Consider the following 57,379-nt stretch of genomic DNA (forward strand, 5'->3'; position numbering starts at 1 on the left):
GCAGCACCATGGCGGTCGCGTGGTACGGCGGGTGGAAGCCGGAGTCGTTGGCCAGCTGCCAGGCCTCGTCGATCCGGCCGCGGGCGAGCAGGGTGTCGACCAGCACGCCGACCGCGTCCCAGGCCAGCGGCAGCATGTCCCCGATCCGCTCGGAGATGCGGTGCGCCCGGCGCAGGAAGTCCTCGGCCTCGGCGAGCAGGCCGCGGCGGAACCGGGCCAGGCCCATCAGGAAGTAGGCGAAGCCCCGGTGGGCACCGCTCCAACCGGCCACCTCGAACTGGATGATGGCGTCCGCGGCCAGCCGTTCGGCCTGGGCGATGCGGTCGTTGTAGATGTACGTGAGGCAGAGCATCGAGGGCAGTTCGAAGCCCCAGGTGGTGTCGGTCCACCCGAGGCCCTTGGGCAGCCGCCCGCCGTCGAGGACCTCGTCGGCGAGCGCGAGCGCCTCCGCGGACGGGGCGCCGCGCAGGGTGAGGTCCCAGGCGCGCATGGCGAGTACGGCCCGGGCGGAGGCCTCCTTGCCGTTCAGGCTCCGGCACATCTCGCCGAGCCGGGCGGAGCGGCCCGGGCCGTCCTCCTCGGACTTGCGGAAGGCGTGCCACATGAACGAGGCGGCCTGGAGCCGCTGACGGCCGGCCGGGTCGACGGTCTGCTCGGCCTCGCGCTGGCAGACCAGGGCGGCCTCGCCCAGCTCACCGGCGTGGGCGAGCACCTCGGAGAGCCGGAAGGTGGCGTCCACGCGCAGTTCGGGCCGCAGCGGCAGCTCGTCGGGGTCGAGGGCCAGCTTGAGCTGGTTGACGGTGGCGACGGGGTCGGTGAGCAGTGCGGAGCAGCCGAGTTCGTACATCACCTCGGCCTTGATCTCGTCGGCGGGCGGCTCGTTGAGCGCGCGGTGCAGACAGCGCTGGGCGGCCTCGGGGGCGCCGATCAGCTGGTGTTCGATGGCGGCGCGGCGCAGCTTCTTGACGATCCGGTCGTCGCCCTCGCCGGAGTGGGTCTCGACCAGGTGGCGGGAGGCGGCGAGCAGGCCGAGTCCGGCGTTCTCGATCTCGGCGGCGGCGATGCCGTGCATGCCGAGGCGGGTGGCGTCCGGCATGGTGTTGTAGATGGAGCTGGCGATCAGCGGGTGGACGAACTCCAGGTTCCCGTTGGGGGTCTGGGTCAGCACGCGCTGCTTGCGCAGCTGCTTGATGGACTCGCGGGCGCCCTCGGTGCTCTGGGTGGAGATCCGGGTGGCGAGGTCCACCCGGATGTCGGTGCCCAGCATCGCGCAGGCCCAGGCGTACCGCAGGGTGCTGGCGCCGAGCCGGTCCAGCCAGCTCTTGAGGGTCATCCCGGTGGCGTCGACGGCGAGTTCGCGCAGCTGTCGGGAGTTCTCCTCGACCGGTTCGAGCTCCTGGTCGCGGACCTGGTCGAGCAGGGCGATGACCTCGAACGGGTTGCCGTTGACGACGTTCCAGAACTCGTAGCAGAAGGCCTCCTCGGCCTTGTCGCCGAGTTCGGCACGGATCATGTCGGTGACCGAGCTGAGGTTGAGGCGGTTGAGCTCGTGCCTGCGCGCCTTGAGTCCGAGGACGGCCCGGCGGAATTCCTGGGTCTCGGTGGGCCAGTCGCTCTCGTCCTCCCGGAAGGCGAAGACGAGCAGGACGGGAAGTTCACTCGATCGGATGGCGAACTTGGTCAGCCAGGAGAGTGACTCCCCGTCCGCCCAGTGCAGGTCGTCGACGATCATCACCATCGGCGCCCGGCGCGGCGCGAGCTGGGTGAGGACGTAGTCGAGGCCGTCGCGCACGCCCTGCGGGTCGAGGCGGCGGGCGCCGGCCTTGGGCTGCTTGAGGCCCATGGCCGGTCCGACGACCTCCTCCCAGGTGCCCATGACCTGGGCGAACACGTCCGGCGGCAGGTCACTGAGCACGGGCTGGAGCAGCTGCCGCAGCACGTGGTACGGATCCTTGAACTGCCGTTCTCCGCCTCGGGCGAAGAGCACGGTGGCGCCGTCGCGGAGCTTGGCGAGCCGCCGGACCTCGTGCAGCAGACTGGTCTTTCCGATGCCGGGGCGGCCGGAGAAGGTGAGCAGGTCACCGATCTCGGTGCCACCTGCGGCGAAGCCGCGGCAGAGCTGGTCCACGGCGGCCTCCACCGAGCGCAGTTCGGAGTCGCGGTCGTGCAGCCGGACCCGGGGCGCGGTGCCGTCGCCCTCGTGGGCGGAACCAGCACCCGCCCGAATTGCGTTCTCCTGCTCGGTCACCGTCGTGCCTCCGCCTCGCCCGCTCGCGTCACAGCTCCATCACTGCGTGCAGCCGAGGTTAGCGCCGCGCGGCCGTTCCCGTGGGGCATTCGTGCAGGCTGGGGCGGACGGTGAGGGTTCGGGCGGCTTGTCAAGGGCAACTGCCCTATATCCCTAACGTCCGATCATTGCATCAGATACCCTACGGCCTTCGAGGTTCGGATGATCTTGCGGAACCCACCCCCACCGCCCGCGCCTCGCCGTGTCAACTCCCCCCACCATCAGCGCTCGAACAAAAAGCGCCCCCAACCTCCGCTGCACCGGGAGTCCGATGTCTGACGACACCTCACTTCAGATTCCGTTCCCGCACCGCCGCAGTCCGCACGGCCCGCGCGCCACCGCACTGCACCGGGACTGGCTCATCCGCCACCCCCTGCTACCCGACGCCGACCACCCCGGCTACGCCCACTGGGAAGTGGTGGACCTCGCCGCGCTCGGCTACCCGGACGCCGGTCCGGACGAACTCGCCCTGGCCGCCGACCTGATGGGCTTCTACTTCCTCTTCGACGACCAGTTCGACGGCCCGCTCGGCCGCCGCCCCGCCGAAGTCGCCCCGATCTGCGAACGACTGATCGCCGTCCTGCACGGCGCCCGCCCCGACCAGGACTCCCCGGTCGAGACCGCGTTCGCCGACCTGTGGGACCGCAGCGTCCAGGGCATGCCGGCCCGCTGGCAGGCCCGCGCCGCCTACAACTGGGAGTACTACCTGGCCAGTCACCCGGCCGAGGCGGCCGGCCGGATCTCCACCCGGCCGCCGGACCGCGACGGCTACCTGGAGCTCCGACGGGGCACCGCGGCCATGGAGACCATCTTCGACATGGTCGAACGCCTGGGCCAGTTCGAGGTCCCGGCCGCCGTCCTGCACCACCCGGTGCTGCGCCAACTCCGCCAGCTGGCCGCCGACATACCGTCCCTCAGCAACGACGTGCGCTCCTACCCCCTGGAGGCGCCGCGCGGGGACGTGAACAACCTGGTCATGATCGTCCAGCGGGAGCGGTGCTGCTCGGCCGAGGAGGCCTGCGCGGCGGTCATCGCCGAAGCCCAGCTGATGGTCGACCGCTGCGCCGAGCTGCGCGACCGACTGCCGGACGTCCACCGCGAGTTGGGCCTCTCCCGGATCGAACGCGTGATCGCCGAGCGGTACGCGGACGGACTGCTGACCTGGCTGGCCGGCTACCTCAGCTGGGAGGCCCGCACCGGGCGGTACCACGCGGTCTGACCGGCGTCCGCCCCGAACCGCCCGACGGGCGTACGGCGGCCCGCCGGGAGCGCCGTCCGGGCCACGCGGCGGCGTGCGGCGGCACGCCGCGGGAACGCGGCCGGAACGCGCGCCCCGCAGCGATCCGGTTCCGGGCGCCCGAGGTGATCCGCTCCGGGGCGCCCCTGGTGATCGGCTCCGGACTCCCGTCGGCACGCCCCCGGGAGCGGCCGGCGGACACACCCTCCGTACGGGCCCGGCGTACGGACCGTAGCCGCGCCGGGCGCCGGGCGGTTATCGTGCTCGACGGCGGGCGCCCGGCGGGGCGCCGGTCCGATGGCGTGTCCCACCCCTCCCGCCGGACCGCCCCCTGACCGGGCGGTCCGGCGTGCCGCCCGCGGCCCGAGCCGCGCCGACGGCACCCGACGCAGCGAGGAGACACCGAGCATGACGGTCTACCAGCCCCCCGGCACCCCCGGCAGCATCGTCGCCTACCGCTCCCGGTACGAGCACTGGATCGGCGGCGACTGGACGCCCCCGGTGCGCGGCGAGTACTTCGGCAACCCGACCCCGGTCACCGGCGAGGTGTTCACCGAGGTCGCCCGGGGCACCGCCGAGGACATCGAGGCCGCCCTGGACGCGGCCCACGCCGCCGCCCCGGCCTGGGGCCGCACCTCGGCCGCCGAGCGCGCGCAGGTGCTGCTGCGGGTCGCCGACCGGATGGAGGCCAACCTGGAGCGGCTGGCCGTCGCGGAGAGCTGGGAGAACGGCAAGCCGGTGCGCGAGACGCTGGCCGCCGACCTCCCGCTCGCCGTCGACCACCTGCGCTACTTCGCCGGTGCGCTGCGGGCCCAGGAGGGCAGCCTCTCCCAGCTGGACGAGGACACCGTGGCGTACCACTTCCACGAGCCGCTGGGCGTGGTCGGCCAGATCATCCCGTGGAACTTCCCGATCCTGATGGCGATCTGGAAGCTCGCCCCGGCGCTCGCGGCCGGCAACGCGGTGGTGCTCAAGCCCGCCGAGCAGACCCCGGCCTCGGTGCTGCTGCTCGCCGAGCTGACCGCCGACCTGCTGCCGCCCGGCGTGCTCAACATCGTCACCGGCTTCGGCGAGGAGGCCGGCGCCCCGCTCGCCGCCAGTCCCCGGGTCCGCAAGGTCGCCTTCACCGGCGAGACCACCACCGGCCGGCTGATCGCCCGCTCGGCGGCCGACAACCTGATCCCGGTCACGCTGGAGCTCGGCGGCAAGAGCCCGAACGTGTTCTTCGCGGACGTCGCCGCCGCCTCGGACGCCTTCTACGACAAGGCCGTCGAAGGCTTCGCGATGTTCGCCCTCAACCAGGGCGAGGTCTGCACCTGCCCCAGCCGCGCGCTGATCGACTCCGCGATCTACGAGCGGCTGCTCGCCGACGGCCTGGAGCGGGTCCGGGCGATGCGCCAGGGCGACCCGCTGGACACCGAGACCCAGGTCGGCGCCCAGGCCAGTGTCGAACAGCTGAAGAAGATCCTCTCCTACTTCGAGATCGGCCAGGAGGAGGGCGCCAAGCTCCTGGCGGGCGGCGAGCGGGCCGACCTCGGCGGTGCGCTGGCCGGCGGGTACTACGTCACGCCGACGGTCTTCGAGGGCGACAACTCGATGCGGGTCTTCCAGGAGGAGATCTTCGGACCGGTCGTCTCGGTCACCCGCTTCGACGGCTTCGACCACGCCGTCGCCCTCGCCAACGACACCCAGTACGGGCTCGGCGCGGGCGTCTGGACCCGCAGCCTCAACACCGCCCACCGGGCCGGCCGCGCCATCCAGGCGGGCCGGGTCTGGACGAACTGCTACCACGCCTACCCGGCCCACGCGGCCTTCGGCGGCTACAAGAACTCCGGCATCGGGCGGGAGAACCACAAGGCGCTGCTGGAGCACTACCAGCAGACCAAGAACCTGCTGGTCAGCTACTCCCCCGACGCGGTCGGCTTCTTCTAGGAAGTCGGCTTCCTCCAGGAAGCGGGGCGGCAAAGCGGAGCGGGAGGCCCACCGGGACCTCCCGCTCCTCGCCACTCCCCGTGGCGGGCTCCGGGGCGATTCGCCTGTTCCGGGGATCAAAGCACATGAATGCGCCCAATTCACCGACGCGCCGCCGACATGCCCGGACGGCCCGCGCGAAAGCCGTAGACAGGACTCCCCGTACCCCAACCCCCGATCCGGGAGTCCCGCGTGACCATCGCCCCCACGAAACTCAGCGACCCCGCCGTCCGCGCCTTCGTCACCGCGGTCAACGCGGGCGACCGCGAGGCCTTCTTCGCGCTGCTCGCCGCAGACGCGACCATGTCCGACGACGGGTCCGAGCGCGACCTGGCGGACTGGGTCGACCGGGAGATCTTCGGCCCGAACGGCCGGATGGCCGTCCAGACCGAGTCGCACGGCGGCCACGCGCTGGTCGCCGAGTTCACCAACGAGACCTGGGGCACGATGCGCACCGCGTGGCGCTTCACCGTCGACGGCGGGAAGATCCGCCGCTTCGAGACCGGCCAGGCCTGAAGCGACCGGCCTGGCCCGGGGTTACCAGCCAGGCCTGGGACTACCGGCCGGGCCCGGGGCTACAGGCTGACCCCGGGGCTACCGGTCCAGCCCCAGGCACCCCCGCACCGCGCGGATCAGGTTCCGCGAGCGGACGTCCCCGGTGACACCCGGCTGCATGCCGTTGGTGACGTAGCCGAAGCCCAGCCCCAGGTCGGGGTCGGCGAAGCCGAGCGAGCCGCCCCGGCCCGGGTGGCCGAAGCTCGCCGGGGAGGCCATCGGCGCGGTCGGACCGTGCCGCCAGAAGCCCAGGCCGAAGGTGGAGTTGACGATCAGCACCCGGTCCGGCCCGCTCACCGCCGGCCCGACCGCGCGTACCAGCACCTCGGGGCCGAGCAGCGGCGGCAGCAGCGCGCCGGAGCCGTCCGCGCGGTCGGCCGCACCGATCAGCGCCGCGTAGAACCGGGCCAGCGACCGGGCGGTGCCGATGCCGCCGGCCCCGGGGATCTCGGCGGCCTGCACCGCCGGGTCGTTGAGGTCCACGCCGGGGCGCACCGAGGCGAAGGAGCGGGCGGTCAGCGAGGCCGGGTCCTGGTAGGCGTCCCGGACGGACTGCTTGGGCCGCAGCCGCAGCCCGCTCGGACCGGTCCGCGCCGCCTCCGGGGCCGGCAGGTCGACCAGCTTGCCGACCCGGGGCGCGGCGCCGGCCGGCAGCCCGATCCACAGGTCCAGCCCGAGCGGCCGGGCGACCTCCTCGGCGAAGTACTGGCCTATGGTCCGGCCGCTCACCCGGCGCACCACCTCGCCGACCAGCCAGCCGAAGGTGTACGGGTGGTAGCCGTGCGCGGTGCCGGGTTCCCAGGCGGGCTCCTGCGCGGCGACGGCGGCGGCCGCGCGCTCCCAGGTGAGCACGTCCTCCAGCCGCAGCGGCACGTCCAGCGCGGGCACCCCGGCCTGGTGCGAGAGCAGCTGGCGCACCGGGACGCGGCCCTTGCCGGCCGCCGCGAACTCCGGCCAGTACGAGGCCGCCGGGGCGTCCAGGTCGAGCAGGCCGCGCTCGACCAGCAGCAGCGCGGCGGTCGCGGTGAGGCCCTTGGTGACCGAGCGCAGCACCTGGGCGGTGTCCGCCGTCCACGGCACCGCGGGCGCCGGCCGGCCGCCGACCTCCGGCCGGGCGTCGCCGCCCCACAGGTCGACCACCTTGCGGCCGCGCACGTACAGCGCGAAGGCCGCGCCGAGCTCGCCGTAGTCGGCGAAGTTCCGTGCGAAGGCCTCCCGTACGGGCTCGAACCCCTCGGCCGTCTCGCCCCAGATCTCCACCACCGCGTGCCGTCCTCGACCAGTTCCGCTGCTTCTCATGCCATGTGCGCTCGCTTTCGATCTCCTTCGATCCTTCTTCGATCGAATTCGTTCGAACCGAGCCCCGAAACCCTAACCTGTCCCCCATGACCAACCCTGCCGAGGAACTGCTGGACATCGTCGACGAGCACGACCGCGTGATCGGGACCGCCCTGCGCGGCGAGGTGTACCGGCGCGGGCTCACCCACCGCTGCGTCTTCATCCTGGTCCGCGACCCGGCCGGACGGATCTTCGTCCACCGCCGCACCGACACCAAGCTGTTCGCCCCCGGCGCGTACGACATGTTCGTCGGCGGCGTGGTCGGCTCCGGCGAGACCTACGCCGAGGCCGCCGTCCGCGAGGCCGAGGAGGAACTCGGCGTCCACGGCGTCACCCCGCGGCCCCTGTTCAAGTTCCTCTTCGAACAGGACCGGCTCTCCTGGTGGTGCGACATGTACGAGGCGGAGTGGGACGGCCCGGTCTCCCCCCAGGAGTCCGAGGTCGCCTGGCACGCCTGGCTCACCCCCGCCGAACTCGCCGACCGCCTCACCCGCGACACCTTCGTCCCCGACGGCCTGGAGGCCTACCGCCGCTACCTGGAGCTCCGGTCCGCCTAGCGCCGCCGAGGCCTCGGAGCCGACGGTTCGGGGTGCGGGGCGGCGTGCGGGCTTCGGAGACGGCGTGCGGGCCGACGGGCGGCGCGCCCCAGGCTCCACCGGAGGGCCCGCGACGAACTAGGGTGGCGCGCATGGCCTCCCGTACGCCGTCTCCGACGGCCGACCACGCAGCACGGACCTCCGCATCCGCCGGGGCGGCGGGCGGGCGGCCGCGTCGGCGGCTCAGTGTGGACGAGCGGCGGGAGCAGCTGATCGCCGTGGCGCTGGAGCTGTTCAGCCGCCGGCCGCCGGAGGAGGTGTCGATCGACGACATCGCCGCCGCCGCGGGCGCCTCCCGGCCGCTGGTCTACCACTACTTCCCCGGCAAGCAGGCGCTGTACGAGGAGTCGCTGCGGCGGGCCGGGCAGGAGCTGTCGGCGCGGTTCGAGGAGCCCATGGAGGGGCCGCTGTCGGAGCGGCTGCACCGGGTGATGGGCCGCTACCTGGACTTCGTGCAGAGCCACGGGCCGGGCTTCGCCGCCCTGCTGCGCGGCGGGTCGGTGGCGGCCAGCGCGGGCACCTCGGCGGTCATCGACGACGTGCGCCGGGCGGCGCAGGAGCAGATCCTGGCCCACCTGGCGATCCCCGCGCCGAGCGTCGGGCTGCGGCTGACCGTCCGGGCCTGGATCGCCAACGCCGAGATCACCTCGCTGGAGTGGCTGTCCGAGCGCTCGGTGCCGCTGGCGGAGCTCCAGCTGCACCTGGTGCAGGAGTTCGTCGCGGCGCTCACCCTCACCGCCGCCCGCGAGCCGGCGCTCGCCGCCGAACTGGCCTCCTTCTTCGCCGACGAGCGCCCCAACGGCCCGACCGGGCGCCTGGTGCGGGACCTCGCGGGGCTGTTCGCCGTGCCGGGGATCGTCGAGGCGGTCACCGCGCTCGCGGCCGGCACCCCCGACGACGGGTCCGCGCAGGCCACCGGGGCCGCCGCCGAGTGACCCGCGCGGTCGGCGGATCGACGACCGGGGCCGGCGGAGCGGTAACCGTGCCCGGCGGAGCGGTAACCGGGGTCGGCGCCGGACTCGTCACCGCGCGCCGACCGCCCAAGTGATCATCGGGTGATCCTGCGGTTCGGTCAGGACAGTGGGCTCTGATAGGAATGAGCAGGGATCTGACGGCGCGCCGCCGCGCCGGGGCCGGTCCCACCCGAACCACCGACAGCAGACGGAGCAGAGCGGGGGGCTCACCAGGTGACCCAGGACGTCCAGTTCAGCGTGGAGGCCAATCCCTTCGCGGCAGCGGAGCAGGTCTGCGCGACCCTCGGCACCCTCACCGACGCCCTCTTCGACCAACACACCTCGCGCCACCCGGCGGCCTCGCTGAGCGCCCTGCGGACGGCCGAACACCCCGCCGCCGAGGCGCTGTTCGCCCTGCCGCTGGCCCCCAACGGCCCGGTGCACACCGCCCTCGACCGGCTCGGCACGGTGACCACCGCGGGCACCGGACGGCCGGGCACCGGCGCGCGGCTCACCGACCGGGTGGTCACCGCGCTCCAGGCCCGGTACGGCGGCGGCGCGGTGCGCGGTGCCATCGCCGACCGGGGCACCACCTCGGCCGCGCTGTTCCAGCTCCCGGTCACCGGCGAGTTCGCCGACGCCAAGCTGCGTCCGCCGTTCGCCCCCGCGCTGGCCGCGCTGGCGGCCGGGCAGCAGACCCGCCAGCCGGTCGAACTGCCCACCGGCGCGGGCGCCGAGGTCCGGCTGGTCGTACCGCCCGGCTTCCACTCGCTGACCTCCCCGGGCGGCCCGCCCGGCGTCTCCGCCCGTACAGTGCCCCCGCTGCCCGACGGCGCGGACCGGACCGGCGGCAGCGCGACCGGTGGGAGTGCGAGCGGTGGGAGCGCCCCGGCCACCGTGGCGGCCGCCGATGAGCTGGCCCGGCACCTGGCCGAGGTCGCCGAGGAGCTGTTCAGCGCGACCGGTCCGGAGCCGCGGCGCGACTTCGCGGTGATCTCCGCCACCCTGGCCGACCTGATCCGCGACGCGGGCGTCGTGTACGCCGGCGTCTGCGCCCTGGAGCTGGACGACCGCGCCTCGGACGCCGCCCTGGTCGTCTCGCTCGCCCGGCACCCGCTGCCGATCACCGCGCTCGCCACCGAGCTGGCCACCGTCCGGCGGCACGCCGAGGTGTGGACCGTGCTGCTGCCGGCCGGACCGGCCGCCGTCCTGGTCGAGGGCCGGACCGTCCCGGTACCCGGACCGCTGGCCGCCGACGGACAGCGGCGCTGGGTGGTCACCTCGGCCGTCCAGGCCTTCGTGCCGCTGCCGGATGGCGGGACGGTGCTGTGCGCCCAGCTGTCCACGGCACGGCCGGAGGACTGGGAGCTGTACACGGAGGCGTTCGCGGAGCTGCTGAAGAGCATCCAGTTCGGCTGGGACGGCGTACCGGTCCCGGGCGCCGCGACCGCCGTCCCGGCCGCCGCGGTGAGCAGCGTTCCGACCCCGGCGCCCGCTCCCGCCCCGACCCCGTCGCCTGCCGCCACCATCGAGGAGGCGTCGGCGGAGGCGCCGGAGGAGAGGCCGGTGCACCTGCGCGGCACACCGGTACGGGTGCCTCCCGCGGACTTCAACCCCTTCGCGCCGGTCGCGGAGACCCCGGAGGTCCCCGCCGCCGGTGGGGACCAGGCGGCACCGGACGCCGAGGGCGGACCGAAGGGCACCCCGGTGATGGTCCCGCCGCCGGACTTCAACCCCTTCGCCATGGGGGGCGTCCCGGACGTATCGGGCGACGCGCCCGCCACCCAGCCTGCCGGGGCGGCTCCGGTCGCCGATCCGTTCGGCACCACGGTCGCGGCCGAGCAGAAGGCCGACCCGTTCGGCACGACTCTCCCCTCCCAGGGCCCGGCCGTCCCGCCGCCGCCCTCGACCCCGCCCGTCATCCCGGCCCAGGCACCGCCCGCCGCGGCCGCGGCGGAGCGGAGTCCGGGGCAGGGCGGGGACGCGGAGGAGCCGGCTCCGGGCAAGGGCACGCCGGTGATGGTCCCGCCGCCGGACTTCAACCCCTTCGCCATCGGGGGCCTCCCGGACCTGTCGGCTCCCGAACCGGAGCCGGCGGAGGAGGCGGACGCCGAGCCGCAGAACCGCCCGTTCGGCTGAGCCGGAGGCGGGGGAAGCCGCTGCGCGCCGTCACCGCGAACGGGTGACGGCCGTCAACGGACAGCTGACGGCTGACGGCTGACGGCTGACAGGTAACAACCGACAGATAACAGCTGACAGATTTCAGCGAACGAAATCTGAAATCTGTTACCTGTCATCTGTCAGCTGTCAGCTGTTCGCCGCCCCCTGCCCCCGCCGCTCGATCATCAGACCGACCCCGTCCAGCATCCGCGCCATCCCGAACTCGAACAGCGCCTCCAGGCCCAGGTCGATCTCCGGCCCCCGGTTCATCGCGTCGAACATCGGGAACCGCTCCGGATCCGCCATCAGCCGGGCGTGCTCCTCACCCTCCACCCGGTCCATCCACTCCTCCGCGGACAGCCCGCTGTCCTGCTCGGCCTGCGCCTCCCGCTCGAAGTGGACGGCCAGCCCGCACACGAACGCCGCCAGGGCGACGGCCGCCTGGGCCATCTCCTCGCCGCTCAGACCCCGCCCCGCCAGGGCGGCCATCGACCGCTCGGTGTGCACTGCGGCGTCCGGCGCCAGCACGGGCCGGGTGAAGGACATCGTGGAGGCCAGCCACGGGTGACGCCGGTAGATCCGCCACTGCAGCCGGGCGACCGTCTCCAGCCCCTCCCGCCAGTCCTCCGCCGGCGGCTCGGGCAGCGGCTGTTCCCCGAACGCCACGTCCGTCATGAGCCGCAACAGCTCGTCCTTGCCGGGCACATGACGGTAGAGCGACATCGTCGCGACGCCCAGATCGGTCGCGACCCGGCGCATCGACAGCGCCGCCAGCCCCTCCTCGTCGGCCACCCGGACGGCCGTCGCGACGATCCGCTCCCGGGTGAGCTCACCCTCGCCGCCCGCTCTCACCCGCCGCGCCGCGGTCGGCTCCGCGGTCGGCGCCGTGGCCGGCTCCGCCACCGGCCGCGCTTCCCGCGCCGGTTCCCGCCGCGGCTCCCGGGCCCGGACCTCCTCCGGAGCCGCCTTCCCGGCCACCACCGTGCCCACCCCGGGAACGGCCCGTACGAGCCCTTCCTCCCGGAGGCGGTTCAGCACCTTGGTCGCCGTGGCCATCGCGACGCCCCACTCCTGGGTGATCCGCCGGGTCGACGGCACCCGCGCCCCCGGCGCCAACTCCCCTGCCGCGATGCGACGTCGGAGCTCGGCCGCGATCCGCTCCGAGGGACTCCCGCTCTCAGCCACCCGATCCCACCATCAACCTGCCGTTCAACAGCCGTGGTGCCGACAGCAGTTGACGCACCAGGCGCCAACCACCCGCCGCCACAGCCGGGTTCACCCGCGATCCGGCCGCACCCGGCCCGATCCGCGTCCGCCCTCAGCCGGCCCTCGGCGCGCCCTCAGCCCGCCCGCCGGGCCAGGTGCACCACGTCCGGCACCCCCCGGGCGACCGGGATCTCGTGCGTCACCACGTCCGAGAACCCCACCGCCCGCAGCGCCTCCTCGAAGGCCGGCGAAGGCTGCGCGCTCCACACCGCCAGCACCCCGCCCGTCCGCAGCCGGTGCCACAGCACCGCGAGCCCGTCCGCGCCGTACAGCCCGTCGTTGGACTCGGTGACGGTCCAGTCCGGCCCGTTGTCGATGTCCAGGCACAGCGCGTCATAGCGCTCGCCGTCCGCCGCCGCGAGGTACTCCAGCAGGTCGGTGTGGAGCACCTCGACCCGCGCGTCCTCCAGCGCACCGTCGGAGAAGGCGCCGAGCGGGCCGGTCCTGTGCCAGTCGATGATCGCGGTCTCCCGCTCGACGATGGCGATCCGTCCCCAGCGCGGCTCGGCCGCCGCGTACGCCAGCGAGAAGCCGACCCCGAGGCCTCCGATCAGCACCGACGGCCGCTCGACCGGGCCGCCCGTGCGGTCCAACTCGTCCAGCGCCGCCTGGATCAGCAGCCGCTCCGAGCGCCCGTCGGCGGTGTCCATCAGGAAGCAGCCGTTGGCGATGATCTCGAAGTCCCGACCGCGTTGCCGGAGCACCACCTCGCCGTACGGGCCCTCCCGCCGGTCGAGGGTGACGACGGCCTCGTGGCCGTCGCGTTCGGGCAGTGCGGTGGTCATCCGTCCCCCTTGGTGGACTCGGGCGAACTCGGCTGCGGTGCCGCCCCCGTACGGGCGGGGCGGGCACCTGCCCGACAATAGCCGAGTCCGCACCCGGGTCCGTCAGGTCGTGACCAGCACCCCCACGTACGAGACGCCCGCGACGACCACCCAGGACCCGAGTCCGAGCAGGGCGATCCGCCCGCCGGTGCGGGCCATGGTCGGCAGGTGCACCGCACTGCCCAGGCCGAACAGCGCGGCGGCCAGCAGCAGCCCCTGGGCGTCCGCGGCCAGGTCGAGCGCCCGCTCGGGCAGCACCCCGGTGGTCCGCAGGACGATCATCGCGAGGAATCCGGCCACGAACAGCGGCACGATCGGCGGACGGCTGCCGGTCTTCACCGACTTCTCAGCCGGCTTCTCACCCGACTTCGCGCTCGACTTATCGCCCGACGCCGCGCCCTCCTCGCCCGCCCCGCCCGCCGCTGAGGCCCCCACCGGAGCGCCCACCGGCGCCCCGACCGGAACCTCCGCCAAGGCCGCCACCCGCGCCGCCCGCAGGTTCCGCCGCACCGCCACGGCCACCCCCGCGACCAGCGGCGCCAGCAGCACCACGCGCATCAGCTTGACCAGCACCGCCTCCCGCAGCGCCCCGGCCCCGCCGGTCTGCGCGGTGGCGACGACCTGCCCGACGTCGTGCACGCTCGCCCCGACCCAGCGCCCGAACTCCAGCTCGCCGAGCCCGAGCGGGTGCTGGAGCAGCGGCAGCACGGCGATCGCCAGCGTCCCGCAGAGGGTCACCAGCGCCACCGAGGCCGCGACGTCCTCCTCCTCGCTGCCCGCCGCCTGGCTGACCGCGCCGATCGCCGAGGCCCCGCAGATCGAGTACCCGGTGGCGACCAGCAGCGGCTGGTCCCCGGGCAGGCCGAGCCGCCGGCCCAGCCAGAGCGTGCCCGCGAAGGTGGCCGCGACCACCGCGAGCACCATGGCGACGGTGGCCCAGCCGAGGCCGAGCACGTCGTCCAGGCTGAGCTTGAGCCCGAGCAGGACGATCCCGAGCCGCATCAGCCGCTTCCCGGCCGTGGACAGCCCCGGCCGGGCGATCCCGCGGACCACCGGGCGCAGCCCGGGCAGGTGGGCCACCAGCATGCCGAGCAGGACGGCGGCGGTGAGTTCGGGCACGGCCGGCACCAGCGCGTGGATGCCCAGCGCGGCGGCCACTCCGAGGGCCGCGAGCAGCAGCCCGGGAGCGTCCCCGCGCATCGGGGGCAGTGAGCGGGTGCCGGCGGTGCGGTGCCTGAGGGTCAGTGCCACGCCGCCCTCACTGCTGCCGGTCGGCGGGCAGCCGGTAGACCCGCCGGATGCTGGTGCCGAGCCGCGAGACGTCCGCGCCGTAGACGTGGATGGAGATCGCCGTGCTGCTACAGGAGTTGCGCACCAAGTGGATGTCGCCGGGCGGGGCGAAGGCGGCCACGGTGCCGGCCGGGCCGGCCACGTGCTCGGTCTCGACCAGCCGGGAGGTGGGGCCGTCGGAGACCAGCCGGTAGCGGGTCTCGCTCTCCTGGCCCTGGTGGACGCCGGCCACGCACCAGGAGACGTGGTCGTGGATCGGGGTCTGCTGCCCGGGCAGCCAGACCAGGGCGACGACGGAGAAGCTGCCGTCCCCCTCGGCGTGCAGGACGTGCTGGCGGTAGCGCTGCGGGTCGCCCTCGCGCTGGGCGGGGGTGAGCAGCGCGTCGGGCCCGTCCGGGTCGGCGTGCAGATGCGGGGCGAGGCGCTCGCCGACCAGGTAGGCGGTGAGCTCCGGCGGGAGCCCGCGGTCCACGACGGCGCGGATCTCACTGATCAGCGCGGTCATCCGCTCGGTGAGCCGGTCGCTGCCGACCGTGGCTGAGGGTGTCATCCCAGCAGGTTCGAACCTATGGACCCATCACGTCCAAGGAGGGTTTGTAAGCAATCTCCCCATCAACGCTTATAGGTCGCCGGGTGGCAGTCCATGCTCGTCGGTCATGTGGCCCGCCGACGGGTCAGCACCCGACCCGGCTCGCCGCCGCCTGCCGCAGGTGGTCCAGCACCAGCCCGGTGGCCGGGATCCGCCGGTGCTCGCGCAGCACGTACGCGCTCACCTGCCGCCGCAGGTGCGGCTCGACGGCCCGTCCGGTGACCTTGCGGTGGCACATGAAGGAGAGCACCAGCGCCGGCATCAGCGCGATCCCGACCCCGGCGGCGACGAGCGACTGCACCGCGAGGTTGTCGTCGGTGGAGAAGACGATGTCCGGTGCGAAGCCCTCCTCCGCACAGACGTGCAGCAGGTTGGCCCGGCAGCGCGGACATCCGGCGATCCAGCGTTCGCCGCCGAGGTCGGCCAGCCGTACGGCGTGCCGGCGGCCGAGCGGGTGCCCGACCGGCAGCAGCACCGTGAGCAGGTCCTCCATCAGCGGGATCTCGTCCACGCCCTCCGGCACCTCGGCGGCCGCGCCGGGGTACCGGAACGCCAGCGCGATGTCGCACTCCCCGCGCAGCAGCCGCTGGACGGAGTCCGGCGGCTCGGCCTCCAGCAGCTCGACCCGCACACCGGGGTGCTCGGCCAGCAGCCGGGCCATCGCCTGGGGTATCAGGGTGGCGTTGGCGCTGGGGAAGGCGCAGACCCGCACCCGACCGGCGCGCAGCCGGGCCAGCGCGGCGAGCTGCTGCTGGGCGGCGGACATGCTGCCGAGGATCAGCTCGGCGTGCCGGGAGAGCGCCTCGCCGGCCTCGGTGAGCCGCAGTCCGCGCCCGGCCCGGGTGAAGAGCGGGACGCCGACGGTGCGTTCGAGCGCCTTCATCTGCTGGGTGATGGCGGGCTGGGTGTAGCCCAGTTCGCGGGCGGCGGCCGAGTAGGAGCCGGCCCGGACGACCTCGTGGAACGTCCTGATGTGCCGCGAATCGAACACCGGCTCCATGGTCCCTCCCGCCCTCTCGTCCACCGTCGGCAGCCCCGTTCCGGCCGCGCTCCGGTCGTCCACGGGCCGCGCCCGGGCGCCCGAGAATCATAAGAGGAATTTGGAGGTACCGACCCCAACCCCACCCGTACCTATGGTTCAGCCCCGAACCGGCCTTCTCACAGCTGCGCCGACGGAGGCAGCCCCACCGGCACCCCTGCCTTGGCCACCGGTGCCCCGCCCCGCGCGCTCGGACTGCGCCGGCTGCGCCGCTCCACGAAGCGGGCGAGCCAGGAGAGCAGCAGACACATGCCGATGTAGATCGGCGCGATCACCATCACCACCGGGATGAACGGCAGGTCGTAGTCCAGGTTGGTGGCGATCAGCTTGCCCGCGTGCAGGAACTCCTCGAAGGTGATCAGGAAGCCCAGCGAGGTGTCCTTGAGCGCGACCACCAGCTGACTGATGATGGCCGGCAGCATCGCCCGGTTGGCCTGCGGCACCAGGACGTACGTCATCACCTGGGTCTTGCGCATCCCCAGCGCGAACGCCGCCTCCCGCTGCCCCTTGGGCACCGCGAGCACGCCGGCCCGGAACACCTCGGCCAGCACCGAGCCGTTGTAGAGCACCAGCCCGGCCACCAGCGCCCAGAGCGGCTGCACCTTGAGCGCGACGAAGACGAAGAAGATCATCACCAGCACCGGCATGGCCCGGAAGAACTCCACCACCAGCGTGGCGAGCCAGCGCACCACCCGGTGGTCGGAGAGCCGCCCGGCCGCGAACAGCGCGCCGAACGGCAGCGCGAACAGCACCGTCCAGCCGAAGGCCTGCAAGGTGTTGCCGAGCCCGCGCAGCAGCAGGTCCTGCACGCCCCGGTACTCGAAGGGCTGCCACTTGGCGTACGTGAACTGGTGGGTGTGGAAGAGCATGTAGACCACCCAGCCGATCAGCGCCGCGATCAGCAGCAGCGCGATCCCGCCGTACAGCCGGTGCCGGGAGAGCGCCTTCGGGCCGGGGATGTCGTACAGCGCCGAGGATTCGACCGTCATCGGGACACCGCCACTCGTCGTTCCAGCAGGTTGAAGACGGCGCTGATGGCCAGGGTGATGATCAGGTAGCCGACGGCGATCCAGACGAAGGTCCAGATGATGCTGTAGCCCAGCTCGTTGATGGTCCGGTAGGTGCCCAGCAGCTCGGTGACGCTGAACGAGCCGGCGATCGCCGTGTTCTTCGCCAGCGCGATCATCACACTGCCGAGCGGCGCCACCACCGAGCGGTACGCCTGCGGCAGCACCACCAGGCTCATCGTCTGCCCGAAGTTCATGCCGAGGCTGCGGGCCGCCTCGCCCTGCCCGGTCGGCACCGTGTTGATGCCCGACCGCATCGACTCGCAGACGAAGGCCGAGGTGTAGCAGCCCAGCGCGAGCACCGCGAAGGTGTAGAAGGGCAGGGTGATGTCGAACCGGGGCAGGCCCAGCACCACGATGAAGAACAGCAGGGTCAGCGGCGTGTTGCGCAGCACCGTCACCCACAGCGTCCCGAACACCCGCAGCGGTTTCACCGGCGAGACCCGGAAGCCCGCGATCAGCACGCCCAGCACCAGCGACAGCACGGCGCTCACCGCGAACAGCGAGAGCGTGCCGAGGAACCCGTCCCAGTAGGTCGACCAGTTGTCGGTCAGCGTTTTCACGGCGCGGCCCTCTCAGTACCGGTCGATCTGCGGCGGGTTCGGCGCCGGCTCCCCGGAGAGGCCGAGGGTCGCCTCGAACGCCCTCCTCCAGTCGCCGTTCTGCATGTGGTGCTCCAGAGCGTCGTTGATCGCGCCGCGCAGCACGGTGTCGTTCTTCGGCACCCCGATGCCGTACGGCTCGGTCGAGAACAGCGGGCCGACCACCTTGAGCTCGTCCGGCACCTTGGCCGCGTAGCCGAGCAGGATCGCGTTGTCCGTGGTCACCGCGTCGACCTGGTTGGTGATCAGGTTGTCCACGCAGGCCGAGTAGGTGTCGTAGCCGATCAGCTTGGCCTTCGGGTACTGCGACTGGATGCGCTGGTACGGCGTCGAGCCGGCCGCCGAGCAGACCTTCTTGCCGTCCAGGTCCTGCGGGCCGTGGATGGTGGTGTTGTTCTTGCGCACCAGCAGCGACTGCCCGGCGATGAAGTACGGGCCGGCGAAGCCGACCAGCTTCTTCCGGTTGTCGTTGATGGTGTAGGTGCCGACGTAGTAGTCCACCTGGCCGTTCTGCAGGGCGGTCTCGCGGTTGGCCGAGGCGATCGTCTTGAACTGGATCCGGTCCGGCGGGAAGCCCAACGAGGCGCCGACCATCTTGGCGATCTCGATGTCGAAGCCGGAGTACACGCCGGTGGCCGGGTTCTTCTGGCCCAGGTACGGCTGGTCCTCCTTGGCGCCGACCATCAGGTGGCCCCGGCCGCGGGCGGCGTCCAGGGTCGGCGAGCCGGTGATCGCGGAGGCGTCCTGCACCTGGTAGCTGGGCAGGGCGCTGGGCTGGGGGCCCTTGGGCGGCGGGGTGCCGGGCTTGCCGCAGCCCGCCACCAGCGCGGTGAACAGCAGGGCGGCGGCGAGCACGCGCCGCCCCGCCCGCGCCACGGGCCTTCCCACAGATCTTCCCGCGGGCCTCGCCGCCGGCGTCGTCTCACGGTTCACGGCGCCGCCTCAGTGCTTCAGGATCTTGGACAGGAAGTCCCGGGCACGATCGCTCTCAGGAGCGCTGAAGAAGTCCTCCGGGGCGCGGTCCTCGACGATCCGGCCGTCGGCCATGAACACGACCCGGTTCGCGGAGGCCCGGGCGAAGCCCATCTCGTGGGTGACCACGATCATCGTCATGCCCTCGCTCGCGAGCTGGCGCATGACGTCCAGCACCTCGTTGATCATCTCGGGGTCGAGCGCCGAGGTGGGCTCGTCGAACAGCAGCGCCTTGGGGTCCATCGCCAGCGCGCGGGCGATCGCGACCCGCTGCTGCTGCCCGCCGGAGAGCTGCGCCGGGTACTTGGCCGCCTGATCGGCGAGGCCCACCCGCTCCAGCAGCGCGCGGGACTTGTCGTCCGCCTCCGCCCTGGGCCGGCCGCGGACCTTGATCTGCGCGAGCGAGACGTTCTGCAGCACGGTCTTGTGCGCGAACAGGTTGAAGGACTGGAACACCATGCCGACCTCGGCGCGCAGCCTGGCCAGCCCCTTGCCCTCCTCGGGCAGCGGCTGGCCGTCGATCAGGATGGTGCCGTTCTCGATCGGCTCCAGCCGGTTGATGGCCCGGCAGAGGGTGGACTTGCCGGAGCCGGACGGGCCGATGACGACGACGACCTCGCCGCGTCCCACCGTCAGCTCGATGTCCTGCAGCACGTGCAGGTCCCCGAAGTGCTTGTTGACCCCGCGCATCTCGATCAGCGGGGTGAAGGCCGATGCGCCGGCCGGAGCCGGCCCGGGGGCTGTGGTCACCTGCTGCGCCGTCCCTTCAGCAGCCAGCCCAGCGCGACGCCCGCGATCAGCGTGGCCAGCAGCGCGATCCAGAGCGGCGCGGTGACGGTGAAGACCCAGAACTGGATCTTGACCTTGTCGAGGTTGGCGAACAGGAACCACACGGCGAGGACGACGATGGCGCCGATCCCGATGTAGCGCGTGGGAATCCCGCCGATCTCACCGCGCGGGGAGCGGGACGAGCCGTCTGAAATCTTGGTCACCGGAGCAGTCTGCGGGCCGGGCGGCCGATTTGCCCGGTTACGCGCCCCTCCGGGCCAGGGAGTAACCCGTACGGGGCAATCCGGCCCCGTACGGGTTTGAAGCCCCCTCCTACCGGGACGGCCCGCTCCCCGCTCGTCCCGCCCCGGGCCGCCGCACTACCGCTCGTCCCGCCAGGACCGCCAGAGCGCCGCGTACGGACCGCCCGCCGCGACCAGGTCCGGGTGGCTGCCGTACTCGCTGATCCGCCCGCCCTCGACCACCGCGATCACGTCCGCGTCGTGCGCGGTGTGCAGCCGGTGGGCGATGGCGATGACCGTCCGGCCCTCCAGCACCCTGGAGAGCGAGCGTTCCAGGTGCCGGGCGGCCCGCGGGTCCAGCAGGGAGGTGGCCTCGTCCAGCACCAGGGTGTGCGGATCGGCCAGCACCAGCCGGGCCAGCGCCAGCTGCTGGGCCTGCGGCGGGGTCAGCGAGGTGCCGCCGGAGCCGACCTCGGTGTCCAGGCCCTCCGACAGGGCGTCCACCCAGGCCCCGGCCTCCACCGCGTCCAGCGCGGCCCGCAGCTCGGTGTCGTCCGCGTCGGGAGCGGCCAGCCGCAGGTTGTCCCGCAGGGTGCCGACGAAGACGTGGTGCTCCTGGTTCACCAGGGCGACCTGCGCGCGCACCCGCTCGGCCGGCATCCGCGCCAGCGCCGCACCGCCGAGGGTCACGCTGCCGCGGCCGGGGGCGTAGATCCCCGCCAGCAGCCGGCCGAGCGTGGACTTGCCCGCGCCCGACGGCCCGACCAGCGCGACCCGGCTGCCCGGGGCGACGTCCAGGCTGATGCCGTGCAGGACGTCGGCGCCCTCCCGGTAGCCGAACCGGACGTCCTTCGCCTCGACCCGACGGCCGTCCGGCCGGGCGGACTCGTCCCCCTCGTGCTCCGGCACCTCGCGCACGCCGACCAGCCGGGCCAACGAGGCCTGGCCGATCTGGAGCTCGTCGTACCAGCGCAGGATCAGGTCCACCGGGCCGGTCAGCATCTGCGCGTAGAGCACGCCGGTGGTCAGCTGGCCCACGGTGATCCAGCCCCGGAGGGTGAACAGCCCGCCGAGCACCAGGGTGGCGAGCACCGCCGAGGTGTAGACCGCGTCGATGGTCGGGAACCAGACCGAGCGCAGCCACAGGGTGTACCGCTCCCAGGCCAGCCACTCGCGCAGCTTGCGGTCGGTCAGCCGGACCCGTTGGTCGCCCAGCCGCAGGGCCTCGACCGTCCGCCCGGCGTCGACCGTCTCGGCCAGCACGTTGCTCACCGCCGCGTACCCGGCCGACTCGCTGCGGTAGGACTGCGGCGCGCGCCGGAAGTACCAGCGGGAGCTGACCAGCAGCAGCGGCAGGCCGACCAGCGAGGTCAGTGCGAGCAGCGGCGACGTGATCAGCAGCGCACCGAGCACCAGGAGCAACGACACCACGGCGACGGCGAGTTCGGGCACCGCCTCGCGCACCGATTTGTCCAGCCGGTCGATGTCGGTGGTGCCCCGGGAGACCAGGTCCCCGGTGCCGGCCCGCTCCAGCACCCCGGTCGGCAGGGCCACCGAGCGGACCAGGAAGTCCTCGCGCAGGTCGGCCAGCACCTTCTCGCCGAGCACCGCGCCGCGCATCCGCGACCAGCCGGTGAACGCCGCCTGCGCCACCAGGGCCAGCAGGTACCAGGCGACCGCCACCGTGATGGTGGACCCGGCCGTCCCGGTGGCCAGCGACTCGACCAGGCGGCCGAGCACCCAGGGCCCGACCAGCCCGGCCAGCGTGGCCGTCGAGTGCAGTGTCACCACCGCGGAGAACCCGCGGCGGTGCCGCCGCGCGAGCAGCAGCAAGTACCCGCGCACAGCGGCCGGGGAGCCGACCGGCAGGGTGGTGGCCGGCCCCTGCTCCTCCTGGACGGGGGGCTTCATGACGTACTCCTCGCGTGCGTGGCAGGGAAGTTGACGATGGTCCTCATACGGCCCCACCCACCGGGCGGGCCGCTTCCTCGTCGCGGGTGACCACGGCCCGGTAGGCCGGCTCGGTCCGCATCAGCTCACGGTGCCGCCCGGCCGCGACGACCCGGCCCTCCTGCAGCAGCACCACCCGGTCCGCCTGGTCGAGCAGCAGCGGGCTGGTCGCGAACACCACGGTGGTGCGGCCGGCTCGGGTGTCCCGCAGCCCGGAGGCGATCCGCGACTCGGTGTGCGCGTCCACCGCGCTGGTGGGCTCGTCCAGCACCAGCACCGGAGGGTCCGCCAGCAGGGCGCGGGCCAGCGCGAGCCGCTGGCGCTGCCCGCCGGAGAGCGAGCGTCCGCGCTCGGTGATCCGGGCGCGCATCGGGTCTCCCCCGCACTCCGGCGAGCCCTCCACCAGGGCCTCCAGCACGTCGTCGGACCGGGCCGCCGCGAGGGCCTCGGCCGCCGGGACCCGCCCCGAGGACGGGATGTCGAACAGCTCGGCCAGCGTGCCGGAGAGCAGCACCGGCTCCTTGTCGTGGACCAGCACCGCCGCCCTGGCCTCGGCCAACGGCACCGCGTCCAGCTCCGTGCCGCCGAGCCGCGCCGAGGCCTCTGCCCGTTCGCCCTCGGCCAACGGGACGTGGCCGCCGAGCCGCTCGGCCAGCGCCCCGGCGTAGTCCGGGTCCCCGCAGACCACCGCGGTCAGCTCGCCGGCCCGCGCCGTCAGCCCGCTCGCCGGGTCGTGCAGGTCGGCCTTGTCCGGCCTGGCCAGCGCGGCCTCGGCCGTACCGGTGGTCCGGTCCAGCGAGAGCACCCGGACGGCCCTGCCGGCGGAGACCCGGGCCACGCTCCAGGCGTGCGCCGCCTCACCGAGGATGCGCAGCGGAGCGGCCAGGAAGGCCGTCGCGCCGTACACCGCGATCAGGGTGCCGACGGCGAGCTCGCCGGAGGCCACCAGCCGGGCGCCGTACCAGGTGACGCCGACCACGAACAGGCCGGGCAGCAGCACCTGTTGGGCCTGCATCAGCGACCAGATCCGGGACGACCGGACGGCCGCCGCCCGGACCTTCTGGGAGGCGGCCCGGTACCGCTCCAGGAACAGCTCCTCGCCGCCGATGCCACGCAGCACCCGCAGCCCCGCGACGGTGTCGGCCGCCAGCTCGGTGGCCTTGCCGCCGAGGGCGCGCTGCTGTTCGTAGCGCCGCTCGAACGGCCCGATCAGCGGCCAGACGGAGGCCGCCAGCACCGGGACGCCGAGCAGCACCCCGGCCCCGAGCACCGGATCGACCGTCAGGACCACCACGCTGACGGCCAGCCAGACGATCACCGCGGACCGGACCCGGGCGACCAGCTCGACGTACCAGCCGATCCGCTCGACGTCCCCGCTGCCGACCGCGACGACCTCGCCGGTGGCGATCCGGCGGGACAGCCCGGCCCCGAGGTGCGAGGCCTGCCGGGCCACCAACTGCCGTACATGGGTGGCCGCGTGGATCCAGTTCCAGACCGCCTGGCGGTGCAACAGCACGGTGCCGACCGAGGCGCCCGCGCCCAGCAGCAGCAGGAGCCCGGCGGCCCGCCAGATCCCGCCGGCATCGCCGTCCACGGCGGCCTGCACGCCGAGCCCGAGCGGTATCGGCAGGGCGGCCTGGCCCCCCATCTCGACCAGCGCCCAGAGGGTGGCGAGCAGCTGCCCGCGCCGCTGGCCGCGCTGCAGCCAGCGCAGGAAGGCCAGGGGTGAGGAGAGGTCGGGACGGCCGGGATCGGCCAACGGCAGGGGGGTGAGCAGCATGACACTCCGATACGAGCGGTGCGCGGGTGCGGGGCACGGGCGCACAGGGGTGCGGGGGAGCCAGGAAGCAAGGGGAGCCGGGAAGCAGGGGGAACAGGGCGCACGGAACGCCTCAGCACCGTGCGCACAGCACGCACGGCGGCCGAACGGCAGGCGGCCCGGGCCGGCGGGCGGAGGATGCGCGGCGCTGCGGCACGGCGCCCGGCGCGACATCGACGCTGCGTCCGGAGCGGACACCGGACGGACATGGAATGGGCACGAAGGGCCCGGAAGTCAGGAGGTCATGGCCGCGAGCCTGCCAACCTCGATGTGATCCGCGCAACAGGTTTTTCCTCCGCCGACCGCGCGCGCCACGCCCCGCCCGCCACGTGCCGGGCCCGCACTCCCCCTGTGCGCCCCCGCGGGTTCCCGGCAGGCTTCCCGCGAGCCCCCCGCACGTCCCCCACCAGGGCGGTTCCGCCCCGTCACCGGCCGGCCGCCGCCCAGGCCAAACCCCCGCAAAGCTTCACCCAAGATTCGCCCGTTCGGCGGGAACAATCACACCGGGACACCAGTTGCCCCCACTGGAACAGCAGGACAATCAGGAGGGCACCTCTTCCCGTGAGCAGCATCCCCACCGTCACCCTCAACGACGGCGCGCAGATCCCGCAGCTCGGCTTCGGCGTGTGGCAGGTCCCGGACGCCGAGGCCACCCCCGCCGTCCGCGCCGCGATCGAGGCGGGCTACCGCTCCATCGACACCGCGGCCATCTACGAGAACGAGGCCGGCACCGGCGCGGCGATCACCGAGGCGCTGGCGGGCGGCGTGGCCCGCGAGGACCTCTACGTCACCACCAAGCTGTGGAACTCGGGCACCCGCGACTGGTCCGGCGAGCAGGGCCGCGACGCGGTGCTGCGCGAGTTCGACGCCTCGCTGGCCAAGCTCGGCCTCGACCAGCTCGACCTGTACCTGATCCACTGGCCGCGCCCGATGCACGGCGACAGCTACCTGAACATCTGGAAGGCCTTCGAGCAGCTGAAGGCGGACGGCAAGGTCAAGTCGATCGGCGTCTCCAACTTCGGCACCGAGCAGCTGACGCGCCTGCTGGACGAGGCCTCCGTCGCCCCGGCCCTGAACCAGGTCGAGCTGCACCCGTACTTCCCGCAGACGGAGCTGCGCGCGTTCCACACCGAGCACGGCATCGCCACCGAGGCGTGGAGCCCGCTGGGCCAGGGCAAGGAGCTGCTCGCCGAGCCCGCACTGGTGAAGATCGCCGAGAAGCACGGCCGCACGGTCGCCCAGGTGGTGCTGCGCTGGCACCTCCAGAGCGGTGTGATCGCCATCCCGAAGTCGGTCACCCCGTCCCGGATCCGGGAGAACCTGGACGTCGCCGGCTTCGAGCTGGACGCCGAGGACCTCGCGGCGATCGCCGCCGTGGCCACCGGCAAGCGGATCGGCCCGGACCCGCAGGAGTTCGACTGGAACTGACGCGCCCGGGGTCCCGGCTCCCGGGCCCCCGAACCGTCTGAGCACCCGACCGGCTGACCACCGGTCGCACGAAGACCGCCCGCACCTCTACAGGAGCGGGCGGCCTTCGGTGTGCCCCGATGCGCCAAAGCCCATGGCCATGGACCCTCAGCGTTTTGGCGAATCGTTTTGGCTACGGTGGCGAACTTTTGACCTACAGCCTGCCCGCCTTGGCGATGAGCGCGAGCGCGGCCTCGTGCTCACCCTCCTCCAGCGGTGCCAGCAGCAACCGCTGGACCTCGGCCACCCCAGCGGCCGAGCGGTGCAGCAGGTCCTGTCCCGCCGGTGAGAGCGAGAGCAGGTTGCGCCGTCCGTCCGAGGGGTCGCGCCGACGCTGCACCAGACCGCGGCGCACCAGCCGGCTGACCATCTCGGCCATCGTGGCCTTGTCCAGCGAGGCCAGCTCGCCGACCGTGCGCTGGTCGGCGCCCGGTTCCAGCTCCAACGCGTCCAGCACCGCGTACTGCGGAGCCGTCAGCTCGGCGCCCACGTGCTCCGACCAGAGCTTGGTGTGCACCTGCTGGCTCACCCTGATCAGGTAGCCGATCGCCCGCTGGGCGTCCAGTATCGGCCGCGCGTCGGTGATGACGGCGACCGCCGCGGGCTCCAGCCTGGCTATCTTGGCCATCACCCGGACGATCTCGACCTGTTCCTCCGCCGTGAGCGGTTCGAACAGGACGCGCTGAACGCGGACCACACCACCGGTGGCCTCGCGCACCGCCTGGGCGCCGCCCTGCGAGAGGGCCAGCAGCTTGCGCCGGCCGTCGGCCGGGTCGCGCCTGCGCAGCACCAGGCCACGACGGACCAGCCGCGCGACCATCTCGGCCATCGTGGCCTTGTCGAGCGAGGCCCGCTCGCCGACCGTCCGCTGGTCCGCACCCGGTTCCAGGGCCAGGACCAGCAGCACGGCGAACTGCGGAGCCGTGAGATCGGCTCCGACGTGTTCGGACCACAAGCGGGTGTGGACCTGCTGTGCCACGCGAATCAGGTGTCCTGGCGACTGCTGCAGTCGCGTAGACACGCGGGTTGTCGGGATCTCCCCCAGCACCATGTATCCGTCCCGATGTCACACCCGGTGTGTGTGGGACACCCGGGTGGGGCAGTAACGGCGAGTGGGCGTCCAGCTATGAGGGAGGGCGCTCCAGCCGTGCAGCCGGTGGCTGCTGGCGGACACTATACAAACGGCGGGCCCTTGCTGGCAGGCAGGGGCGGATAGTAGACGCAGGTTCGGCAACATTGGCATATTTACTCGCTGCGAACAGCTTGCAGTAACCCGTTCTCAGCAGAAAGCCGACCGGTCGGTCCTTACCCACCGTCACCTGCGTCTCTCCACCCTGGCCACTCCCCCTACCCGCCGGTAGGGTGTGGCCACCCTCTCCGGGGGCTCTCCCCGGGAGGCACTCCCGAGAGAGACGAGAGCGAGCATGACCGAGCAGAGCACCGCCCCCCGGGTCGCCGTCGTGACCGGCGCCGCCCGCGGCCTGGGCGCCGCCACCGCCGTCCGGCTGGCCGCCGACGGCTTCGCGGTCGCCGTCCTGGACCTGGACGAAGCGGCCGGCCAGGAGACCGTCGACCGGATCACCGCCGCCGGCGGCAGGGCGCTCGCCGTCGGCGCCGACGTCTCGGACGCCGAGCAGGTCCAGGCCGCCGTCGACCGGGTGGCCGCCGAGCTCGGCGCCCCCGTCGTCCTGGTGAACAACGCGGGTGTGCTCCGCGACAACCTGCTCTTCAAGATGTCCGAGTCCGACTGGGACACGGTCATCAACGTTCACCTCCGCGGCGCCTTCCTGATGACCCGCGCGGTGCAGAAGCACATGGTCGACGCCGGTTTCGGCCGCATCGTCAACCTGTCCTCGTCCTCGGCCCAGGGCAACCGCGGCCAGGCCAACTACTCGGCCGCCAAGGCCGGTCTCCAGGGCTTCACCAAGACTTTGGCCATCGAGCTGGGCAAGTTCGGCATCACGGCCAACGCGGTCGCCCCGGGCTTCATCGCCACGGACATGACAGCAGCCACCGCGGCCCGGGTCGGCATGGACTTCGAAGACTTCAAGCGGGCCGCAGCCTCTCAGATCCCGGTCCAGCGGGTCGGTCAGCCCGAGGACGTCGCCCACACCATCGCGTTCCTCGCGAGCGAGGGCGCCGGCTTCGTCTCCGGCCAGGTGATCTACGTCGCGGGCGGCCCCCTCGACTGAGCACGGAACCTACACAGGGTTACCACGGAGTGGGAAGCCGGGCGCACCGGCCTCCCACTCCGTTTGCTTTACCGGGGCTTTTGCAGAACCATTCGACGACCACACTGGCTTTCGATCCTGAAATAGCGGAAATCACCCCTCGGACCACCCCTGGTCGGCCCAATTGTCGATTTCCCGGGAAAATGACAATTACCACCGGAATAGCCCTGTCCGGATGGGTAAGGTCACCCCGTGCAATCCAGAAGTACCCCCGTTCCCCTTCCGCGCCAGGGGCCGGAGCGCCGCACCGCCGAGACCGGCCGCCTGGACCGTCCCACCACCCCCGCGCGCCACCTCGCCCCGCTCGGCCCCGACCCCGGCGAGCCCGGCTGGCCGCCGATGAGCCGACGGCAGGCCGCCCTCCTCGCCGTCACCCTGGCCGGCTACCTGCTGGTACTGGCCGGTGTCCTGCTCAACACCGCGCTGGTCGACCTCGACTGGTCGGTCCGGCTGCTGCGCCCCTACGAGCGGTGGCCCCGACTGGAGCCGCTGCTCGACACCTGGGTGGTCGCCGGGCAGCGCGGGCCGTCGGCGATCGCCGCCTTCGTCTGGCTCGGCTGGCGGGCCCACCGCCTCGGCCGACTGCGCCCGCTGCTGGTCATGGGCATCGCGCTGTTGTTGCTCAACGTCACCGTCGGCGCGGTCAAGATCGTCACCGGCCGGCTCGGCCCGCACTACGCGCAGTACGTCGGCTCGCCCGAGCTCTTCTCCGGCGGCACCATCTTCCCCTCCGGCCACACCGCCAACGCGGTGGTCACCTGGGGCGTGCTCGCCTACCTCGCCGTCCGCTGGCGGCGGACCGGTGCGGTGATCGCCGCCGCCACCGCCTGCTCGATCGGTCTGACCACGGTCTACCTGGGCACCCACTGGGTCACCGACGTCCTGGCCGGCTGGGCCGCCGGACTGCTCGTCCTGCTCTCGCTGCCGCTGCTGGAACCCCTGGTCGCCGCCGCCGAACAGCGGCTCCACCGGCGCTTCGGCCGCCGGCACCTGCTCTGCTGAACCCGGGCCCGCCCGAACCAGGTCCGACGGGTCACCCGCGGTCCTACCCCTCCCAACTGCGCTCGACCACACCGTTGCGCACCGCGAGGTTGAGCCGCCCCTGCCGGTACTCCATGGTCATCAGGTCCCCCGGCTCCAGCACCCGGACCGACGCCCAGCCGTGCCGCCGGGCCAACTCCCGGGCCCGCTCGATCCGCAGCCCCGCGTACCCCTCGCCGTCCTGGCCCGCCGCCCCCGAACCGGAGCCCGAACCCGAACCCGAACCCGCCGCACCGGACCCCGCCCCCACCGCGTCCGAACCCGACATCGCGCCTCCCCCGGCTCGCTCCTCGGACGTACGCTGGAATCGTAGCCCGACCCACGCGGTCCGGAGGTGAACGGCATGCGCACCACCACCCCGCGCCGGTGGCGCAGCGGCACCGAGCCGGCCACCGCCCGCAGCGACCTCAAGCTCCGCTACCTGCTCTCGCTCACCTTCACCCCCTTGTTCGCGCTGGCCACGGCGGGGTTCGCCGTCTGGGCGGCCGTCTCGCCCGCCTACGGTGCGCCCAGCCGGGGCACCCTCACCGGCTTCGCCGTGGCCTGCGGCCTGCTCACCCTGTTCGCCGTCGTCGATCTCGTGGTTGTCATCCGGCGCCGCCGGACCGAGCTCTGACGCGGTGTCTCCCACGGAGTGGGAAGTCGACCCGGCCGACTTCCCACTCCGTGCCGTCGACTTCCCACACCGTGCCACCCACGATCCCGACCCCGGCGGCCCCGGCAGCCTCAGCGCCCGCCGACCGCCTGCTTCACCAGCGTCCGCCCGAAGTCCCACATCAGCCCGCTCCCCCGGTGGGCCTCGTCCATGATCTCGGTGAAGGCGTCCACGAACCGGTCCACGTCACGCTCGGTGATGATCAGCGGGGGGATCAGCTTGATCACTTCCAGGTGGTCCCCCGACACCTGGGTCAGGATGCGGTGCCGCTGCAGCAGCGGCACGACCACCATCTGCGCGAACAGCCCCTTGCGCGCCGCCTGGAGCGCGGTCCAACCGGTGCGCAGCTTCAGCGACTTGGGCCGGCCGAACTCGATCCCGATCATCAGCCCGCGCCCGCGCACCTCGGCGAGCAGCTCGTACTGGTCGACCAGCGCGGTCAGCCGTCCACGGAAGTAGTCGCCCGCCTTGCGGGCGTTCTCCACCACCTGCTCGTCGCCCATCACCTCCAGGGTCGCCAGCCCGGCCGCCATGGCCTGGGCGTTGGACCCGAAGCTGGCCGAGTGCACCAGCACCCGGTCCATCGAGGAGTACACCTTCTCGAAGATCCAGCCCTTGCCGAGCGTCGCCCCGACCGGCACGTACCCGCCGGACAGCGCCTTGGCGGCGCAGACCAGGTCCGGCAGCACGCCGTCCTCGTGCTGGTAGGCGAAGAACTCGCCGGTGCGGCCGATGCCGGTCTGCACCTCGTCGCAGATCAGCAGCGCCCGGTGCTCGTGGAGCAGCGCCTGGGCGGCCCGCAGCCAGCCGGGCGGCGGCGCCTGGACGCCCTTGCCCTGGATCGGCTCGACGATCAGCCCCGCGACGTCGCCGCGCTTCAACTCCTTGGCCAGCGCGCCGAGATCGCCGAGCGGGACGGCGGTGTCCGGCAGCAGCGGGTCGAAGCCCTTGCGGAAGCCGCTCTCCCCGTTGACGGAGAGCGAGCCGGTGGTCAGCCCGTGGAAGGCGTGGTCGGCGTACAGGATCCGCTTCCGTCCGGTGGCGTACCGGGCGAACTTGAGCGCCGTCTCCACCGCTTCGGTGCCGCTGTTGCCGAAGAACACCCGGTCCAGTCCGGGCGCGTACGACAGCAGCCGCTCGGCCAGCAGCCCGGGCAGCGGTGAGCAGTCGAAGCGGACCAGGTCCGGCAGGTCGAGGTCCATCACCTGCTGGACCGCCGAGCGCACCACCGGGTGGTGGCGGCCGAGTGCGAAGATGCCGAAGCCGGCCAGCATGTCGAGGTACTCGTTGCCCTCGGCGTCGTAGAAGTACTGGCCCCGGGCGCGCTCGTAGTACCTGTCGAAGCCGATGGTGCGCAGCATCCGCGGCAGCTGCGGGTTGAGGTAGCGGCCGTGCAACTCGTAGCGCTCGCCGCCGCGTTCGGCGATCAGCGCGGCGAGGTCGAAGGCGGGGCGGTCTGGTTCAGCCGGCATGGCGCGGGTTCGCTCCTCGGGTCGGTAGCAGGTTCTTGGCGAAGACGGCGGTCTGGGCGGCGACCCCGGTCCCGGTCAGCCCCGCCTCCTCCAGGATCTCCCCGCGCGAGGCGTGGCCGAGGAACTCCTGGGGCAGGCCGAGCACCCGCACCGGCACGTCCACGTCGGCGTCGCGCAGCGCCTGGGCGACGGCCGAACCGACGCCTCCGGTACGGCCGTTGTCCTCGACGGTGACCACCAGCCGGTGGGCGGCGGCGAGTTCGGGCAGCACCGGGTCGACCGGCTTGACCCAGCGCGGGTCGACCACGGTCGCGGTGAAGCCCTCGGCGAGCAGCAGCCGGGCCGCGTCCAGGCAGGCGGAGGCGGTGGTGCCGACGGCGACCAGCAGGATCTCGGGCGCCCGCCCGGTGCGCAGCAGCACGTCCACCCCGCCGGTCCGCTCGACGGCCGGCACCGCGGGCCCGACGTTCCCCTTCGGGAAGCGGACGACGGTCGGGGCGTCGCCGACCTCGACGGCCTCGCGCAGCTGGGCGCGCAGCTGTTCCGCGTCGCGCGGCGCGGCGAGCCGCAGGCCGGGGACGACCTGGAGGATCGACATGTCCCACATGCCGTTGTGCGAGGCGCCGTCCGGCCCGGTCACCCCGGAGCGGTCGAGCACGAAGGTGACGCCCAGCCGGTGCAGGGCGACGTCCATCAGCACCTGGTCGAAGGCCCGGTTGAGGAAGGTCGCGTAGACCGCGACCACCGGGTGCAGTCCGCCGGTGGCCAGCCCCGCCGCGCTGGTGACGGCGTGCTGCTCGGCGATCCCGACGTCGAAGGTCCGCTCCGGGTAGGCCTTGGCGAACGGGGCCAGGCCCACCGGCTGGAGCATGGCCGCGGTGATCGCCACGAGGTCCGGCCGCTCGGCTCCGAGGGTGAGCAGCTCGTCCCCGAACACCGAGGTCCAGGAGACGCCTCCGCTGGGCGAGATCGGCAGGCAGGTGTACGGGTCGATCGGGTTGACGGCGTGGAAGCGGTCGGCCTCGTCCTGCTCGGCCGGCCGGTAGCCGCGGCCCTTGACGGTCAGGCAGTGCACGATGACCGGTCCGCCGAAGTTGCGGGCCTGGCGCAGCGCCTGTTCGACCGCGCCCAGGTCGTGGCCGTCGATCGGCCCGAGGTACTTGAGGCCGAGGTCCTCGAACATGCCCTGCGGGGCGAAGGCGTCCTTGAACCCCTTCTTGGCGCCGTGCAGCGCGTCGAAGATCGGCTGGCCGACCAGCGGGGTGCGCTGCAGGGCCTCCTTGCCCAGGGCGAGGAAGCGCTCGTAGCCTTGGGTCGTGCGCAGGGTGGCCAGGTGGTTGGCGAGGCCGCCGATGGTCCTGGCGTAGGAGCGCTCGTTGTCGTTGACGACGATGACCAGCGGCCGGTCGCGCGCCTCGGCGATGTTGTTGAGCGCCTCCCAGGCGAGGCCGCCGGTGAGGGCGCCGTCGCCGATCACCGCGACGGTGTGCCGGTCGTGCTGGCCGAGCAGTCGGGCCGCCTTGGCCAGGCCGTCGGCGTAGGAGAGCGCGGTGGAGGCGTGCGAGTTCTCGACCAGGTCGTGCTCGGACTCGCCCCGCGCGGGGTACCCGGAGAGTCCGCCGCGCATCCGCAGCCGGCTGAAGTCCTGGCGGCCGGTGAGCAGTTTGTGGACGTAGCTCTGGTGGCCGGTGTCGAAGACGATCCGGTCGTACGGCGAGTCGAAGACCCGGTGCAGCGCGATGGTCAGCTCCACCACGCCGAGGTTGGGCCCGAGGTGGCCGCCGGTGCGGGTGACGGCCTCGATCAGGAAGTCGCGGATCTCGTCGGCGAGCATGGGCAGTTCGACGGCCGGGAGCTTGCGCAGCTCGGCCGGGGACGTGACGCGGGAGAGCAGTGACATGGGTTCACCTCACGACTCGGAGCGGTGCGGTGGTGCCTCCACCCGGCCCGGGCGCGGGCCGGCCTGGCTGCGAGGGCGGAGCCGGCCCCGGGCGCGGGGCCCGGAGCCGGGGCGCCGACCCGGAGGCCGGCTCCCCGCTCAGCGGCCCTTGTTGCCGTTGACGGTCTCGGTGATGGCGCGCAGCGACTGCTGCAGCGAGCCCATCGTCGCGAGGACGGCGGTCGGCTCGTAGCCGCAGTGGGCCATGCAGTTCTCGCAGCGCGGGTCCTTGCCGCGGCCGTACTTGCTCCAGTCGGTCTTCTCGACCAGCTCGCGGTAGGTCGGCACGTAGCCGTCGGCCATCAGGTAGCAGGGCCGCTGCCAGCCGAACAGCGAGTAGTTGGGGATGCCCCAGGGGGTGCACTCGAAGTCGGCCTTGCCCTCCAGGAAGTCCAGGAAGAGCGGGCTGTGGTTGAGGCGCCAGCGCTTGCGGTTGCCGTCGGCGAAGGCCGCGCGGAAGAGCGCCCTGGTCTGCTCGACGCCGAGGAAGTGCTCCTGGTCGGGGGCCTTCTCGTAGGCGTAGGCGGGCGAGATCATCATCTCGTCCACCTTGAGCTCGTCGTTGAGGTAGTCCAGCACCTCGATGACGGTCTGCGGGGTGTCGGTGTTGAAGAAGGTGCTGTTGGTGGTGACCCGGAAGCCGCGCCGCTTGGCCTCCTTGATCGCGGCCACGGCCTCGTCGAAGGTGCCCTCCTTGGCCACCGACTCGTCGTGCCGCTCGCGCATGCCGTCGATGTGCACCGCGAAGGTGAAGTACGGCGAGGGCGTGAACTTGTCCATCTTCTTGCGCATCAGCAGCGCGTTGGTGCAGAGGAACACGTACTTGCGGCGCTCGACCAGCTGCCGGACGATCTCGTCGATCTGCGGGTGCATCAGCGGCTCGCCGCCGGCGATCGAGACCATCGGGGCACCCGACTCCAGGACCGCGCCGACCGCCTGGGCGACGGGCATCCGCTGCTTCAGGACGCCCGCCGGGTGCTGGATCTTGCCGCAGCCCTCACAGGCGAGGTTGCAGGCGAAGAGCGGTTCCAGCTCCACGATCAGCGGGAACTTGTCCCGGCGCTTGAGCAGCTTCTGCTGCATGAGGTAGGTGCCGACCCGCACGGTCTGGCGCAACGGCATGGCCATGGCTAGCTCGCCTCCTGGGGGAGCGTCGAGGATGTGGGGTGGTTCAGGTCTACGGAGCCGGGCGCGCGCTCCTGCCGGTACCAGTCGACGAGGGCGGGTACCGTCGCCCGCAGGGTCCGCCAGGCGCGCACCCCGGCCGGGAGGGTGCCGGGCCGCAGCAGCTCGTGCTCGGGCGTGTCCACCACCACCCGCAGGACGGCCGCCGGCAGCACGGGCCGGACCTCGCGCAACGCGGCCAGGACGGCGGCGGCCTCCATGTCGACAGCGAGCGCGCCCTGGAGGTGCAGCGCCCGCCGTTCGATGCCGCGCACCACGTGGTCGGCGGTGTGGTGCACGCCGGTGTGCACGGTCAGGCCGCGCTCCTTCAGCGCCCGGGTCAGCTCCGCGCCGGAGTCGAGCGGGTACAGGTGGCCCTCGGCGTCGCGCACGCCGTCGGCGGCGACCACGTCGCCGGGCAGGACGCCCGGGCCGAGCGCGGCGCCGAAGCCGGCCACCACCACGGCGCCGTAGCCGCTGGGCGCGGAGCCGAGCAGGCGCCGGACGGCCAGCCCGGCGCGGCGCCGGCCGACCCCGGTGCGCACCAGCACCGGGGACCCCCCGGTCGCACCGCGCCAGTCGCCGCCGCGCAGGGCCCAGACCTCGGGGCCCAGGGCGCAGAGCACCAGCAGGGGCGCGGTGGTCACCGCGCCGTCCCGATCGCCGGGGTTCCGTCGGCCCGGATCGTGCCCGGGGCGCCGTTGAGGTAGCGGCCGAGCGCGGTGACCGGGAAGACCAGCCGGTACAGGTGGTAGTTGATGGAGAAGTCCCACGGGAAGCCGGTGCCGGTGAACTGCGGCTCGTCCCAGGTGCCCTCGGGCAGCTGGGTGCGCACCAGCCACTCCGCGCCGCGCTCCACCGCCGGGTTGGCCCGGTCCTTGGGCCCCTCGCCGGCCGCGAGCAGCGCCATCAGCGCCCACGCGGTCTGCGAGGCGGTGGAGTCGCCGCGCCCGGCCCAGCGCGCCGGGTCGTCGTAGGAGCGCATGTCCTCGCCCCAGCCGCCGTCGGCGTTCTGCCGGTCCTCCAGCCAGCGCACCGCCCGGCGGATCGCCGGGTGCTCGTCGGGGACGCCGGCCGCCACCAGGGCGGGAAGCACCGAGCCGGTGCCGTAGATGTAGTTGGTGCCCCAGCGGCCGAACCAGGAGCCGTCCGCCTCCTGGTTGCGCAGCAGCCACTCGATGCCGCGCCTGGTCCGGGGGTCGCGGGAGCGGCCGGTCTCGGCGAGCATCTCCACCACGTGCGCGGTGACGTCGGCGGACGGCGGGTCGACCACCTCGCCGAAGTCGCAGAACGGCAGCTTGTTGGGCAGCGTGCTGGTGTTGTCCACGTCGAAGGCGCCCCAGGCGCCGTTCTTGGACTGCATGCCGAGGTTCCAGAGCACGCCCCGGTCCACCGCGCCGTCGACCTTGGCCGGGTCGGGGTGGGCGACCCGGCGCAGCGCGAGCACCACCTCGGCGGTGTCGTCGATGTCGGGGTAGGTGTCGTTCTCGAACTCGAAGGCCCAGCCGCCGGGGGCGAGCCCGGGCCGCTTCACGGTCCAGTCGCCGGGCTTGCGGATCTCCTCGCCGAGCATCCAGTCGACGGCGGAGACCAGCGCCGGGTGGTCGGCCGGCACCCCGGCGTCGACCAGGGCGATGGTGGCCAGGCAGGTGTCCCAGACCGGGGACTGGCAGGCCTCCAGCCAGCGCTTGCCGTCCTCGGTGTGCACGGTGAAGCGGTCGAAGGAGGAGAGTCCGGCCTTCATCACCGGGTGCTCCAGCTCGTAGCCCTCCAGGTGCAGGGCGATCAGCGAGTAGACGGCGGGGGGCTGGATGCCGCCCCAGCAGCCGTCGGCCTCCTGGCGTTCGACGATCCAGCGGCAGGCCTGCGAGAGGGCCAGTCGGCGCAGCGGGCGGAAGGCCCGGCGGTGGTAGGCGTGCAGCGCCTTGTCGAGGCGTTCGAACAGGCCGTCCCAGGTGGTGGCGGGGGCGAGCGGCCGGTGGGGGTACGGGTCGTTCGGGTCGGTGTGCAGCTCGGTGAGCGGGAAGGGCGCCGGACGGACCGGGCGGTGGGAGGAGACGACCGTCAGCGGGACGATGGTCTGGCGGGCCCAGCAGCCGAAGGCGTAGATGTTCAGCGGCAGCCACCTGGGCAGGAAGATGATCTCGGGCGGCATCTCGGGCAGCCGTTCCCAGGGCCACCAGCCGAACAGGGCGAGCCAGATCCGGGTGAACACCCGGGCGGCCGCGATGCCCCCGGCGGAGCGGACGTAGCGCGCGGCGGCCAGCATGTGCGGGGCTTCCGGGTCGTCCCCGGCAAGTTTGAGGGCGACGTACGCCTCGACGGTGGTGGACAGCTCGGGCGGCCCGCCGTGGAAGGTGGACCAGGTGCCGTCCTCGCGCTGCTGGGACCGGATCCATTCGGCGGTGGCGCGGGTCTGCTCCTCGGTGCGGATTCCCAGGAACTGGCGGAGCAGTAAGTCCTCGGCGTCCATGGTGACGTTGGTCTCCAGGTCGCCCTTCCACCAGCCCTCGGACGACTGCAGGGAGAGCAGGTGGGTGGTGGCGCGGGCCAGGGCCTCCCGCGCGTCGGCCGGTCCGTGGTCCGTCTCACCGGCCGGCCGCGGCTGGTCGGTGTCCTCGGGCTGCCACCGCCCCGTGCCCAGCAGGGCCGGGGGGCGGTCGCCCACCGCGACCGGCTCGGAATCGTACTCAGGGTCGAGCCGGCCGTCCGCGGTTGCTGTCAACGTAACGTCACCTCTCTCGTACCACCACGAATTCGGCGAGTGCGACGAAGTGCTCCCGCACCTCGTCGGTCATGGGCACCTCGTCCAGGGCGGCGAGGGCAGTCGTGTGCTGGCGGCGGGCCTCCTCCCGGGTCCAGGCGCGGCCGCCGGCGTCCTCGATCAGCGCGGCGCGGGCGGCGAGCTCGGGCTCGCTCTCCTCCCCGCGTCCCTTCGGGTCGGCCAGCTCTTCGGCGAGCCGGCGCGAGGCCGCTCCGCCCTCGGCCAGGGCGGCGGCGACCGGAAGGGACTTCTTGCGCTGGCGCAGGTCCCCCCAGTGCGGCTTGCCGGTGACCTCGGTGGCGCCCCAGATGCCGAGCAGGTCGTCCACCGCCTGGAAGGCGAGGCCCAGGTGGTGGCCGTAGCGCTGGAGCGAGTCGGAGACCTTGTCGTCGGCGCCGGCCAGGACCGCGCCGATCGCCGAGGCGGCGGCCAGCAGTGCCGCCGTCTTGCCGCCCTCCATCTCCAGGCACTCGGCGACCGTGACGCTGTCGCGCTGTTCGAAGGCGACGTCCATGGCCTGGCCGTCGATCAGCCGGCGGGTCGCCGTGGTGAGCAGCCGGACGGCGCGCGCGGCGTCGGTGGCGCTCGCCCCGCCGGTCACGGCGGCGTCGAGCAGCACCTCGGTGCCGAGCGTCGCCAGGGCGTCGCCGACCAGGATCGCCTGGGCCGGCCCGAAGACCGTCCAGGCGGTGGCCCGGTGCCGTCGGGTCTCGTCACCGTCCATCAGATCATCATGGAGGAGGGAGAAGTTGTGCACCAGTTCAACCGCGACCCCACCGGGCACGCCGACCTCGGCCGCCGCGCCGGTGGCCCGGGCGGACAGCAGCGCCAGCGCCGGGCGCACGGCCTTGCCGCCGTCCCCCGTCACCGGGGTGCCGTCCCGGTCGATCCAGCCGAAGTGGTAGGCGGCGACGGTGTCCATGGGTGCGGCCAGTCGGGCGACGGCGGCCCGTAGCGGCGGGGTGCAGAGCGTACGGCTGCGGGCGAGCAGCTCCGGCACCGAGACCGGTTCGGCGTGCGCCGTGCCTCCGACGGCGTAGCCGGTGCGTGACTCCACGTGCGTTCCCTCTTCCTCGTGGTGCCGGGCCGCACGGGGCGGCCGGGCGCTGTCGGTGCGGCTGGTGTCGAATCGAGTGCCGGTGCCGGTGGTTCCAGCGGTGCCGGTGATGCCGGTACGGCCGGCCGGGCCGCTCCCGGTGGATGCGCCGGTGCGCTCGACGGTACGCCCGTCGGCTCTGGCGGGCTCTCCGGCGGCGGGGCCCGCCGTCACCTGGGCCACCTCCCGTCGCCGCGGTCCACCGGCGTCCGGGCGCCGGCCGCGGCGAGCGCGGCGTCGGCCGCGGCGTGGCCGCTGCGCACGGCACCCTCCATGGTCGCGGGCCAGCCGGTGGCCGTCCACGAGCCGGCCAGCAGCAGGCCGGGGACCTCGGTGCGGGCCGAGGGGCGCAGTGCCCCGTTGCCCGGCGCCGGGTCGAAGGTCGCGGTGCGCTCCCGGGTGACGAAGAAGTCCAGCACCTCGGCCTGGGCCGCGGCCGGCAGCAGCCGGCCCAGCTCGGGCAGGTAGCGGCCGCGCAGCTCGGCCACCGGCAGGTCGATCTCGTCCTGCGCGGCGGACTGCGACAGCGCCAGGTACTGGGCGCCCGGGTGGGCCCGGCCCGTCGGGGTGGCGGCCAGGCCGGAGTGCGCGGTGCGGTCGAAGACCCACTGCACCGGGGAGCCGAGCGCGGCGAAGAACGGCCGGCGCAGCACCTTGCGGTCGTAGACCACGTGCACGTTGAGGATCGGCGCGGTGCCGAAGCCGGCCAGCCGCTCCTGCCCGGGGACCGCGTTCGGCGGCAGCAGCGCGGCCGCGCTGTCCTGAGCGCCGGCCAGCACCACGGTGTCGGCGGTGAGCAGCTCCCCGCCGTCCAACCGGACGGCGTGCTGCGGCGCGGCCGGCTTCAGCTCGGCCACCCGGGACCGCAGCAGCACCCGGACACCGGCCCGCTCCAGCTCGGTGAGCGCCCGGTCGTGGTGGATCACGCCGAGCGGGACGGCGGCGGTGCCGATGTCCGAGGCGCCCGGGTCGGAGAGCAGGCCGGTCTTGAACACCATCCCGGCGAGCGCCAGCGAGACCTGGTCGGCCCGGGCGTTCAGGGTGGCGACGCCGACCAGGTCCCACAGGGCGGCCTGGGTGGCGGCGTTCTGCCCGTTGCGGCGCAGCCAGTCGCCGAAGGAGACCTCGTCCAGGGCCGGGTCCGCGAGGTCCAGGCCCCGCAGGGCGAGCGCGCCGCGGACCACCCGGGCGCGGTCGGCCGGGGACAGGTGCGGGTAGCGGGCCAGGCTGCCGGCCAGGTGCAGCGGGACGGGCAGGCCGGCCCGGCGCAGTCGGCCCAGGGTGCGCACCGGGGCTGCCGGCGGCCCGGTAACGGAGAGCACCGGGATGTCGAGGCGGTCCTGGAGGTGGACCAGCCGGGAGGCACCGAGGCGCTCCAGCAGGCCGCGGTAGGCGGTGCAGCAGCGCAGGTAGACGTGCTGGCCGTTGTCGACGGTGAGCTCGCCGCGCTGGAAGGAGAAGGCCAGGCCGCCGAGCCGGGGCCGCCCCTCCGCGAGGGTGACCCGGTGACCCGCCTCGGCGAGGCGCAGCGCGGCGGTGATCCCGGCGAGGCCGCCGCCGACCACGACGGAGGCCGGGCGCGCGGCATCGGCTCGCCCGGTCATCGGCCCTCCCCCTCGCAGTCGGTGGACCGCCCGGGGGCGGTCCCTGAAGAAGATCCTCGTTTGTTCAACACGGAACTACCCGCACGTGATTCCCAGCTGACACAGCGTGACAGAACTGTTGCGAGAATCAAGAACGCCCCCCGGCGAGCCCGGAAAGCGCCACGTACGCCTTCTCCCAGCCCGGCAGCGAGACCCGGCCGCGCAGGACCGACTCCGGTTCGGCGGCGATCCGGCCGAGCAGCCGGTGGTAGATCCCGGCCATCGCGGCGGTGCAGGCGCGGCTGCGGCGGTCGAGCATCGGCAGCAGCCGCAGGCCCTCCTCGAAGGCGGCCTGGGCGCGGGCGGCCTCGAAGGCCACCAGGCCGGTGAAGTCCGCGCCGACCGGCGGCTCGGGCAGGGCGAAGCCCTGCTCGCAGCCGAACCGGACCAGGTCCTCGGCGGGCAGGTAGGTGCGGCCGGTCAGGGCGTCCTCGCGCAGGTCGCGCAGGATGTTGGTGAGCTGCAGCGCCAGGCCCAGGGTGTCCGCGTAGCGCGCCCCGAGCTCCGGGTCGTCGCAGCCGTAGACGCCCAGCGAGAGCCGGCCGATCGCGCCGGCCACGCAGCGGCAGTAGACCTTCAGCTCGTCGTACGTCTGGTACTCGGCGCCCTTGAGGTCCATCTCGACGCCGTCGATCAGCTCGTCGAAACCGCCGAGCGGGATCGGGAAGCGCCGGGCCGCGTCGGCCAGGGCGACCTTGATCGGGTCGGTGTCGTCCTCGGCGACCGCCCCGGAGCGGACCTCGTCCACCAGCTCCCGGGTGCGCACCAGCGCCTCGGCCTTGCGGTCGTCCGGGAGGTCGCCGTCGCCGATGTCGTCCACCCGGCGGGCCAGGGCGTACAGGGCCGACATGGCCAACCGCTTGGGTTCTGGCAGCAACCGGATGCCGTAGCTGAAGTTGCGCGCCTGCAGTCCGGTGACTGCCTCGCAGTACCGGTACGCCGCCATGACCTGGGCCGACGCCAGTGGTGATGCCGCCACGCGGGCGTTCACCTTCCCTTCGCGAAGATGGCCGCCGCCTTCGCTGCGAGGCGGCGCTTGTCCGGCTTCGCCTGCTGGGCGAGCACGTCGTACCCGGCGTCCTCGACGGCCGCCAGGGCCGCATAGCCGCCTGCGGTGAATCCCGCCAGGAGCAGTCGAAGCCTCCCCCGAACCGTACCTACCAATGGTGCGCCGCGGTCGAGCAGGGTGCGGGCCCGCTCGACCTCGAAGGCGATCAGCTCGCGCACCGCGCCGTCGGCGGAGGGCGCGGCCAGGTCGGCCTCGGTGACGCCGAAGCGGGCCAGGTCCTCCGCGGGCAGGTAGATCCGGCCGTGGGCCAGGTCCTCGGCCACGTCCTGGATGTGCTCGACCACCTGGAGGCCGCTGCAGACGGCGTCGGAGAGTTCGGTCCGCTCGGGGGTGGAGACGCCCGCGATGGCCAGCACGAGGCGGCCGACCGGGTCGGCGGAGAGGGTGCAGTAGCCGATCAGGTCGTCGAAGGTGGCGTAGCGGGAGGTGGTCTGGTCCACCCGGTTGGCCTCGATCAGACGGCGGAACGGTTCGGGGGTGAGGCCGTGCCGGTCGACCAGCGGGACGAGCGCGCTCATCAGCGGGTGGCGGGGGCGGTCCACGCCGGCCGCTCCGGAGCCGCCGGCGGTGCGCAGGGCCGTCTCGAAGACCCGGTCGAGGTCCTGCTCCAGTCCGTCGAGCAGGGCGAGCCGGAAGGCGGTCTCCTGCGGAGCCGGCGGGCCGGACTGGTCCGAAGGGGTGGCGGGGGGCGTCCGCTCGACCCCGAGCAGCCGGGCGGTGGCGGCCGGGTCGGCCAGGTCGCCGTCGCCGGCGTCGTCGACCAGGCGGGCGAAGCCGTACACCGCCATCAGGTCGTCGCGCCAGGCCGCGGGCAGGAAGAACGGGGCGACGGGGAAGTTCTCCGCGCCCGCCTTGTCCAGGGTCTGTCCTGCGGAACCGTTCACCGGCGTATCTCTGGGCTGGGCCGAAGCCGACACTGCTGTCACTCCCCCGTTCTACACCGCTTGGCACGACCGGTCCGACTCGGACACGCGTCCGAGCGCGGGCGTCACGCACGGCACACCGCCCCCGCGACCACCAGGCTGACACGCCCGGGCGCGCCGGAGAAGAGCGCCCCGCCGGGGCACCGGGCGCTCGCCTCCGCGCCGGGCGGCGGGAAAGGCGCGGGGCCGGCTCCGGAAGCTCCGGAACCGGCCCCGCGGGAGTGTGACGGGGACTACGGTCGCTCGCCGCGCTCGTAGCGGCTCACGACCTCCTCGGTGGGTCCGTCCATGACCAGCTCGCCGGCCTCGATCCATATGGTCCGCTCGCAGACCTCGCGGATCGAGTTGTTGTCGTGGCTGACCAGGAAGACCGTACCGGCGGACTTGCGCAGCTCGTCGATCCGCCGCTTGCTGCGCTGCTGGAAGGCCTGGTCGCCGGTGGCGAGGGCCTCGTCGATCAGCAGCACGTCGTGGGTCTTCGCGGCGGCGATCGAGAAGCGCAGCCGGGCGCCCATGCCGGAGGAGTAGGTGCGCATCGGCAGGGAGATGAAGTCGCCCTTGTCGTTGATGCCGGAGAACTCGACGATGTCCTGGTAGCGGGCCCTCACCTGGGCCGGGGTCATGCCCATGGCCAGGCAGCCGAGGACGACGTTGCGCTCACCGGTGAGCTCGTTCATCAGCGCGGCGTTGACGCCCAGCAGCGAGGGCTGGCCGTTGGTGTAGATGCCGCCCTTCTCGGTCGGCAGCAGGCCGGCGATGGCGGCCAGCATGGTCGACTTGCCGGAGCCGTTGGAGCCGATCAGGCCGATCGCCTCGCCCTTGTACGCGGTGAAGCTGATGCCCTTGACCGCGTGCACCTCGCGCACGCCGGAGGCGCGCTTGCGGCTGATGATGCGGCTCAGCGCCGAGGTGGCGCTGCCCTTGCCGGAGCCGGCGCCGTGCACCTTGTAGACGATGTGCACGTCGTCGACGACGACGGTGGGCTCGCGGGCGACGTCCGCGTCCGTGACGGTGTCGTTGTTGCTCAGGTCGATGTCAGCCACGGCCGTACTCCTCCTCGGCCTTCCAGAAGAAGACGTATCCGACGACGAACATGCCCACGCCCCAGGCCAGGCCGTACGCCCACTGGTGCGGCGGGAGGGTCTGGTGCACCGGCTGGTGCGGGTTGTAGATGACCGGCGCGAAGGCGTGCCGCAGCAGGTCCATGTAGATCGACGCCGGGTTGAGCGACATCAGCGTCTGGATGTAGTGCGGCCAGTGCGTGATCTTGTCCTGGATGCTGAACATCACACCGGAGAGGAACATCCAGGCGCGCATCACGAACGGGATCAGCTGGGAGATGTCGCTGGTCCGGGAGCCGAGCCGGGCCATCACCAGGGAGATGCCGGTGTTGAAGAGCGTCTGCAGGAGCAGCGCCGGGATGATCAGCAGCCAGGTCCGGCCCGGGGTGATGCCGGCGGCGAGCACGGTGACGACCAGGACGACCATCGAGATCAGCAGCTGCTGGAGCTGGATCACGGTGAAGGCGATCGGGAGGCTGGCCCGGGGGAAGTGCAGCGCCCGGATCAGCCCGAGGTTGTCGGAGATCGCCCGGGTGCCGGCCTGCACCGCGTTCTGGGTGAACTGGAAGACGAAGACGCCGATGCACAGCCAGGCGATGTAGGTGTTGTCCGGGAAGCCCTGCTTGCTCGCCAGGATCACGCCGAAGACCAGGTAGAACACCGCGCAGTTGAGCAGCGGGGTCACCACCTGCCACAGCTGGCCGAGCTTGGCGTTGGTGTACTGGGCCACCAGGCGGGCGGTGGCGAAGGCCCAGATGAAGTGGCGCCGGGCCCAGAGCTGCTTGGAGTAGGCGAACAGGCCGGGACGGGCGCCGCTCACCGCCAGACCGTACTTGTCCGCAAGCTGCTTGGGGGTCAGGCCCGCGTCCGCCCCCCTGGGGGCCGAGAGGCTGACGGGTTCACTCACTGTCGACACATTCGTCCTTCACGCGGGATCGGTCGGGGCGGCCGGTCGGCGGGGTCCGCCGGTCGTGCGCCGATGGGGATCCACTGGGATCTCGGGGGAGCCGGCCGGTGTGTGGGCACCGGCCGCAGCGATCGATCATCCGATGCGGATGCCATCAGATGTGATCAGATGATCGGAGGTCGGCCCAGCCTGGTCAGTCGCCAGACGGTACGCCACCGCATGGGCCGCCGCGCACCGCAGGGTTCGCGCCAGCCCGCCCGGAACCCGCCCCACCAGGCCTTCAGCGCCTCCGGGGAGGGGCGGCGGGCCAGGGTCAGCAGGAACCAGGTTCCCAGGTAGAGAGGCACCAACAGGGCCGGAAGGTTCCGCCTCGCGAGCCAGACCCGGTTGCGGGCCACGTTGTGGAAGTAGCTCGCGTGGCGGGCGGGCGAGGTCGTGGGGTGGTGCAGCACCACGTCCGCCCGGTAGTCGATGGCCCAGCCGGCGTCCAGCGCGCGCCACGCGAGGTCGGTCTCCTCGTGGGCGTAGAAGAACTCGGCGGGCAGCTGCCCGGCCTGCTCGAACACCTTGCAGCGCACCGCGCTCGCGCCGCCCAGGAAGGTCGTCACCCGGGACGAGCGCAGCGGGTCGCTGGCGCGCAGCCGGGGGACGTGCCGGCGCTGGGTGACACCGGTGTCCGGGTCGGCGATCCGGAAGGAGACGATGCCCAGCTCCGGGTCGGCGGTGAAGGCCTCGCGCAGCAGGCGGGCCGAGTCGGTGCGCGGCAGGTTGCCGTCGTCGTCCAGGAAGAGGACGGCGTCGACCTCCGCGCCGTCCCGGCCGAACAGCTCGATGCCGACGTTGCGCCCGCCCGGGATGCCCAGGTTCTCCGGCAGCTCGACGGTGCGCACGCCCTCCGGCAGCGGGGGCAGCTCCACGCCCTGGCCGACCACGGCCAGCTCGACCGCCGGGCCCTCCTGGGCGCGGACGGCCTCGATCAGGGCGTTGAGCTCGGCGGGCCGGTTGCCCATGGTGATGATCACGGCACCGAGGCGGAAGTCCTCCGCCGTGCCCGGCGCGCTCATCGCAGCCTGCTGGAGAGGACGATGCTCAGCAGGTGCAGCACGGTCTGGAGCATCGCGATCGCGGCCAGGACGACCACCGCGAGCCGGGTGAAGAGCAGTCCGCCGTGCACGGCGTCGGCGACGCCGGCGGCCAGGATGAGCAGCGAGGCCTCGACCGCGCCGACCAGGCGGTGGAACTTCAGGAAGGAGGCCGCCCGGCGGGCCTTGGCGACGGAGGCCGAACGCGGCACCGAGGCGCTGTCCTCGACGGCCGTCAGGCCGCTGCGGGCGCGGGCCACGTCCACCAGGTCGGTCTCGGACTTGATCAGGATCGCGCCGAGCGCGGCCAGGGTGCCGAGGAAGGCCCACTCCCAGTGCGACCCGGTGCCCTCGCGGTGCAGCAGGTCGGTGGCGCGCAGGCCGAGGCCGGTCAGCAGCGCCGCCTCGGACATGTAGTGGCCGACCCGGTCCAGGTAGACGCCGGTGAGCGAGGTCTGCCGGCGCCAGCGGGCCACCTCGCCGTCCACGCAGTCCAGCAGCAGGTAGACCTGGATCAGCAGGGCGCCCAGGACGGCGCCCGCGATGCCCGGCAGGACCAGCGCGGCACCGGCCAGGATGCCGGTGACCATCATCAGGTACGTCAGACCGTTGGGCGTGATCGCCGTCACGGTGGAGAGCACCCGGGTGATCCGCAGCGAGATCTTCCGCATGTACAGGCGACCGGCCCAGTGCTCGGCACTGCGGCGCTGGAGCATGCCCTCCGGGTGGATCACCGCGCGCAGTTCCTCGATCGAGGGCCGGCGGGTCAGGTCCACCGGGGGCCGTTCGGCGCCCGCGGTGGAGGGGTCAGCTGTTGACGGCTTGGACATAGTCGGCGTACGCGTCCCTGATTGCGGAAGGGGAGAGGTCGAGGTGTTCGAGGATGGTGAAGCGCCCCGGTCGGGTGTTCGGAGCGTAGTGCACCGCTTCGGTGAACTCCGCCTCGGTGAAGCCGATCTGAGCCGCGGTCACCGGCAGTCCGTGGCTCGCCAGGCGCTCCACGATCAGACCGGTCAGCTCGCGCTCGCCCCGCAGGAAGCTGGCGAAGGCGGCGCCGAGGCCGACCTGCTCGCCGTGCTGGGCGGACCGCTTGGGATACAGCACGTCCAGGGCATGCGAGATCTCGTGGCAGGCACCCGACGAGGGCCGGGTGCTACCCGCGATGTTCATCGCGATGCCGGACAGTACCAGGGCCTCGGCGAGCGCCGTCAGGAGGTCCTGGTCCTGGGTGCTCCCCGGGTGCCGCAGCAGGTTCTCGCCCGCCGAGCGGGCCATCGCCACGGCCAGACCGTCCACCGGCTCGCCGGTCACCGCGTGCGACAGCTCCCAGTCCGCGCACGCGGAGATGTTGGAGACGACGTCGCCCACACCGGCCGCCACGAAGCGCTGCGGGGCCTGTCGGATGACGTCCAGGTCGACCACGATGCCGATCGGGCTGGGCACCCCGTAGGAGCCGCGGCCGGCGTCGTTGTCCAGGGTGGAGACCGGCGAGCAGATGCCGTCGTGGGCCAGGTTGGTGGCGACCGCGACCAGCGGCAGGCCGACCCGGGCCGCGGCGTACTTGGCGGCGTCGATGATCTTGCCGCCGCCGAGGCCGACCATCGCGTCGTAGTGGCCGCCGCGCATCGCCTCGGCCAGCCGCACCGCGCTGTCCAGGCTGCCGTCGTCCACGTTGTACCAGTCGGCGCCGGGCAGGGCCGGCTCCAGGCGGCGGCGCATGGCCGAGCCGGAGCCGTTGCTGATCGCGACCGCGATCCGGCCCGAGGCCGACAGCCGCTGGTCCGCGAGGATGCCGCCGAGCGCGTCCAGCGCGCCCGGGCGGATCTCGACGAACAGCGGCGACGGGACCAGTCGGGTCAGTACCGGCACGCGATCTCCCGCGCCTTCGCCAGGTCGTCGTGGTTGTCGACCTCGACCCAGGAGACCTCGCCGATCGGCTGGACGTCGATCCGCAGGCCGCGGTTCACCATCTCCTGGTAGCCGTCCTCGTAGTACAGCTGCGGGTCGCGCTCGTAGGTGGCGCGCAGCGCGTCGGTCAGGTCGGCGGCGGCGGACGGGTTGATCACCGTGAGGCCGATGTACTCGCCGCTCGCCTCGGCCGGCTCCATCAGCTTGGTGATCCGGCGCATGCCGGTGGCCGGGTCGACGACGACCTTCATCTCCTCGTCGGCGAGCTTCTTCACCGTGTCGAGGGCGAGCAGGATGCCGGGGGCGGCGCCGGCGTCGGTCAGGCGCCGGTTGCCCTCCAGCATGGTGCGCTGGACGGAGGCCGGGTGGACGGTGTCGCCGTTGGCGAGCAGCAGGCCCTCGGCGAACAGGTCGCGGGCGCACCAGAGCGAGTAGGCGTTGTTCCACTCCTCGGCCTTGTCGTTCTCGACGAGGTGGAGCTTGACGCCGTACTTGCTCTCCAGGGCGTCCTTGCGGTCGTACACCGCCTCCTTGCGGTAGCCGACGACGATCGCGGCATCGCGCAGACCGACCTCGGCGAAGTTGCCGAGCGTGAGGTCCAGGACGGTCCGTTCCCCGTCGACCGGCACCAGCGCCTTGGGCAGGGTGTCGGTGTACGGGCGCAGCCGGCGGCCGGCGCCGGCTGCCAGAACGAGGCCGATCATGCGGGTCTCCTGATCCGTCGTGCTGTGCGCGGGGCCGTGCCGGGGGCGGCGGCGCCACCGGGACCCCCGGTCCGGTGTTCGACCGGGCCGGGCGGCGGCGCGCCGGTGCCGGCACAGATCCGGGCACCGTGTCGTATGTGATGGTAGGCGACCGGGGCCACCGGCCAGAACGCGCCCGCCCGGCCCGGGGGCGGCGGCCGGGCGGCGGACGGGCGGCCGCCGAGGGCCCGTCGAACGGCCGTCGGGCCCCCTGGGGGCCGCACCGGATCCGCCCGAACGCCGCCGGGGGAACGCCATGAGGAGGCGCCGGACCGGTCGAACGGGCTCCGAACGCGCGCCGAACGGTTCTGCGAATTCTGTGACTCTTACGAGGGCATCCCGGACCCTTCTCTGGACGGTTTCCGACTCCTCCGGGTCATGATCCGCCCGGTTGTGCGTGGGACCCCTGCCGACCGCCACCCATACGGCAGACTGGATGCCGACGCCGGCGCCGGTGCCCCCGCTGTGTCCGCCGCACTCCGCCCGGTGTGTCGGAGACACCCGATGCTCCCGTTGCTCCCGCTCCCGAAAGAGGCCCCATGCCCCAGAGTCTTCCGACCGATCCCACGCACTTCGCGGCCGAGATCGACACCGGTCTCGACGTGGAGACCGATGTGACGGTCGACCCCCGGGCCACCGGGTCCGCCCCCGTCGGAACCGAGATCCTGCTGGAACTGGTCGACGACGCGGGCGTCACGATCGGCACCGGCGAGAAGCTCTGGGCCCACCAGCAGCCGGGCCGGCTGCACCGGGCCTTCTCGGTCTTCCTGTTCGACCGCCAGGGCCGGCTGCTGCTCCAGCGCCGGGCCCTCGGCAAGTACCACTCCCCCGGCGTCTGGTCGAACACCTGCTGCGGCCACCCGTACCCGGACGAGCCGCCGTTCGTCGCCGCCGCCCGGCGCACCGCCGAGGAGCTGGGTGTCGCACCGGCGCTGCTGTGCGAGGCGGGCACCGTCCGCTACGACCTGCCGGACGAGGCGTCCGGGCTGATCGAGCGGGAGTGGAACCACCTGTTCGTGGGACTGGTCACCGCGCCGGTCGAGCCCGCCCCGGAGGAGGTGGACGACTTCGCCTTCGTGACCGCGCAGGAGCTGCGCGAGCTGCGGGCGGAGCGGCCGTTCTCGGTCTGGTTCGAGACGGTCTTCGAGGCCGCGCTGCCGGGCATCCGGGAGATCGCCGGGCGGGACTGGTAGTCCGCCCGCCCCGGCCGGCGGTCCGGCCGTCCCGACCGGCGGTCCGGAGGTGTCGGCCGTCGGTCTGGCGTCCGGCCCGGCCGGTCAGTGGTCGGGCCCCGGGGGAACGGGCAGCGAGGCCCAGATGACCTTGCCGCCCTCCCCCGTGTCTTCGACGTCGCACACCCCGCCGGCCTGCAGGGTGACGCTCTTCACCAGCAGCAGGCCGCGCCCGCCGGTGCGTCCGGTGTCGTTCTCCAGCGCCTTCGGCCGGTACGGGTCCCCGTCCTCGACCGACACCCGCACCCAGGCCCGGCGCAGCGACAGCTCGGTGACCACCTCGGGCGACAGCTCGGCGGCGTGCGTCACCGCGTTGCTCACCAGCTCCGAGACGATCAGCAGCAGGTCGTCCACCAGCTCCTGGTAGCGCACCCCGGTCATGCCCTGGGCCAGCAGGCGGTCGCGCACCGCGTGCCGGGTGAGCGGCACCGAGGCCTCGGTGGCGGGCACCGGGAAGCGCCACACGCCCTCGGTGGGGCCCGCGGAGGCCGTGGCCCCGACCGGGCCCTCCCCCCGCCTGCCGCGTCTCGGTTCGGCCTTCGCCGCTCCGCTGATCTGCTCCACGTCCAGCCGCCCTTCGTCCGCGACCCGGGAATCAGGCGATCCGCTTCATGGCGCCCTCGGTCCACAGAGGCTAGGAGAGCCGTCGCGGCGGGTGCGGCACCGTCGACAAGTTGCCCGTGTCGGACCGCTTCCGGCCGCAACCGACCGCGGGCGGTGCGGGAGTCGACCGGTTCCTTCGCGGACCCCACCGGTTCGGGCCGGATTCGAGCGCGTTCACAGGCCGTACCAACCTGTGCGGGCGGTGCGCCGCGGCCCTGTGACCCCGGAGCGGCCCGACCAGGATGTCGGTCGGCGCGGCCCCGAGGAAGCGCAGGTGAGAAGCACTCCAGAACCCTGGTAATGTTCTCTCTGTCGCCGAGGGGGCGAGGAAAAAGCCCCCGAAGCACACACCCAGTCCGGGTGGCGGAATGGCAGACGCGCTAGCTTGAGGTGCTAGTGCCCTTTATCGGGCGTGGGGGTTCAAGTCCCCCCTCGGACACAGCCGAAATTCCCCGTGGAGGCCGAAAGGCTTCCACGGGGAATTTCGTTTTTCGGGCCGCCCCTTTCCCCCGGGCCGGCCCCGGTCGCCGTCCCTGGCCACCGCCCTCCCTGGCGCTGTGGCGTCCGTCTCCTCGCCGGTCCGCATCGGCCCGGACGCCGGACACGAGATGGCAACAATCGGATGGTTTGAGCTTCCTCTGAGGTTTTCGCCCCTTTTTGGACCTTAGGCTGCTCTCCGTTTGTCCGAAATACCGACGCAAAATCGCAAAAACACCGACACCACCCGATGAACCACGAGCGAGAGGACCGATACGTTGAGTGAGCCCGAATCGTCGACGGCATCACACCAGAACTACCGCCGATCGCTCGGAACGATCAGCCTGACCGCGGTCGGGCTGGGGTCGATCATCGGCTCCGGGTGGCTGTTCGGTGCCGAGCGGGCCGCCAAGCTCGCCGGACCCGCCTCGATCCTCGCCTGGGTGATCGGTGCCGCGGTGGCGCTGACCATCGCGCTCACCTACAGCGAGCTGGGCTCGATGTTCCCCAAGGCCGGCGGCATGGTCCGGTACGGCCAGTACTCGCACGGCTCGCTGGCCGGCTACCTGGCGGCCTGGGCCAACTGGATCGCCATCGTCTCGGTCATCCCGGGTGAGGCCACCGCCTCCGTGCAGTACATGAGCTCCTGGCACTTCGGCTGGGCGCAGGGGTTGTACGACGGCAAGGAGCTGACCCTCAGCGGCGTGGCGCTGGCCAGCGTGCTGCTGCTCGTCTACTTCGCCCTCAACTGGTTCGCGATCACGCTGTTCGCCAAGACCAACACCGCGATCACCGTCTTCAAGGTCGTCGTCCCGACGGTGACCGCCGGTGCGCTGCTCTTCGCGCACTTCGACTCGGCGCACTTCACCGACCACGGCGGCTTCGCGCCGAACGGCTGGAGCTCGGTGTTCACCGCCGTCGCGGTCTCCGGCATCGTCTGGGCCTTCAACGGCTTCCAGTCCCCGCTGAACCTGGCCGGCGAGGCCAAGAACCCCGGCAAGTCGCTGCCGAAGGCCGTCATCGGCTCGATCCTGATCGCCCTGGTGATCTACGTCGCGCTCCAGATCGCCTTCCTCGGCGCCATCCCGGGCGGCGACCTGGCGAACGGCTGGAGCAACCTCTCCTACACCTCGCCGCTGGCCGACCTGGCCATCGCCTGGGGCCTCAACTGGCTCGCGATCACGCTCTACGCGGACGCCTTCATCTCCCCCTCCGGCACCGGCATGATCTACGCCGCCACCACCTCGCGCATGATCCACGGCGTGCAGGAGAACGGCCACCTGCCGAAGATCTTCGGCAGGGTCGACGTCAAGACCGGCATCCCGCGCCCGGCGCTGGTGCTCAACCTGGTGGTCGCGTTCATGTTCCTCGCGGTCTTCCGCGGCTGGGGCTCGCTGGCCGAGATCGTCTCGGTGGCCACCGTGATCTCGTACATCACCGGCCCGGTCGCCGTGATGGCGCTGCGCCGCCTGGCCCCCGAACTGCCGCGGCCGGTCCGGCTGCGCGCCATGCCGGTGATCGCCCCGATCGCGATGATCTTCGGCTCGCTGGTGCTCTACTGGGCCCGCTGGCCGCTCACCGGCAAGGTCATCCTGCTGATGGCCGCCGGTCTGCCGATCTGGGCCTGGTACGAGCTGCGCAAGCCGTTCGCCGTGCTGAAGCCGCACCTGAAGGCGGGCGCCTGGATGGTCGCGTACCTGTTCGTGATGGCCGGCGTCTCCTGGGCGGGCAGCGCCGACTTCGGCGGGCACGGCTACCTGCCGGAGGGCTGGGACCTGCTGATCGTCGCCGCGATCGGGCTGGCGTTCTACTACTGGGGCGTCGCCAGCGCCTGGGCCAACCCCTCGCTGGCCGCGGTCCGCGAGGAGATGCTGGCGGCCGAGGGCGCCGAGGCGGCGGAGCCGTCCCGGGTTTGATCCTCGTCACACGGTGAAGGGCCGGTCGGATTCCTCCGACCGGCCCTTCGGCGTCTCTCGCGGGAGTGTGCGTTCCGTCGCCGCGTGCGCGGTGCGTTCCGTTGGCGCGTGCGCGGTGCGCCTCGTTCCCGTGTGCGCGGTGCGCTTCGTTCCCGGTGTGCGTGGAGCGCTTCGTTCCCGGTGTGCATCCATTCTGCCGTGGGCGGCGCCCCCGGGTCACCGTCTTCGGGGATGATCTTCGTCGCGTTCTCCGCGCCTAGCGTGGTGGCGGGCGGTCCTCGGCAGGAGGGCCCGGCTACAGGGAGCGTCGTCGACGTGACGGAAGCACAGCGGTACGGTCAGGATCCGGTCCTCGCGCGGGAGCTGGTCGCGATGATGGCCGAGGACGGCGCGGCCGCCCGGCTGGCGAACAGCCCCGACCTGGCCGAGCAGGCGGCCTGGCGGCGGCTGACCGCCCGGCACGGGGACCGGCTCGCGGAGATCATGGCGGCGCACGGCTGGCCGACCGAGCGCGCCGTCGGCCCCGAGGCCGCCCGGGCGGCGTGGCTGGTGGCGCAGCACGCGGACCGGCAGCTCGACGTCCAGCGGCGGGCGGCGGCACTGATGGGCGAGGCCGTCGCCCGGGGTGAGGCGGGCGCCCGCGACCTGGCCTTCCTCCAGGACCGGCTGGCGGTCAACGAGGGCCGGGAGCAGCGCTACGGGACGCAGATCGGCGCGGTGGCCGACGGCCGCCCGGTGCCGTGGCCGTGCGAGGAGCCGGAGCGGCTGGACGAGCGGCGCGCGGAGGTGGGCATCGAGCCGTTCGACGAGTACACCGCGCGGTTCGCTCCGAAGTAACCGTCAGGTCCGCCGGTCGGGATTGACTCTTGCGCGCGGCCGCCCGGGCCGCATTGACTGACCTTCGACTAGCGCTGCTAGTTGAAGGGCGGACGAGAGGACGATCGGTGCGGCAGTACGCGGAGTACAGCGACCAGTACATCGACGGCGAGTGGCGGCCCTCCGGGGACGCCGGGTCGATCACCGTACTGAATCCGGCGACCGAACAGGTGCTGGCCACCGTGCCGGCCGGCGGCACGACCGACGTCGACACGGCGGTGACGGCGGCCCGCCGGGCGGCCCGCGCCTGGGGCACGACCACCCCCGAGGAGCGGCTGGCGCTGCTGACCCGGCTGCGGGACGGGATCGCCGCCGCGCAGAACGAGATCACCGAGACGGTCGTCGCCGAGCTGGGCTCTCCGGTCGGCTTCGCCGGCGCCGTGCACGCCGGGCTGCCGCTCGCCGTGGCGACCTCCTACCTGACCCTCCTTGCCGAGCACCCCTTCGAGGAGCGGATCGGCAACTCGGTGGTGCACGCCGAGCCGGCCGGGGTGGTCGCGGCGATCACGCCGTGGAACTACCCGCTGCACCAGATCGTCGCCAAGACCGTCCCGGCCCTGGCGGCCGGCTGCCCGGTGGTCCTCAAGCCGGCCGAGGACACCCCGCTGGTGGCCCGGCTGTTCGCCCGGCTGGTGCACGCGGCCGGGTTCCCGGCGGGCGTCTTCAACCTGGTGACCGGCACCGGGGCGGTGGCGGGCGCGGCGCTCGTCGGGCACCGGGACGTGGACCTGGTCTCGTTCACCGGTTCCACCGCCGTCGGCCGGCAGGTCGCCGAGACGGCCGGCCGGGGGCTGAAGCGGGTCTCCCTGGAGCTGGGCGGCAAGTCGGCCAACGTGGTGCTGCCCGGCGCCGACCTGGCCCGGGCGGTCAAGGCGAACGTCGCCAACGTCTTCGCCAACTCGGGCCAGACCTGCAACGCGCTGACCCGCCTGCTGGTGCACGAGGACCAGTACGAGGAGGCGGTCGCCCGGGCCGAGGAGGTCGCCGCCCAGTACCGGCCGGGCGACCCGACCGACCCGCAGACCCGGATCGGCCCGCTGGTCAACGCCAGGCAGCTGGCCCAGGTGCGCGGCTACATCGACGGCGCGCTGGCCGAGGGCGCCCGGCTGGTCGTCGGCGGCTCCGAGCCGGTCACCGAACCCGCCACCGGCTACTACGTCCGCCCGACCGTGCTCGCCGACGTGACCCCGGAGATGACGGTGGCCCAGGAGGAGGTCTTCGGCCCGGTCCTGGCGATCCTCCGCTACCGCGACGAGGACCACGCCGCCGAACTCGCCAACGGCACCCCGTACGGTCTGGCCGGCGGCGTCTGGGCCCGCGACACCGACACCGCCGCCGCCTTCGCCCGCCGCCTCGACACCGGCCAGGTGGACCTCAACGGCGGCCGTTTCAACCCGCTCGCGCCCTTCGGCGGCTACAAGAGCTCCGGCCTCGGCCGGGAGCTGGGCCGGCACGGGCTGGAGGAGTTCCTGCAGTACAAGTCCCTGCAGTACTAGCGGACCCGGTGCACGGGGCGGGGCCGACGAACGGCTGACGGCTGACGGCTGACAACTTTCGGCGAACAGATGACAGATGACAGATTTCGAAATCTGTCATCTGTTCGCCGTTCGCCGTCAGGCCAGGTCGACGCCCGGGTAGAGCGGGTACGGGGCGAGCAGGTCGGCGGCGCGCTTGGCGGTGGCGTCGCGGAGGGCGGCGTCCAGGGTGTACGCGGCCTTGGACGGGGAGCCCTTGGCCGTGGTGGCGGGGGCGGTGGCGCGCAGGACGGTGTGGATCAGGTCGGCGATCTCGTCCATCTCGGCGGTGCCGAGGCCGCGGGTGGTGAGGGCCGGGGTGCCGAGGCGGACGCCCGAGGTGTACCAGGCGCCGTTCGGGTCCTGCGGGACGGAGTTGCGGTTGGTGACGATGCCCGAGTCGAGCAGCGCCGCCTCCGCCTGGCGGCCGGTCAGGCCGTAGCCGGAGACGTCGGCGAGGACCAGGTGGTTGTCGGTGCCGCCGGTGACCAGCTTCCCGCCGCGGCGCAGCAGGCCCTCGGCCAGTGCCTGGGCATTGGCGACGACGGCGCGGGCGTAGGCCTGGAACTCGGGGCGGCGGGCCTCGGCGAGGGCGACCGCCTTGGCGGCCATCACGTGGGAGAGCGGGCCGCCGAGCACCAGCGGGCAGCCGCGGTCGACGTGCTCGGCCAGTTCGGACTGGCACAGCACCATGCCGCCGCGCGGGCCGCGCAGGGACTTGTGGGTGGTGGTGGTGACGATGTGGGCGTGCGGGACCGGGTCGTGGTCGCCGGTCAGCACCTTGCCCGCGACCAGGCCGGCGAAGTGCGCCATGTCGACCATGAGGGTCGCGCCGACCTCGTCCGCGATCTCGCGCATCCGGCGGAAGTCCACCAGCCGCGGGTAGGCGGAGTAGCCGGCCACGATGATCAGCGGGCGGAACTCGCGGGCGGTCTCACGCAGCGCGTCGTAGTCGATCAGGCCGGTGGCCGGGTCGGTGCCGTAGCTGCGCTGCTCGAACATCTTGCCCGAGATGTTGGGCCGGAAGCCGTGGGTGAGGTGGCCGCCGGTGTCCAGGGACATGCCGAGCATCCGCTGGTTGCCGAGCTCCTGGCGCAGCCGCGCCCAGTCCTCCTCGGTGAGGTCGTTGACGTTGCGCACCGCGGCGCGCTCCAGCGCCGGGCTCTCGACCCGCTGGGAGAGGACGGCCCAGAACGCGGTGAGGTTGGCGTCGATGCCGGAGTGCGGCTGGACGTAGGCGTGGTCGGCGCCGAACAGCTCGCGGGCGTGCTCGGCGGCGATGCCCTCGACGGTGTCGACGTTGCGGCAGCCCGCGTAGAAGCGGCGGCCGACGGTGCCCTCGGCGTACTTGTCGCTGAGCCAGTTGCCCATGGTGAGCAGGACGGCCGGGGAGGCGTAGTTCTCGCTGGCGATGAGCTTGAGCGAGCCGCGCTGGTCCGCCAGCTCCTGTCCGATCGCGGCGGCGATCCGCGGTTCGACGCCGGCGACCACGTCGAGGGCGCTGCGGAAGGCGGTGTCGGCCGCGGCGGAGGCGGCGGTGTGGGGCTGCTGGGCCATGGCGGTCTCCTGGTGGGGATGCGGGGGCCCAGGCGCTCGGCAAGTTCACGTGAGGATTCACGGGGCCGCTTCCCGATGGTTGATTCCATCCCTACGCGCCAGTTGCGGCCCACCGGGATCGTACCAACACCGGAGGGACTGTGGCGGAGGTCTCAGAATGCGGAACGGGCAGTCCGTTTCGGCATGGTATGTCCGTTCTTTTGCAACGCGAGTGTTTCAGCGAAATGAAGCCGCCACATTTCCCGAAACAGTTCGAAAGGAATGACCCGAACGTCCGCCAAAGGTGATTTGCGGAACCTCGGACGCATCCGATCAAATGGCGCTCGAACAGCCGCCGGGAAACCCCCGGAGGCCGTACCGGAAATACACACCAGCGCACCCTCACCCATGGGGCGGCGGAGAATTCGGGGGTTACGCCTCATGGCAGTGGTCGACACCGTCCCAGGCACCGCGGCCGGGCCCGTGCCCGCCGCCGACCCCGGCCCGCTCCGCCGGATCCTGCGGGACCGGGTCGGCGCCTCCGCCCTGGCGGTGGTGGTGCTGTTCCTGCTGCTCGCCCTCGGCGCTCCGCTGGTCGCCGCGCTGTACGGGAAGAACCCGGTCGACCACTACGGCCAGAACGCTCCGGGCCTGCTCAGCGACAGCGGCCTGCCGATGCTGCCGAACGGCGGCATCTCCGGGGACTTCTGGTTCGGCCTGGAGCCCGGCCTCGGCCGGGACGTGTTCACGCAGCTGCTGTACGGCATCCGCACCTCGCTGCTGATCGCCTTCGCGGCCGCCGTGGTGACCACCACGCTGGGCGTGCTGGTTGGCGTCGCGGTCGGCTACCTCGGCGGGATCACCGACCGGTTGTTCGGATTCCTCGCCAATGTGCTGCTGGCCTTTCCCACCCTGCTCCTGCTGCTCGCGCTCAGCCCGGTGATCCAGTCCCGGCTGGTCGACCCGGGCACCGCGGAACCGGAGTGGATGCAGTTCCTGGTGCTGATCCTGGTTTTCTCGGCGTTCGGCTGGATTCCGCTCGCGCTTTCCCTGCGGGCCACCGTCCGCTCGCTCCGGGAAAGGGATTTCGTGCAGTCCGCACGGGCCCAGGGCGCGAGCCGATTCCATGTCGTCGTCCACGAACTCCTGCCGAATGTGCGCTCGCAACTGCTGGTGCACGCCACCATGGCGGTGCCGACCTTCGTCGCCTCCGAGGCCGCGCTGTCCTTCCTCGGCGTCGGCGTCACCGAGCCGGTCCCGGACTGGGGGCGGATGATCGCGCGCGGCTCCGAGGTCTTCCAGGCCGACCCCACCTACATGGTGTTCCCCGGCGTGGCGCTGCTGCTGTTCGTCATCGCCTTCAACTTGCTCGGCGACGCCGTCCGGGACGCGCTGGACCCGCGCGCCGGCACCGCCCGCTGAAGCCCCTCGGCCCTCCCGAGGCCCCTTCTTCCCGCCGCTCCCAAGACCCTTCACCCCTCCCCACCATCACCCGAGCCCGTCCCGGCACGACCGCCGGGGCAAGGAGAGATTCGCCATGCGCTGGACCAGACCGTCCCTCGCCGTCATCGCCACCGCCCTGCTGGCGACCTCCTGCTCGGCCGGCGCGGGCAGCACCACCGGCTCCGGCGGCGCCGGGGCCTCCGCCAAGGAGACCTCCCCGCTGACCGCCGTGCTCGGCAGCGAGCAGGAGAGCGCCGGCCCCGCCCCGGCCGCCCCGGGCGCCCGTGCGGGCGGCACCGTGAACGTGTACAACAGCGTCGAGTTCCGCCACCTCGACCCGCAGAAGGTCTACGCGGGCGCCGCCTACAACGCCTCGCTGCTCTGGGGCCGCCAGCTGACCCAGTACCAGGTCGTGGACGGCAAGGCCAAGCTGGTCGGCGACCTGGCCACCGACACCGGCACCCCGGCCGACGGCGGGCGCACCTGGACGTACAAGCTCAAGCAGGGCGTCGCCTGGGAGGACGGGCAGCCGATCACCGCCCAGGACGTCAAGTACGGCATCGAGCGCACCTTCGGCAAGGGCTACGAGGTCGGCCCGCCGTACTGGCCGCAGTGGCTCACGGGCGAGGCCAGCTACGAGGCGGCGCGCACCAAGTACGCGGGCCCGCAGGCCGGCGACCTCGACGCGATCGAGACGCCGGACGAGCGCACCATCGTCTTCCACTTCCCGCAGCCGCAGGCCGACGTCCCGTACATGGCCGCGCAGTCCTCCTCCTCCCCGGTGCGCCGGGACAAGGACACCGGGACGGACTACGACCGCCTGCCGTTCGCGACCGGCCCGTACAAGATCGTCGAGCACGTCCAGAACACCCGCATGGTGCTGGAGCGCAACCCGGCCTGGAAGCCCGAGACGGACCCGATCCGCAGCCAGTACCCGGAGAAGTTCGTCTTCACGTACGGCAAGGAGGCGCTCAACCTCAACCAGGAGATCCTCTCCGGGCGGGACGGCGGCGCCAACGCCACCACCGCGGCCGACACCCTCTCCGCCGAGCTGTACCAGACCACCGACACCGACCCGAAGGCCAAGGAGCT

Annotated in this window: 49 protein-coding genes, 1 tRNA gene and 1 riboswitch (1 of these 51 only partly in view); of the genes, 17 read left to right on the plus strand and 33 right to left on the minus strand. The window is 72.9% G+C overall.

Features of this window, described 5'->3' with window-relative positions:
- Positions 1-2,248: ATP-binding protein (locus tag ACFVXH_RS03390; protein ID WP_387819926.1), on the minus strand; the 2,248-nt coding region annotated here is incomplete at its 3' end.
- A 310-nt stretch (positions 2,249-2,558) separates the two neighbouring features.
- Here ACFVXH_RS03390 and ACFVXH_RS03395 point away from each other — a divergent pair.
- From ACFVXH_RS03395 to ACFVXH_RS03405, 3 genes are all read left to right on the plus strand, one after another.
- Positions 2,559-3,506, plus strand: a complete 948-nt coding sequence (locus ACFVXH_RS03395; RefSeq protein WP_049649515.1) for a hypothetical protein — start codon at positions 2,559-2,561, stop codon at positions 3,504-3,506.
- Positions 3,507-3,932: 426 nt separating this feature from the next.
- Positions 3,933-5,456 carry an aldehyde dehydrogenase family protein gene (locus ACFVXH_RS03400; protein WP_049649514.1) on the plus strand — a complete coding sequence of 508 codons (1,524 nt, stop codon included), beginning with the start codon at positions 3,933-3,935 and terminating at the stop codon, positions 5,454-5,456.
- A gap of 231 nt (positions 5,457-5,687) precedes the next feature.
- On the plus strand, positions 5,688-6,011 hold the full coding sequence (locus ACFVXH_RS03405; RefSeq protein ID WP_049649513.1) for a hypothetical protein: 324 nt from the start codon (positions 5,688-5,690) through the stop codon (positions 6,009-6,011).
- A 78-nt stretch (positions 6,012-6,089) separates the two neighbouring features.
- On the opposite strand, the gene ACFVXH_RS03410 is transcribed toward ACFVXH_RS03405, so the two are convergent.
- Positions 6,090-7,313 carry a serine hydrolase domain-containing protein gene (locus ACFVXH_RS03410; RefSeq protein ID WP_387819929.1) on the minus strand — a complete coding sequence of 408 codons (1,224 nt, stop codon included), beginning with the start codon at positions 7,311-7,313 and terminating at the stop codon, positions 6,090-6,092.
- A gap of 122 nt (positions 7,314-7,435) precedes the next feature.
- Between ACFVXH_RS03410 and ACFVXH_RS03415 the strand changes: the two genes are divergently transcribed.
- From ACFVXH_RS03415 to ACFVXH_RS03425, 3 genes are all read left to right on the plus strand, one after another.
- A complete protein-coding gene (locus tag ACFVXH_RS03415) occupies positions 7,436-7,945 on the plus strand; it encodes an NUDIX hydrolase (protein WP_049649511.1) in 510 nt (169 codons plus the stop codon).
- A 131-nt stretch (positions 7,946-8,076) separates the two neighbouring features.
- A complete protein-coding gene (locus tag ACFVXH_RS03420; protein WP_387819931.1) occupies positions 8,077-8,919 on the plus strand; it encodes a TetR/AcrR family transcriptional regulator in 843 nt (280 codons plus the stop codon).
- Between the two features lie 252 nt (positions 8,920-9,171).
- Positions 9,172-11,076: a hypothetical protein gene (locus tag ACFVXH_RS03425; RefSeq protein WP_387819933.1), complete on the plus strand. Its 1,905-nt coding sequence runs from the start codon at positions 9,172-9,174 to the stop codon at positions 11,074-11,076.
- A 168-nt stretch (positions 11,077-11,244) separates the two neighbouring features.
- Here the strand turns inward: ACFVXH_RS03425 and ACFVXH_RS03430 are convergent, their stop codons facing one another.
- From ACFVXH_RS03430 to ACFVXH_RS03485, 12 genes are all read right to left on the minus strand, one after another.
- On the minus strand, positions 11,245-12,282 hold the full coding sequence (locus tag ACFVXH_RS03430) for a TetR/AcrR family transcriptional regulator C-terminal domain-containing protein (protein WP_387819935.1): 1,038 nt from the start codon (positions 12,280-12,282) through the stop codon (positions 11,245-11,247).
- 155 nt (positions 12,283-12,437) lie between these two features.
- Entirely contained in the window at positions 12,438-13,148 is a 711-nt protein-coding gene (locus ACFVXH_RS03435; protein WP_117492522.1) for a spermidine synthase, read from the minus strand.
- Positions 13,149-13,250: 102 nt separating this feature from the next.
- Positions 13,251-14,387 carry a YeiH family protein gene (locus tag ACFVXH_RS03440; protein WP_380777729.1) on the minus strand — a complete coding sequence of 379 codons (1,137 nt, stop codon included), beginning with the start codon at positions 14,385-14,387 and terminating at the stop codon, positions 13,251-13,253.
- Positions 14,388-14,445: 58 nt separating this feature from the next.
- Positions 14,446-15,027: a cysteine dioxygenase family protein gene (locus ACFVXH_RS03445; protein WP_074004375.1), complete on the minus strand. Its 582-nt coding sequence runs from the start codon at positions 15,025-15,027 to the stop codon at positions 14,446-14,448.
- A gap of 124 nt (positions 15,028-15,151) precedes the next feature.
- Complete coding sequence (locus ACFVXH_RS03450; protein ID WP_049649505.1) at positions 15,152-16,057, minus strand: LysR family transcriptional regulator; 906 nt, start codon at positions 16,055-16,057, stop codon at positions 15,152-15,154.
- Positions 16,058-16,224: 167 nt separating this feature from the next.
- A complete protein-coding gene (locus ACFVXH_RS03455) occupies positions 16,225-17,094 on the minus strand; it encodes an amino acid ABC transporter permease (protein ID WP_117492528.1) in 870 nt (289 codons plus the stop codon).
- Positions 17,091-17,735: an amino acid ABC transporter permease gene (locus tag ACFVXH_RS03460; RefSeq protein ID WP_074004373.1), complete on the minus strand. Its 645-nt coding sequence runs from the start codon at positions 17,733-17,735 to the stop codon at positions 17,091-17,093. Before ACFVXH_RS03460 ends, ACFVXH_RS03455 begins: the two co-directional genes overlap by 4 nt.
- 12 nt (positions 17,736-17,747) lie before the next feature.
- Positions 17,748-18,650, minus strand: coding sequence for a glutamate ABC transporter substrate-binding protein (locus ACFVXH_RS03465; RefSeq protein WP_387820559.1), 903 nt, complete (start codon positions 18,648-18,650; stop codon positions 17,748-17,750).
- A 66-nt stretch (positions 18,651-18,716) separates the two neighbouring features.
- The gene (locus ACFVXH_RS03470; RefSeq protein ID WP_220450147.1) at positions 18,717-19,445 is read right to left on the minus strand and encodes an amino acid ABC transporter ATP-binding protein; all 729 of its coding nucleotides are present in this window, start codon (positions 19,443-19,445) and stop codon (positions 18,717-18,719) included.
- 47 nt (positions 19,446-19,492) lie between these two features.
- A complete protein-coding gene (locus ACFVXH_RS03475; protein WP_049649495.1) occupies positions 19,493-19,738 on the minus strand; it encodes a lipopolysaccharide assembly protein LapA domain-containing protein in 246 nt (81 codons plus the stop codon).
- Between the two features lie 156 nt (positions 19,739-19,894).
- Entirely contained in the window at positions 19,895-21,667 is a 1,773-nt protein-coding gene (locus tag ACFVXH_RS03480) for an ABC transporter ATP-binding protein (RefSeq protein ID WP_387819938.1), read from the minus strand.
- A gap of 43 nt (positions 21,668-21,710) precedes the next feature.
- A complete protein-coding gene (locus tag ACFVXH_RS03485; protein WP_387819940.1) occupies positions 21,711-23,486 on the minus strand; it encodes an ABC transporter transmembrane domain-containing protein in 1,776 nt (591 codons plus the stop codon).
- A gap of 600 nt (positions 23,487-24,086) precedes the next feature.
- Between ACFVXH_RS03485 and ACFVXH_RS03490 the strand changes: the two genes are divergently transcribed.
- Positions 24,087-24,953 (plus strand): aldo/keto reductase, encoded by an 867-nt coding sequence (locus ACFVXH_RS03490; protein ID WP_387819941.1) that lies wholly within the window; start codon positions 24,087-24,089, stop codon positions 24,951-24,953.
- A 193-nt stretch (positions 24,954-25,146) separates the two neighbouring features.
- Here ACFVXH_RS03490 and ACFVXH_RS03495 read toward each other — a convergent pair whose 3' ends face one another.
- Positions 25,147-25,971, minus strand: a complete 825-nt coding sequence (locus ACFVXH_RS03495; protein ID WP_053111942.1) for a MarR family winged helix-turn-helix transcriptional regulator — start codon at positions 25,969-25,971, stop codon at positions 25,147-25,149.
- Positions 25,972-26,416: 445 nt separating this feature from the next.
- Here ACFVXH_RS03495 and fabG point away from each other — a divergent pair, with 445 nt between their 5' ends.
- Both fabG and ACFVXH_RS03505 read left to right on the plus strand, forming a co-directional pair.
- Positions 26,417-27,184: a 3-oxoacyl-ACP reductase FabG gene (gene fabG, locus ACFVXH_RS03500; protein ID WP_387819943.1), complete on the plus strand. Its 768-nt coding sequence runs from the start codon at positions 26,417-26,419 to the stop codon at positions 27,182-27,184.
- Between the two features lie 231 nt (positions 27,185-27,415).
- Positions 27,416-28,225 (plus strand): phosphatase PAP2 family protein, encoded by an 810-nt coding sequence (locus ACFVXH_RS03505; protein ID WP_380777726.1) that lies wholly within the window; start codon positions 27,416-27,418, stop codon positions 28,223-28,225.
- Between the two features lie 43 nt (positions 28,226-28,268).
- On the opposite strand, the gene ACFVXH_RS03510 is transcribed toward ACFVXH_RS03505, so the two are convergent.
- On the minus strand, positions 28,269-28,532 hold the full coding sequence (locus tag ACFVXH_RS03510; protein WP_387819946.1) for an I78 family peptidase inhibitor: 264 nt from the start codon (positions 28,530-28,532) through the stop codon (positions 28,269-28,271).
- A 75-nt stretch (positions 28,533-28,607) separates the two neighbouring features.
- On the opposite strand from ACFVXH_RS03510, the gene ACFVXH_RS03515 reads away from it, so the two are divergent.
- On the plus strand, positions 28,608-28,880 hold the full coding sequence (locus tag ACFVXH_RS03515) for a DUF6343 family protein (protein WP_049649490.1): 273 nt from the start codon (positions 28,608-28,610) through the stop codon (positions 28,878-28,880).
- A gap of 110 nt (positions 28,881-28,990) precedes the next feature.
- On the opposite strand, the gene ACFVXH_RS03520 is transcribed toward ACFVXH_RS03515, so the two are convergent.
- The 15 genes from ACFVXH_RS03520 to ACFVXH_RS03590 all read right to left on the minus strand — a co-directional run bounded on the left by ACFVXH_RS03520 (position 28,991) and on the right by ACFVXH_RS03590 (position 46,651).
- Positions 28,991-30,391, minus strand: coding sequence for an aspartate aminotransferase family protein (locus ACFVXH_RS03520; protein WP_387819948.1), 1,401 nt, complete (start codon positions 30,389-30,391; stop codon positions 28,991-28,993).
- The gene (gene dxs, locus ACFVXH_RS03525; protein ID WP_387819950.1) at positions 30,381-32,291 is read right to left on the minus strand and encodes a 1-deoxy-D-xylulose-5-phosphate synthase; all 1,911 of its coding nucleotides are present in this window, start codon (positions 32,289-32,291) and stop codon (positions 30,381-30,383) included. Before dxs ends, ACFVXH_RS03520 begins: the two co-directional genes overlap by 11 nt.
- Before the next feature lie 138 nt (positions 32,292-32,429).
- Positions 32,430-33,458, minus strand: coding sequence for an adenosyl-hopene transferase HpnH (hpnH, locus tag ACFVXH_RS03530; RefSeq protein WP_049649487.1), 1,029 nt, complete (start codon positions 33,456-33,458; stop codon positions 32,430-32,432).
- Between the two features lie 2 nt (positions 33,459-33,460).
- Positions 33,461-34,141 carry a hypothetical protein gene (locus ACFVXH_RS03535; RefSeq protein WP_074004365.1) on the minus strand — a complete coding sequence of 227 codons (681 nt, stop codon included), beginning with the start codon at positions 34,139-34,141 and terminating at the stop codon, positions 33,461-33,463.
- Positions 34,138-36,162 carry a squalene--hopene cyclase gene (gene shc, locus ACFVXH_RS03540; RefSeq protein WP_049659813.1) on the minus strand — a complete coding sequence of 675 codons (2,025 nt, stop codon included), beginning with the start codon at positions 36,160-36,162 and terminating at the stop codon, positions 34,138-34,140. The genes ACFVXH_RS03535 and shc overlap by 4 nt, the downstream gene beginning before the upstream one ends.
- A gap of 64 nt (positions 36,163-36,226) precedes the next feature.
- Complete coding sequence (locus tag ACFVXH_RS03545) at positions 36,227-37,315, minus strand: polyprenyl synthetase family protein (RefSeq protein ID WP_063780402.1); 1,089 nt, start codon at positions 37,313-37,315, stop codon at positions 36,227-36,229.
- 209 nt (positions 37,316-37,524) lie between these two features.
- Positions 37,525-38,958 (minus strand): hydroxysqualene dehydroxylase HpnE, encoded by a 1,434-nt coding sequence (gene hpnE, locus ACFVXH_RS03550; protein WP_387819953.1) that lies wholly within the window; start codon positions 38,956-38,958, stop codon positions 37,525-37,527.
- Positions 38,959-39,085: 127 nt separating this feature from the next.
- Positions 39,086-39,943: a presqualene diphosphate synthase HpnD gene (hpnD, locus tag ACFVXH_RS03555; protein WP_387820564.1), complete on the minus strand. Its 858-nt coding sequence runs from the start codon at positions 39,941-39,943 to the stop codon at positions 39,086-39,088.
- 41 nt (positions 39,944-39,984) lie between these two features.
- Positions 39,985-40,950 carry a squalene synthase HpnC gene (hpnC, locus tag ACFVXH_RS03560; protein ID WP_387819955.1) on the minus strand — a complete coding sequence of 322 codons (966 nt, stop codon included), beginning with the start codon at positions 40,948-40,950 and terminating at the stop codon, positions 39,985-39,987.
- A 272-nt stretch (positions 40,951-41,222) separates the two neighbouring features.
- Positions 41,223-42,032: an ABC transporter ATP-binding protein gene (locus ACFVXH_RS03565; RefSeq protein WP_234348229.1), complete on the minus strand. Its 810-nt coding sequence runs from the start codon at positions 42,030-42,032 to the stop codon at positions 41,223-41,225.
- Positions 42,025-42,966 (minus strand): ABC transporter permease, encoded by a 942-nt coding sequence (locus ACFVXH_RS03570; protein ID WP_049649806.1) that lies wholly within the window; start codon positions 42,964-42,966, stop codon positions 42,025-42,027. The genes ACFVXH_RS03565 and ACFVXH_RS03570 overlap by 8 nt, the downstream gene beginning before the upstream one ends.
- Positions 42,967-43,121: 155 nt before the next feature.
- The gene (locus ACFVXH_RS03575) at positions 43,122-44,021 is read right to left on the minus strand and encodes a glycosyltransferase family 2 protein (RefSeq protein ID WP_049649807.1); all 900 of its coding nucleotides are present in this window, start codon (positions 44,019-44,021) and stop codon (positions 43,122-43,124) included.
- Positions 44,018-44,755, minus strand: a complete 738-nt coding sequence (locus ACFVXH_RS03580; RefSeq protein WP_049649827.1) for a CDP-alcohol phosphatidyltransferase family protein — start codon at positions 44,753-44,755, stop codon at positions 44,018-44,020. The genes ACFVXH_RS03575 and ACFVXH_RS03580 overlap by 4 nt, the downstream gene beginning before the upstream one ends.
- 91 nt (positions 44,756-44,846) lie before the next feature.
- On the minus strand, positions 44,847-45,908 hold the full coding sequence (locus ACFVXH_RS03585) for an iron-containing alcohol dehydrogenase family protein (protein WP_049649808.1): 1,062 nt from the start codon (positions 45,906-45,908) through the stop codon (positions 44,847-44,849).
- On the minus strand, positions 45,896-46,651 hold the full coding sequence (locus ACFVXH_RS03590; protein WP_049649809.1) for a sugar phosphate nucleotidyltransferase: 756 nt from the start codon (positions 46,649-46,651) through the stop codon (positions 45,896-45,898). The genes ACFVXH_RS03585 and ACFVXH_RS03590 overlap by 13 nt, the downstream gene beginning before the upstream one ends.
- Positions 46,652-47,229: 578 nt before the next feature.
- Here ACFVXH_RS03590 and idi point away from each other — a divergent pair.
- Positions 47,230-47,883, plus strand: a complete 654-nt coding sequence (gene idi, locus ACFVXH_RS03595) for an isopentenyl-diphosphate Delta-isomerase (protein ID WP_079272473.1) — start codon at positions 47,230-47,232, stop codon at positions 47,881-47,883.
- Positions 47,884-47,967: 84 nt separating this feature from the next.
- Here idi and ACFVXH_RS03600 read toward each other — a convergent pair whose 3' ends face one another.
- Entirely contained in the window at positions 47,968-48,486 is a 519-nt protein-coding gene (locus ACFVXH_RS03600) for an ATP-binding protein (RefSeq protein WP_369808266.1), read from the minus strand.
- A gap of 393 nt (positions 48,487-48,879) precedes the next feature.
- Here ACFVXH_RS03600 and ACFVXH_RS03605 point away from each other — a divergent pair.
- The 4 genes from ACFVXH_RS03605 to ACFVXH_RS03620 all read left to right on the plus strand — a co-directional run bounded on the left by ACFVXH_RS03605 (position 48,880) and on the right by ACFVXH_RS03620 (position 53,290).
- Positions 48,880-48,964: transfer RNA gene (locus ACFVXH_RS03605), tRNA-Leu, on the plus strand.
- A 316-nt stretch (positions 48,965-49,280) separates the two neighbouring features.
- Positions 49,281-50,918 carry an APC family permease gene (locus ACFVXH_RS03610; RefSeq protein ID WP_387819959.1) on the plus strand — a complete coding sequence of 546 codons (1,638 nt, stop codon included), beginning with the start codon at positions 49,281-49,283 and terminating at the stop codon, positions 50,916-50,918.
- A gap of 372 nt (positions 50,919-51,290) precedes the next feature.
- Positions 51,291-51,755: a DUF6624 domain-containing protein gene (locus ACFVXH_RS03615; protein ID WP_074004455.1), complete on the plus strand. Its 465-nt coding sequence runs from the start codon at positions 51,291-51,293 to the stop codon at positions 51,753-51,755.
- Between the two features lie 107 nt (positions 51,756-51,862).
- Positions 51,863-53,290 (plus strand): aldehyde dehydrogenase family protein, encoded by a 1,428-nt coding sequence (locus ACFVXH_RS03620; protein ID WP_375876306.1) that lies wholly within the window; start codon positions 51,863-51,865, stop codon positions 53,288-53,290.
- A 117-nt stretch (positions 53,291-53,407) separates the two neighbouring features.
- Here ACFVXH_RS03620 and ACFVXH_RS03625 read toward each other — a convergent pair whose 3' ends face one another.
- Positions 53,408-54,865, minus strand: coding sequence for a glycine hydroxymethyltransferase (locus ACFVXH_RS03625; RefSeq protein ID WP_380665050.1), 1,458 nt, complete (start codon positions 54,863-54,865; stop codon positions 53,408-53,410).
- A gap of 19 nt (positions 54,866-54,884) precedes the next feature.
- A riboswitch (ZMP/ZTP riboswitch) is annotated at positions 54,885-54,981 on the minus strand.
- Between the two features lie 304 nt (positions 54,982-55,285).
- On the opposite strand from ACFVXH_RS03625, the gene ACFVXH_RS03630 reads away from it, so the two are divergent.
- Positions 55,286-56,266, plus strand: a complete 981-nt coding sequence (locus ACFVXH_RS03630; protein WP_049649813.1) for an ABC transporter permease — start codon at positions 55,286-55,288, stop codon at positions 56,264-56,266.
- Between the two features lie 115 nt (positions 56,267-56,381).
- Positions 56,382-57,379: the 5' portion of an ABC transporter substrate-binding protein gene (locus tag ACFVXH_RS03635; protein WP_375876308.1), read on the plus strand. It continues 760 nt past the right edge of the window; the window shows 998 of its 1,758 coding nt (coding positions 1-998); it begins with the start codon at positions 56,382-56,384; the stop codon falls past the right edge of the window.

It is taken from the genome of Kitasatospora sp. NPDC058184 (assembly GCF_042883725.1).
Classification (GTDB): Bacteria; Actinomycetota; Actinomycetes; order Streptomycetales; family Streptomycetaceae; genus Kitasatospora.

Coding starts and splice junctions, on each gene's coding strand:
- ACFVXH_RS03520 (WP_387819948.1), bottom strand. CDS start 30,391: ATGCCGGCTGAACCAGACCGCCCCGCCTTCGACCTCGCCGCGCTGATC.
- dxs (WP_387819950.1), bottom strand. CDS start 32,291: ATGTCACTGCTCTCCCGCGTCACGTCCCCGGCCGAGCTGCGCAAGCTC.
- ACFVXH_RS03435 (WP_117492522.1), bottom strand. CDS start 13,148: ATGACCACCGCACTGCCCGAACGCGACGGCCACGAGGCCGTCGTCACC.
- hpnH (WP_049649487.1), bottom strand. CDS start 33,458: ATGGCCATGCCGTTGCGCCAGACCGTGCGGGTCGGCACCTACCTCATG.
- ACFVXH_RS03590 (WP_049649809.1), bottom strand. CDS start 46,651: ATGATCGGCCTCGTTCTGGCAGCCGGCGCCGGCCGCCGGCTGCGCCCG.
- ACFVXH_RS03580 (WP_049649827.1), bottom strand. CDS start 44,755: ATGCTCCAGCGCCGCAGTGCCGAGCACTGGGCCGGTCGCCTGTACATG.
- ACFVXH_RS03420 (WP_387819931.1), top strand. CDS start 8,077: ATGGCCTCCCGTACGCCGTCTCCGACGGCCGACCACGCAGCACGGACC.
- hpnD (WP_387820564.1), bottom strand. CDS start 39,943: ATGGCGGCGTACCGGTACTGCGAGGCAGTCACCGGACTGCAGGCGCGC.
- ACFVXH_RS03615 (WP_074004455.1), top strand. CDS start 51,291: ATGATGGCCGAGGACGGCGCGGCCGCCCGGCTGGCGAACAGCCCCGAC.
- ACFVXH_RS03445 (WP_074004375.1), bottom strand. CDS start 15,027: ATGACACCCTCAGCCACGGTCGGCAGCGACCGGCTCACCGAGCGGATG.
- ACFVXH_RS03455 (WP_117492528.1), bottom strand. CDS start 17,094: ATGACGGTCGAATCCTCGGCGCTGTACGACATCCCCGGCCCGAAGGCG.
- ACFVXH_RS03485 (WP_387819940.1), bottom strand. CDS start 23,486: ATGCTGCTCACCCCCCTGCCGTTGGCCGATCCCGGCCGTCCCGACCTC.
- fabG (WP_387819943.1), top strand. CDS start 26,417: ATGACCGAGCAGAGCACCGCCCCCCGGGTCGCCGTCGTGACCGGCGCC.
- ACFVXH_RS03480 (WP_387819938.1), bottom strand. CDS start 21,667: ATGAAGCCCCCCGTCCAGGAGGAGCAGGGGCCGGCCACCACCCTGCCG.
- ACFVXH_RS03625 (WP_380665050.1), bottom strand. CDS start 54,865: ATGGCCCAGCAGCCCCACACCGCCGCCTCCGCCGCGGCCGACACCGCC.
- ACFVXH_RS03415 (WP_049649511.1), top strand. CDS start 7,436: ATGACCAACCCTGCCGAGGAACTGCTGGACATCGTCGACGAGCACGAC.
- hpnE (WP_387819953.1), bottom strand. CDS start 38,958: ATGACCGGGCGAGCCGATGCCGCGCGCCCGGCCTCCGTCGTGGTCGGC.
- ACFVXH_RS03510 (WP_387819946.1), bottom strand. CDS start 28,532: ATGTCGGGTTCGGACGCGGTGGGGGCGGGGTCCGGTGCGGCGGGTTCG.
- ACFVXH_RS03630 (WP_049649813.1), top strand. CDS start 55,286: ATGGCAGTGGTCGACACCGTCCCAGGCACCGCGGCCGGGCCCGTGCCC.
- idi (WP_079272473.1), top strand. CDS start 47,230: ATGCCCCAGAGTCTTCCGACCGATCCCACGCACTTCGCGGCCGAGATC.
- ACFVXH_RS03395 (WP_049649515.1), top strand. CDS start 2,559: ATGTCTGACGACACCTCACTTCAGATTCCGTTCCCGCACCGCCGCAGT.
- ACFVXH_RS03575 (WP_049649807.1), bottom strand. CDS start 44,021: ATGAGCGCGCCGGGCACGGCGGAGGACTTCCGCCTCGGTGCCGTGATC.
- ACFVXH_RS03515 (WP_049649490.1), top strand. CDS start 28,608: ATGCGCACCACCACCCCGCGCCGGTGGCGCAGCGGCACCGAGCCGGCC.
- ACFVXH_RS03400 (WP_049649514.1), top strand. CDS start 3,933: ATGACGGTCTACCAGCCCCCCGGCACCCCCGGCAGCATCGTCGCCTAC.
- ACFVXH_RS03440 (WP_380777729.1), bottom strand. CDS start 14,387: ATGCGCGGGGACGCTCCCGGGCTGCTGCTCGCGGCCCTCGGAGTGGCC.